This is a genomic window from Mesorhizobium sp. M1312 (genome assembly GCF_040318115.1).
GTDB lineage: Bacteria > Pseudomonadota > Alphaproteobacteria > Rhizobiales > Rhizobiaceae > Mesorhizobium.
Genome location: NZ_JAMYLQ010000021.1, coordinates 55,130 through 110,382, shown reverse-complemented (window position 1 = coordinate 110,382; position 55,253 = coordinate 55,130). Strand labels below are relative to the sequence as shown.

Sequence of the window (55,253 nt, the reverse complement as noted above, 5' to 3'; positions counted from 1 at the left end):
AGCCTATGGATCAACCGTTTGGTTTTGCTTGCCAGGTTGAACCGCATTAGAGCAGTCGCGGCAGTCAACCCTCACCGAACACGCGGCAGCTTCCCGAAATGCACAGCATCAAGCGGTTCATCCCCGCCTCTTTCGTCGTCCTGTGGGCGACCGGGTTCATTGGCGCGCGTTACGCTATGCCATGGGCCGAGCCTTTCACTTTCCTGGCCGCGCGCTTCGTTCTGGCGGCGATCTTGCAGGCCGCCTTGATGGCAGCACTCGGTTCCAGGCGGGCGACCCGCGTGGAAGCGCTGCACGCGACCGGCGCCGGCATCCTGATGCATGGCGTCTATCTCGGCGGCGTGTTCTGGGCCATCCACAGGGGCATGCCGGCCGGGCTCTCGGCCCTGATCGTCGGGCTGCAGCCGCTGATCACGGCGGTTATGGCCGGCCGGTTTCTCGGCGAGGCCATCCTGCCGCGCCATTGGGCCGGTCTCGGCATCGGCCTGGTCGGTGTTGTCATCGTGCTCTGGCCGAAGCTCGGCGCGCTCGGTGGCGGCGTGACGGCCGAGACGCTGGCCGCTTCGCTTGTCTCGGTGCTTGGCATGAGCGCCGGGACGATCTGGCAGAAGCGCTTCGCCTCCGGCGGCGATCTCGTGGCGGCCACCAAATGGCAATATGTCGGCGGCGCGTCGGTGATGGTCCTGGCCTCGCTCGCTTTCGAGACGCGAACCGTCGTTATAAACAGCGAGCTGATCTTTGCCATGGCATGGCTGGTGCTGGTGCTGTCGATCGGCGCCATCTTCCTGTTGATGGTGATGATCCGCGACGGCGAGATGTCGAAGGTCGTTTCGCTGTTCTATCTGGTCCCGGCCGTCACCGCGGTCATCGCCTGGCTATTGTTCGGCGAACAGTTGAACCTGGTCCAGATCGTCGGCATGGCGATCGCGACGCTCGGCGTCGGGCTGGCAACCGCTCATCCGACCAAGAATCAGCCAACGCGGGCGCGTGCCTCCAAATAGCGGCTGATCGCGGCGTTGAGCTCGCCGCCGAGGATGAAGATCGCCGAGACGATATAGAGGAAGACGACCGCGACCATGATCGAGGCAAGGCCGGCATAGGTCGTCACATAGGACGAGAAACGGTCGAGATAGGCGGCGAAGATGGTCGACCCGACGAGCCAGGCAATCAGTGTGAAGATGATGCCCGGGATGATCGAGACGAAGCGGCGCTTGCCCGCAGGCAGCCAGTAATGCACCGCAAACAGCCCGCCGACGATGACGGCGGAGGCGATGATGTAACGCCACAGCGTGATCGTCCCCATATAGGGTTTTACCCATTCGAAATTGGCCTCGGCCAGCCGTCCCAGTATGGGCGCGAAAACCACGAGCACGCTGATCACCAGAAAACCTGCCGTGGCGATCAGCACGAAGGCGATGCTCTGCACCCGGCGATAGATGATGCCGCGCGTTTCGGAGACGCGGTAGGCGCGATTGAGCGAGGTGCGCAGCGCCTCGATCCCATTCGAGGCGAAGAAGGCGGCAAGCAGCACGCCATAGGTCAACAAGTCGGTGCGCTGCACGGTGAGCACGTTGAGCACTTCGCGCGCGATCGGATTGGCGATCTGCTCTGGCCAGGTGTCGAAGACGAGATGCACGGCGGTGTCGGCAAAAGCCTGCGCGCCGAGGAAGCTGGCCAGCGTCGTGGCGAAAATCAGAAAGGGGAATAGCGCCATCAGCGCCGTGATCGCCAGATGACTGGCCATCGCCCAGCCATCGTCCGCATCGAAATGGCCGAACGCGTCATAGAGCACGCGTTTGACGGCTACGATCTTCCGCAACACGAACCGCGTTCCCTTCGATTGTCTCGACGCCGCGAATATGGGAAGGGATTGCGGCAAATGGCAAGCCTCGGTCAAAGCACGCCTCCTCCTGGAGAAGAGTTGCGCACCATCATCGTCACCGGAGCTTCTTCCGGGATAGGCGCCTATTGCGCCCGGGCGCTTAAGGCGGAAGGCTGGCGGGTGTTCGCGACAGCACGCAAGCCGGAGGATATCGCCGCCCTCGAGGCCGATGGCATCGAGGCTTTCTATCTGGACTACCGCGAGCCCGGATCCATCGAGACGCTGGTAGCGTCGGTGCTGGGGCGGACCGGCGGACGGCTCGATGCCCTGTTCAACAACGGCGCCTACGCCCAGCCCGGCGCTGTCGAGGACCTGCCGGTCGCAGCTCTCAGGGAGCAATTCGAGGCAAATGTCTTCGGCTGGCATGACCTTACCCGCCGTGTCGTGCCGGTAATGCGCCGCCAGGGCCATGGCCGTCTCGTCCATTGCTCCTCGATTCTCGGCCTGGCGCCGCTGCCCTTTCGCGGCGCCTATTCGGCGTCGAAGCATGCGATCGAAGGGCTGATGCTGTGCCTGCATCAGGAACTCCAGGGCAGCGGCATCCATGCCTCGCTGATCGAGCCGGGGCCGGTGACGTCGAAGATCGCAAGCAATGGTCTTGTGTGGTTTCTTAGGAATATCGATCATGAGAATTCCGTCCACCGCCTCGCCTACGAGGCGCAGCTGCAACGGCTGCAGGCCGGCGGCAGCACGTCACGGCTGAAGCCCGGGCCGGAGGTGGTTCATGCGGCCTTGCGCCATGCGCTTCTGTCGCGGCGCCCGCGTCCGCATTATGTGGTAACGGTGCCGGCCAGGATCGGCGTTATCCTCAAACGCCTCCTGCCGGCATCAATGCTCTACCGCCTGCTTGCCAAACGCGCCTGAACGCAATCGACTGGAAACACACTATGGCAACCGTCTTCAACATCCTCGCTGTCCTCGTCATGGTCGCCGTGGTGATCGTGCTGATCCGCGGCCTCATCAACATGATGCGCGGCGGCTCCGCCATGACCTCCAACAAGCTGATGCAGACGCGCGTGCTGCTGCAGTTCGTGGCATTGGTGCTGATCATGCTGGCGGTGTATTTCACCCGCAAGTGACGAGGGTGGCGATTTCGGGAGGCACAGCGTGGTCAAGCTCAACAAGATCTACACCCGCACCGGCGACGACGGCACCACCGGCCTTGGCACCGGTGAACGGCGGCTGAAATCCGATCTGCGCATCAACGCCTATGGCACGATCGACGAAGCCAATGCCTGCATCGGCATGGCCCGCATCCACACCGCGGCAGCACTTCCGGCGATCGACGCGATGCTCGGCCGCATCCAGAACGACCTTTTCGACCTCGGCGCCGATCTGGCCGTGCCGGACGACGGCAAGCCGCTCGGCTATGAGCCGCTGCGCGTCATTGCCTCGCAGACCGAACGTGTCGAAAAGGACATCGACCTGCTCAACAAGGATTTGCAACCGCTCAAATCCTTCGTGCTCAATGGCGGCACGCCGGCGGCGGCGGCCCTTCACCTCGCCCGCACGGTGGCACGGCGGGCCGAGCGCATCATGGTGGCTTTGACGCAGGATCCAAGCGAGCATGTCAACCGCGAGGCGATAAGATACATCAACCGCGTATCGGACTTTCTGTTCGTCGCCGCACGCGCGGTCAATGACAACGGAAACGCCGACGTGCTATGGGTTCCCGGCAAGAACCGCTGAATCTGCCGAGGCGGGAGGGGGTCCGATGTTCATCCCGCTTTATGACACAAACCGGCTGCGCCACATCAAGCAGCAATATGTCACGATCGGCCTGATCGCGTTCAACACGCTCATCTACTTCGCCACCGCGCTTGGCGGCGAGCAGTTCACCAACGCCGCTGTGCTGGGCCTCGGCTTCATCCCGTCGGTCGTCCACGACAGCGTCGAACTGGCTCCGCAGTTCGTCGTCATCCCGGAGAGCCTGAGCTACGTCACCTATTCCTTCCTGCATGCCGATATTTTCCACCTCGGCGGCAACATGCTGTTCCTCTGGGTGTTCGGCGACAATGTCGAGGACGCGCTCGGCCATGTCCGCTTTCTCATCTTTTACCTGCTTTGCGCCATCGCCGGCGCCTTCTTTCAGGGCCTGATTGCGTGGGACTCGCAGGTTCCGCTGATTGGCGCCTCAGGCGCCATCGCCGGCGTGGTCGCCGCCTATCTGATCCTCTATCCACGCGTGAAGGTATGGGTGCTGGCCTTCGCCCGCATCCCGCTGCGCATCCCGGCCTTCATCCCGCTCATCCTGTGGATCCTGTTCCAGATCGTGATGTTCGCCGCCGGTGGCGAGGATCAGATCTCCTGGGCCTGCCATGTCGGCGGCATCATCGCCGGGGCCGTGCTGGTGCTCATCTTGCGCAATCGCGCCGTACCACTGCTTGCCGGTCCTGAGGAAGAGACCGCGCTGGTCGTCGGCCCGGCACCCGCTGCTGCAGAACCCACGGCAAGTGACCCGCTAGCGCAGCCGGCGCCGCGCTGGGGACGGGGAAGCGCCTCCAGCCCGGACTGAACCGATTTGAGTGCGTCACGGATGATTTGGGTGCGCCCCGGATATTGACGCGCGGGGTCGCCGCAACTACGGAAGCTTTCCCACACTAATGCATGTCGCGCAAAAGAGTGCAGCGGTCTTGCGATATCGACATGCATGAAACACACAACCTAAAGCGCGTCGCGTGTGGCCGGCCAACGCGACGCGCTTTAGGCGGTCGGAGACTAGAATTCCGTCCGGAATGTCGGCTTTCGACAACTCTGAAGAGGCGCACCCTGCTATAGCGCGCCGACTATCTTGAAAGAGGTGGCTATCGTGAAAGAGGTGACAGGCAAATGAAGATCCTTGTGCCCGTGAAGCGGGTTGTGGATGCGAATGTGAAGGTTCGTGTGAAGGCTGACGGTTTGGCGGTGGAACTCGCCAACGTCAAGATGGCGATGAACCCGTTCGACGAGATCGCGGTCGAAGAGGCGATCCGGCTGAAGGAGGCCGGCAAGGCGGAAGAGATCATCGTTGTCTCGATCGGGCCGCAGCAGGCGCAGGAGACCTTGCGTACCGCCCTCGCCATGGGTGCCGACCGCGCCATTCTGGTCAAGACCGACGAGCAGACCGAGCCGCTGGGCGTCGCCAAGGTGCTGAAGGGCGTGGTCGAGGCGGAAAAGCCCGGTCTCGTCATCCTCGGCAAGCAGGCGATCGACGACGATTCGAACCAGACCGGCCAGATGCTGGCCGCACTTCTGGGCTGGGCGCAAGGCACTTTTGCTTCCAAGGTCGTTATCGATGGCGACAAGGCCAAGGTGACGCGCGAGGTCGATGGCGGCCTGCAGACGGTGGAGCTGAAGATGCCGGCGATTGTCACCGCGGATCTTCGCCTCAACCAGCCGCGCTACGCTTCGCTGCCCAACATCATGAAAGCCAAGAAGAAGCCGCTCGACGAGAAGAGCCCGGCCGACTACGGCGCCGACGTCAAGCCGCGGCTGAAGGTGATCAAGACCGAGGAGCCGGGCGGCCGCAAGGCGGGCGTCAAGGTCAAGAGCGTCGCCGAATTGATCGACAAGCTGAAGAACGAAGCCGGCGTGCTCTAAGGAAATCCGATGAGGCCGGCCTGCAAACGGCCGGTTTCTCCGCTTCCGGTGCTCACGTACTGAAGTACGCTCCGCTCCGGTTCTCGAAACCAACCGTTTTCGACTCGGCCTGACCGGATTTCAGGCGCCTCGAAGACGAAAGTCAGGAAACCATCAATGGCTATTCTTCTGATTGCCGAACACGACAATGCGACGCTTTCCGACCAGACCGCCAAGGCGCTTTCGGCGGCATTGCAGATCGGCTCGGACGTGCATGTGCTGGTCGCCGGCAAGGGCGCCAAGCCGGCAGCCGACGCCGCCGCCAAGCTCAAGGGCGTGAGCAAGGTGCTGCTCGCCGAAGCCGACGAACTCACCGAGCGTCTCGCCGAACCGCTGGCGGCGCTCGTCGTCGGCATAGCCGGTGCCTATGACACGATCATCGCGCCGGCGACCTCGTCGGGCAAGAATGTCGCGCCGCGCGTGGCAGCATTGCTGGATGTCGCGCAGGTGTCCGAGATCATCGAAGTGGTGTCATCAGACACCTTCAAGCGCCCGATCTATGCCGGCAACGCCATCCAGACGGTGCAGTCGAGCGACGCCAAAAAGGTCATCACCGTGCGCACTGCCTCCTTCCAGGCAGCACCCGAGGGCGGTTCCGCCCCGGTCGAGACGGTTCAGGCAGCAGTCAATCCCGGCCTGTCGAGCTTCGTCGAGAACAAGCTTTCCGAGACCGATCGTCCGGAGCTGACTTCGGCCAAGATCATCATCTCGGGCGGCCGCGCACTGGGCTCTTCGGAGAAATTCCAGGAAGTCATCCTGCCGATCGCCGACAAGCTCGGTGCGGCCGTCGGCGCCTCGCGTGCCGCCGTCGATGCCGGCTACGCGCCGAACGACTGGCAGGTCGGCCAGACCGGGAAGGTCGTGGCACCCGATCTCTACATCGCCGTCGGCATATCCGGCGCCATCCAGCATCTTGCCGGCATGAAGGATTCGAAGGTCATCGTCGCCATCAACAAGGACGAGGAAGCGCCGATCTTCCAGGTCGCCGACTACGGCCTCGTCGGCGACCTATTCGTCATTCTGCCGGAACTGCAAAAGGCGCTTTGACGCCTTCTGCCAAAGCGTATTAAATTGTGAAGGGCGGGGTAGACGAAGTCGCCCCGCCCTTTTAGTTTGCACCGCACAAAAAGCAGGCCGCAAAGGCCTTTTGACGGGATCGGTGTAATGAACAAGATCGAGACGATCGGCATCATCGGCGCGGGCCAGATGGGCGGCGGCATTGCCCATGTGTCCGCGCTTGCGGGCTACAAGGTGCTGGTCTACGACATCTCACCCGACCGCATCGAAAAGGGCATCGCCACGATCAGCGGCAACATGGCCCGCCAAGTCGGCTCCGGCAAACTCGAGGAACAGCTGCGCAACGAGGCGATGGCGCGCATCTCGGCAGCGCCCACCATGGCCGACCTTGCGGGTGCCGATCTGGTCATCGAAGCGGCGACCGAGGACGAGACGGTCAAGCGCAAGATCTACGCCCAGCTTTGCCCGCAGCTCAATCCGGAAGCCATCCTGGCGACGAACACCTCGTCTATCTCGATTACCCGTCTCGCCGCGCAGACCGACAGGCCGGAGCGTTTCATCGGCATCCATTTCATGAATCCGGTTCCACTGATGAAGCTGGTCGAACTGGTGCGCGGCATCGCCACCGAGGACCAGACCTTCGAAGCGGCAAAGGCCTATGTGAACCATCTCGACAAGACGATCACCGTCTCGGAGGATTTTCCGGCCTTCATCGTCAACCGCATCCTGCTGCCGATGATCAACGAGGCGATCTACACGCTCTATGAGGGGGTCGGCTCGGTCGACGCGATCGACACCGCCATGCGGCTCGGCGCCAACCATCCGATGGGACCGCTGCAGCTCGCCGATTTCATCGGCCTCGACACCTGCCTGTCGATCATGCAGGTGCTGCATGACGGCCTGTCGGATTCGAAATACCGCCCCTGCCCGCTGCTGGTGAAATATGTCGAGGCCGGCTGGCTCGGCCGCAAGACCGGACGCGGCTTCTACGATTATCGCGGCGAGCATCCCGTCCCGACGCGCTGACCGGCGATACAAGCCAAACCGACATCGCGCGCGGTCGCGCTGAGTGAAGACCGTGCGGCTGTTCTGTCGACAGCTTCGTGGCCGCGGATCGAAAACCGCTTCAGGGCCGATCCTCGCCCGTTTGCTTGCCTCTGGCCCAAGCCCGATGGATTTGGCTTAACCCAGCCCGGCAGAGCGTTTCACGTAGGGCATTTTGCAGCCAAGTGGAAACACTTGGCGTCGCACAAATCCGGCTAAACAAAGAGATAGAGCGGAATGCCGGTTCAATCCAAACGCATTCCGCTTTAGGGTCAAACTCAATCAGCGGGATGCCGCCAATGGCCGAGGTGGGTGGTTTTCTGCCCTCCGCCTCGCCAATCGGAACGAGCAGGCAGCGCCATTGCCGCTTCAAGCTCTGATCCGGGCGCGTTGCCCGACCGGCTCGTTGTGCGGGAGGGACTGATATTGACTCTATGGCCCAGCAGGAGCAGTTGCGGCTGGAGGGCAGCGCCGCGAACCCTACGAGCGCTACCGTTATGACGGCAGGAACGAAGAAGCAGCAGGCATGGACCGAATCTATGCCTTCAATCACGCCCAGCATGGCGCGGACGTCGGCGAACTCCGGCGAAGAGTTTGCCAGCGGAGATCAGCGCAAGATGTCCGACAGGCTCTCGGGCTTCTTCTCGCCAAGCGACAGATCAAGGCCCGACAGCAGGTCGACGAGATGACTTCGCATCAGGTCGGACGCGTCTTTTGCGTCGTGTTTTTCGATGGCATCGACAAGGGCGTGATGGGCCTGGCTTTCGCAGGTGGTGTCGCGGCGGCGCCAGTAAAGCGCGATGATCAGCGACGACCGCGACAGCAGGTCTTTGACGAAGCCGGTAAGGATCGAATGGCCGGCGATTTCGGCGATCCCGACGTGGAATTTTGCCGACAGCATGATGGCGTCGCTGTCGCGGCCGGCATGCAGGGCCTCATGCTCTTTTTCGAGATGAAGCCGCAGTTGCGCGATCTCGGCCGGCTTTGCCACGTCGGCGGCAAGCGCCGCGACCTTGGGCTCGATCAGCGCCCGCGCTTCGAACACCTCGCGCGCTTCCTGCTTGGTCGGCTGGGCGACGAACGCGCCGCGGTTCGGCTCGAGCCGGGCCAAGCGGTCATGCGACAGCGCCTGCAGCGCCGCGCGTATCACCGCGCGGCTCACCGAATAGATTGAGGCGAGTTCGTCCTCGGGTAGTTTTGTGCCCGGTGCGAGGCGGTGGCTGACGATGGCGTCGCGCAGGCCGGCATAGACCGGAAACCAGCGCATCGCCGGCTTGCCGTCCCGTGTCTTTGGTCGAAGCAGGTCCATCGTCTCATTGTCCCGGCGGCTGGATCGCATAGCGGCGCGAACACCGCGCTTCAGGCCGGACATCGAACATCCTGTGCGGGAATGTCAACGAATTTGCACGCATCAGGATGCACGGCCGGAGGGCGAGAAGGGCGCAAAGATTCCGGCGAAGGATTTTTCGAGTGGAACCTGGTAACCTCCGCGCTTCGACGTCGACAGGCCAAGGCCGACGAGGCTCTCGCAGAGTTTAACCGCGCAGGCGACGCCGTCGAGCACGGGAAGGCCATGTTCGCGGCTGAGCGCAGCGGCGAGATCGGCCATGCCGGCGCATCCCAGCACAATCGCTTCGGCCCGGTCGTCGCGGATGGCGCACTCGATCTCCTCAGAAATTCGATGGCGGGCGTTGGAGCCGGGCACTTCGAGCTCCAGAACGGGAACGTCGCTTGCCCGCACCCTGGCGCAACGGCTGGCGAGGCCGTAGCGCACCAGATTGTGCTCGATCGCCGGCACCGAACGCGACAGCGTCGTCACGACGCTGAACCTGCCGGCAATCAGGCTCGCCATGTGAAACGCCGCTTCGCCGATGCCGACCACCGGCATCTCCCCGACGCAGCGCGCTGCGTCTAGGCCGGTGTCGTCGAAGCAGGCGATGACGCAGGCGCTCGCCGCCGGATGTCTCTGGATCTCGCCGATCATTCCCGGGATGGCGAAGACCTCGTCGAAATAGCCTTCGACGCTCGGCGGCCCATCCTTCGGATTGATCGCGATGATCCTGGTGCCGGCCGAAGCCGCGCCGCGTGCCGCCTCGCCGATCTTCTCGGTCATGGACGCGGTGGTGTTGGGATTGACGACGAGTATGTCCATTTGCGCTTTCATATTTCGCCGCCAAGATAGAGTTTCTTGACCCGGTCGTCGCCAAGCAGCTCAGCCGAATGTCCGGCCAGCGCGATCTTTCCGGTCGTCAGTGCGTAGGCGCGCTGCGAGATGCGCAGCGCCATGCGCGAATTCTGCTCGACCAAGAGAACGCTGACCTTTTCGTCGCGATTGATCGCCACGATGGAGCGGGCGATGTCCTGGACGAGCTTCGGCGCGACGCCGAGCGAGGGTTCGTCGAGCAGCAGAAGCTTCGGTTTGGCCATCAGCGCCCGCCCAATCACCAGCATCTGCTGTTCGCCGCCGCTCATCGTGCCCGCCGTCTGGGAATAGCGTTCCTTCAGGCGCGGAAATCGCCCGAGCACCATGTCCAGCGTCCTCGCGATTTCGGCCTTGTCGGTGCGGGTGAAGGCACCCATCATCAGATTGTCGCGCACCGTCATGTAGGAAAAGACGCGCCGACCCTCCGGCACCATGGCGATGCCCATCCTGACCAGCTCGTCCGGGCGCGTTCCGTCGATGCGGTGGCCCTGGAAATGAATCTCGCCGCTGCGGACCTTCTTCAGGCCGGTGATGGCGCGCAGGATCGAGGATTTGCCCGCGCCGTTCGCGCCGATCAGCGCGACGGTCTCGCCCTCGTTGACGTTGAGCGACACGCCCTTCAGTGCATAGACATGATCGTAGTAGAGTTCGACGTCGGAGACTTTCAGCAGTTCGCCCATGGCTAAAATCCGATCGTCTCATCTTCGGCGCCGAGATAGGCCTCGATGACCTTTTCGTTCTCCTGGATTTCCTTTGGCGTTCCCTCGGCGATTTTCACACCGAAGTTCAGGACGACGATGCGGTCGGAAATGTTCATGACGGCGGGCATATCGTGCTCGACCAGCAGGACAGTCACGCCGCGCTTTCGCACGCCGCGCACCATCTCCACCGCGCGCACGGTTTCGTCATGGTTCATGCCGGCGAAGGGCTCGTCGAGCAGAAGCACGGTCGGGTTCGTGGCGAGCCCGATGGCAATCCCGAGCGCGCGCAGATGGCCATGCGGCAGCGTGCTGGCGATCTCATGCCGTTGCGCGCCGAGATCGAGGAAGTCGATGATCTCGTCGGCCGAGCGGCCGAATTCATCCTCGTCGCGCCGTGCGGTATTCGTGCCGAGATAGAAGCCGGCAAGGCTGGCATTGGAACGCAGGTGATGCGCGATGATGACATTGTCGCGCACCGTCATGCCCTTGAAGATCGTCGTCTCCTGGAACGTGCGCACCACGCCCTTCCGGGCGACGATATGCGGCGCCAGGCCTGAAATCCGCTCCCCTCGGAACAGCACTTCGCCCGAGGTCGGATTGAGGAAAGAGGAAATCAGCTTGAACAGCGTCGACTTGCCGGCGCCGTTGGGGCCGATGACGGAGAGGATTTCGCGTTCGCGGACCGCGAAGGAAACATTGTTGACCGCGACCAGCCCGCCGAAGCGTTTGGTCACGGCCTTGATCTGGAGAAGCTCGGTCATGGTCCTAGCCCTGCTTCTTGCCGAACAGCCTGAGGCTGAGCAGGCCGTTGGGAAGGAACAGCATCAGCGCGATCAGCACCGAAGAGAAGATCAGCAACTGGAACTCGCCGGTCTCGAACAGGAAATCCCAGCCGAAATAGAGCACGAAGGTGCCGATCATCGGCCCGAAGACGTGGCCGAGCCCGCCGAGGAAGCAGTTCAGCATGAAGTTCACCGAGTCGGTGACGGTGAAGCTCGACGGATAGATCGACTGCGAGATGGCGACGAACATCGCACCGCCGAGACCGCCGAGGAATGAGGAGATGGCGTAGGCGATAACGCGCAGATAGGCGATGTTGACGCCGATCGAGGAGGCCAGTTCCTCGTTCTGCTGCAACGACTGGCAGAGTTTGCCGATGCGCGAATGGACTAGGCGGTAGAGCGCCGCAAAGCACAGCACCATCAGCACAACCGACACCAGATAGAAGGCGGGACGCGGATTAGCGAGCGTCGCGAAATCTGGAAGGATGGTCAGCCCGAAGATCGAGATGCCGCCGGGGAGCGGAATGCTGACCATACCCTTGGCTCCGTTGGTGATCGGCAGTGCCAGCGCGAGCAGCCGCGCCACTTCGGTCAAAACCAGCGTGACCATGGCGAAATAGACGCCGCGAAGCCTGAGGATGGGCAGTCCGATCAGCACGCTTGCAGCGGCGCAGAATAGCCCAGCCAGCGGCAGTGTCAGCCAGAACGAAACACCGTACTGGACGACAAGAATGGCCGAAACATAGCCGCCCATAAGCGCGAAGGCGCCCTGGCCGATATTGATGCGGCCGATGTAGAAAGTCACCCACACCCCGGCACTGGCGATGCTGAGCAGCGCGACCGAGGTCAGCGTGTAGTAGAGGTCGAGCCGACCGGTCGCCTCGATCAGCCAGGGCACGCCGACGAGTACGACCAGCAGGAAGACAGCGACGGCGAGGATGTTGCGTGTACGCTTCATGTCCATCATCCCCACGGCTTACCCATGAGCCCGTTCGGGCGGATGCTCAGGAACACCATCAGCGCGGCGAAGATGACGAGATAAGTGACGTCGCCATATTGGCGTAGCACCGTCAGGCCGACCGATTCCATCATGCCGAGGATGAAGCCGCCGGCGATCGCTCCGCTGACCACGCCGGCCCCGCCGATCATCACCATCAAGAACGCCTTGATCGAGATCGACCCGCCGATGCCCGAATTGACGCCGGTGATGGCGACCAGCAGCCCGCCGACTATGCCGGCAAGCATGGCGCCGAGCGCAAAGCCGATCATCGAATAGCGGTCGACCTCGACGCCCATCAGCTGCGCCGCGACCCGGTCCTGCGCCAGCGCCCGCATGGCGCGTCCCGGCTTGCTGTACTGCATGAAAAGCACGAAGGAGGCGATGAACAGTATGGCGAGTGCGCCGACCAGCAGCCGGTCGTAAGGCATTATGAGGCTGTCGGAGACGAAGACGCCGTTGACGATCTTCGGCACGCCGCGCTGCTTTTCACCGAACAGGAGGAGGATCACCGCGTCGAGGAAGAATCCGACCGCCGCCGCGAGAAGCATCGTACTTTCCTCCCGCACGCTTCGCCTAATCACCGTTCTGAAAAGGAATTTCTCGACCAGCGCTCCAATGACCAGCAGCGTGATCCCGGACGCGACGAGCGCGACGACGAAAGGCATGCCGAGCTGGCCATAGACGGTGTAGGTGACGAAGCCGCCGAGAACGTACATCTGCCCATGGGCAAAGTTAAGCACATTCATCAGCGCGAAGATCAGGGTCAGGCCGAGCGCGATCAGGGCGTATTGCGCGCCAAGATAAAGCCCGTTGGCGATGACTTGTTCCATCAGGATGGTTCCCCGGCCATTCAGAGGCTCAAGGCGAATGCACGAGCCTCTGCGGCAATCCGCTTCAGTGCAGTTGCGTCAATCGACTTGAGCGACGAAGAGCGTCTCGAACTTGCCGTCGCGGTATTCCGTGACCACCATCGGGACCGAAAGCTGGCGCTTCTGGCCAAACGACGTCATTCCGACATAGGTCAGCTTGGCATCGCCCTTCAGATAGGGATTGGGCGCCGAGAAAGTGTCGATCGTCTTCTTGAACTCCTCGACATTGTCGATCGCGGCCGGGTTCGCCTTCAGCGTCTCGATGATGTATTCGAGCGCGTAGACCTTGGTGTTGGACTCGTCATTGTATTCGCCGAACATTTTCGTATAGCGGTCGACGAACTCCTTCATCGTGTCGGACGCGATTTCGGGCGTCGATGCGCCGCCGACCGAGATGAAGCCGTTGGCCAACTCGCCCGCGCCCTCTTCCAGCACCTTGGCATCCTGCGCCGTTTCGGTGGAGATCAGACCTTCGTAGCCGAGCTCGCGCGCGGCGCGGATCAGCAGCGGCGCATTGCCGGGCGCGACACCCGAAAGCACCAGCAGGTCCGGTTTTTGCAAAACGATCGGCGTCAGTACCGGCGTGAAATCGCGGGTATCGTTTTGGTAGACATCCGTGGCAGCCACAACCTCGAGCCCGAGCGCCTTTGCCGCGGCAACACCGCCATCCCGCTGGCTCAGCGGATCGGATTCGTTGGCGGCGACAAAGGCAACTTTTTTCACGCCCCTGTTTTCCATGAGATATTTGTAGATCGCCGGAGCCGACTGGTAGTTGGCGATCATGCCGAGCACGGCGTTGGACGCCGGCGGGGTGTAGAGTTCCTTCGGGAATGCGTAGGGAAAATAGATGATGCCCTTGGATTCTGCCACGGGACGCACCGCCGCCGCGCCGTCGTCGACATTCGGACCGACGACATAGTGGATGCCCTCCTGGGCCATCTTCTCCATGCCGGCGATCGCCCGCTTCGGGTCCTTCTGGTCGTCGAAGGTGACGATTTTGATGTCATAGGTCTCGTCACCAATCTTCACACCGCCGGTTTCGTTGATCCAGGCGGCGCGTGTCTGCATCGAGCGGACGTTGGATGTGCCCCACGCAGCGGCCGCGCCACTCGTCACGCCGACAAAGCCGATCTTGAGTTCCTTGTTGGCGGCGTGCACCGTGATTGTGCCGCCGGCCATGATTGCCAGCGCGGAGACGGCGCCGAGCGCGGCGAATGTGATTATTGAACGTCTGTTGATCATTGTTCTTCCCCTTAGAGGCCGCGCATTGTTGCGACAGAACTCGACCGATACGCGGACTTTTGTGAGTGAAGGCTCAAATCAATCACCTGTCAACAAAACTTTTAAAGATTGTTGACAATCTTGTGAGCGGTCGTAGATGAAGAACGCAAAGATTCCAATCGGCGTCGAATTCGGGCCAGTGGTGGCGAGAACCATCGGGCACGGCAACACGTGTTCGATCTCTAGGCGACACTATTAATGTGGCTTCCCGCATCGCAGCCATACCAGCCCCCGGGACGGTGGCGGCCAGCGGGGCCAGTTAGCATTGCATTCGCGCCCGCGGCCGCTCCCTCGGCCGCGTAGAAATAAAGGGGAAAGGCGGATCGAACCGGAACGATCTTAGCCACCGCCATGTCCATCATTGGGCTCGGCTATCAGGCTGCGACCGTTCTCGACCAGCGGCAAAGGTCCGGTTCCGAGGTCGCTTAAGACCGCTTCAAGGTCCGGATTGGAGTCAGGATTTGCCCATCGTCTACCCTCGGGTAAAGTCTCGATTGGGTCAGGGCTTGCCGTAGAAGTTCTCCGAACGAACTTGCGCAACGGGTCGAAACCCAGGTCGTTCAGAAATGAATGAGTTTTGACGTTAGAGCATCACGGTCTCCGATCTCGGGCCGTCGCTACCAGCGCACGAAAATCCGCGCGCCGAGCGCCCCGAGCGCGGCGAGGATGGCAATCGCGATCGTGTACCAGGTGGCGACGAAAAGCGGTGAGTCGTCGAAGCAGTGTGCGGCATAGAAAGTTGCCGCCAGCCCACCGGCGAGCAGGCCCGCCACCGTTCCGGCAAGCACCGGCCGCGTCGGCGCGCCATAGCGCAGCACGGCGAGAAAGACGGCAAGCGGACCGATGCCGATCAGCGGAATGAACGTCAGGCAGATGACCAGATTGCTGCCGATCAGACGCGTGCCCCAGTCCGCCGCAGGCACGGAAAGCAGCTCCAGCACCACCGCCACGGCCACCAGCAGCGGTGCGGCAATCATCCAGGCCGCCGCCCTGCCCGTCGATGCACCGGGTGTCGACAGGGCGCGGATCAAGGCGAAGGCGCTGACGGCCAGAGCCATCGTGGAGACGAACTTGGCAAGGAAGCGCATCGTCTGCATGGCGGTGGCGATATCGGCGCGTGGGCCGATCGCCAGCCAGAACACGACCGCCGCGATCAGCGTAGCCGCACCTGCGCCTATCCACCAGGCCGAGCCAAGCGGCATCGCCGTGCTGCGGGCATCGGCGTCGAGCGCCTTGATGAGATCGTCGGTCCTCATGTCATTTCCCGCCCGAATATTGGCCCGCCCGAATTATTTGGCCCGCCCGACTTGTTTGGCCCCGAACCGTTTGGCGATGGCTGCGAGCCCGCGATGCAGCGACACGCGCACCGCCGTCTCGCTGATGCCGAACTTCGCCGCCGTCTCGCCAATGGAACGGCCTTCGACCGATACCGACGAGACCACGGAACGCTGCGCCGGCGGCAGGCCGTCCAGAGCCCGATTGATGTCGCGCTCGCTGACCGTCTCGGCCTCCGGTTCGGCGAAGGTCTCGGCAATCTCATCGATTTCGATCTCGATGCGCCGCCCGCGCCGCCGGAAGGCGTCGATCAGCTTGAAACGCGCTATGGTGTAAACCCAGGGCAGCACAGCCAGATCCTGCCGCCAGGTATGCCGTTTCACATGAATGGCCAGCAAGGTCTCCTGCACGACATCCTCGGGATCGACCCCGCCCTGAACGATCTTGCGCCTGACAAAGCCGCGAACGAGAGCAGCCGTCCGGCGCAGAAAGTCGGCGTAAGCCCTTTCATCTCCCGCGATCGCGGCCCGCATCAGCCGGGAAAGCTCGGCCTCGTCCTTGCCGGTCACAAGAGTTCACTCCCCGATATTCGCGCCTCGGCGCTGATTTGTTACGTGGCCGGCGAATAATGTCCAAGCCGAATATGGGAATATCACGAAGGTTTCACCTCCAGCGCCCGATTACGCCGCTCATCAATCTTGACTAGACCGATCAGGAATTGATAGGTGCAGCCTTGCTAAATCAAAGACCATCGAGATCGAGAGGGATAACGTCCATGAAATATGCTCTTTCCGCCCTTGCCGGAGCCACGGCACTGGCAATCAGCCTGATCGCCGGCCCGGCAATGGCCCAGGACGGCGGCATCGTCGTCTACAACGCCCAGCACGAAAGCCTGACCGATGCCTGGGTTGAAGGTTTCACCAAAGAAACCGGCATCAAGGTCACCGTCCGGCACGGCGGCGACAGCGATTTCTCCAACCAGATCGTCGCCGAAGGCGCCGCCTCGCCGGCCGACGTGTTCCTGACGGAAAACTCCCCGGCCATGGTGCTGGTCGAATCCGCCGGCCTGTTCGCGCCGGTCGATGCCGAGACGCTGGCCCAGGTTCCGCAGGAGTACCAGCCATCCAGCGGCAAATGGGTGGGGATCGCCGCGCGCAGCACCGTCTTTGTCTACAACAAGACCAAGCTGACCGCCGAGCAGTTGCCCAAGTCGCTGCTTGATCTCGCCGATCCGAGCTGGAAGGGACGTTGGGCCGCTTCGCCCTCCGGCGCCGATTTCAAGGCGATCGTCAGCGCCCTGTTGCAGCTCAAGGGTGAGGCCGCAACCGCCGACTGGCTGAAGGCGATGAAAGAGAACTTTACCGCCTATAAAGGCAACAGCACGGTGATGAAGGCGGTCAATGCCGGCGAGGTCGAAGGTGGCGTGATCTATCACTATTACTACTACGGCGACCAGGCCAAGACCGGCGAGAACAGCAAGAACATCGGGCTCCACTATTTCAAGAACCAGGATCCGGGCGCGTTCGTCTCGGTTTCCGGCGGTGGCGTGCTGGCCTCCAGCAAGCACCCGAAGGAGGCCCAGGCCTTCCTGAAATGGGTGACCGGCAAGGGTGGTCAGGACGTGCTGAAGACCGGCAATTCCTTCGAGTACGCCGTCGGCAAGGGCGCGGATTCCAATCCGGCGCTGGTGCCGCTGGCCGATCTGCAGGCGCCGAAGGTCGACGCGACGACGCTGAACTCCAAGAAGGTGACCGATCTGATGACGGCAGCCGGCTTGCTTTAGTCGGCGTTCGTCCTAAAAGGGCAACCGACTGCGCTCCTGCGGGAATTCGCTTCCGCAGGGGCGCTCTGTTTTTCGAGGTGGCATTCGTCCATGACGACAAGCTGCGTTTCTGGCCGCGTTTGCGGCCCTTCGACCGGCTTCCGCCACCGGGCGGCAGCGGCGCGGCGCCTGAGCTGATGCAGTCTGCGGCCGACCTTGCACGTTCAGGCTTGCCGACCGGCATGGTGGCTGCGCGATGGACGCGCCGGCGGCCCATATCCTGGATTTCGCTCGCCGCCATCCTGATCTCACTTTTCTCCCTGCTGCCGCTTGGCTTCATCATCTGGGTTGCCGTGCAGACCGGCTGGGAGACCGTATCGGCACTGGTGTTCCGGCCTCGCGTCGGTGAGCTACTGGTCAACACCTTGCTTTTGGTGGTGCTCGCGGTACCGATCTGCATCGTGCTCTCGGTGGCGCTGGCCTGGCTGACCGAACGCAGCAGTCTTCCCGGTGCCCGGCTATGGGCCTGGCTGTCGGTGGCGCCGCTCGCCATCCCCGCCTTCGTCCACAGCTACGCCTGGATCACCCTGGTGCCGGGACTGCATGGCCTGTGGGCCGGCGTCCTGGTTTCCGTCGTCGCCTATTTCCCGTTCCTCTATCTGCCGGTGGCGGCTGCTTTGCGCCGGCTCGATCCTGCTCTCGAAGATGCCGCGGCAGCCGTCGGCCTCGGGCCGTGGCGCGTGTTCCGGCGTGTCGTGCTGCCGCAGCTCAGGCTCGCCATCTGCGGCGGCTCGCTGCTGGTCGGCCTGCATCTCCTTGCCGAATACGGCCTCTACGTGTTCATCCGCTTCGACACCTTCACCACGGCGATCGTCGACCAGTTCCAGTCGACCTTCAACGGCCCCGCCGCCAACATGCTGGCGGCGGTGCTGGTGACATGCTGTTTCGTGCTGCTCGGGATCGAAGTGCTGGTGCGCGGCGAGGAGCGCTATGCCCGCGTCGGCTCGGGCGCCGCGCGCCAGCAGCAACGCACAAGGCTCGGCCGCGCCACGATCCCGTGCTTGGCTCTGCCGGTCGCCACCACCCTGCTGGCGCTGGGCGTGCCGTTCGTCACCATCGGCCGTTGGCTCGTGGCCGGCGGTGCCGATGTCTGGCACCTCGATGAGATCGGCCTGGCGCTCGGCCAGACGCTGTTCCTGGCGCTCGCCGGCGCCCTGCTCGCCACCACCGCCGCCATGCCGATGGCCTGGATCTCGATCCGCGCGCCGGGACCGCTGCAGCGTCTTCTGGAAGGCTGCAACTATATCGTCGGCTCGCTGCCCGGCGTCGTCGTGGCGCTGGCGCTGGTCACCATCACCGTGCGCATCGCCTTGCCGCTTTATCAGACCCTGTTCACGATCCTCGTTGCCTATGCGCTGATGTTCCTGCCGCGCGCCTTGATCAGCCTGCGGGCCTCGATCGCGCAGGCGCCGGTCGAGCTCGAACGCGCCGCCGCCAGTCTCGGCCGGTCACCGCTCAAGGCGCTGTGGTCGACGACGATTCGCCTGTCGGCGCCCGGGGCCGCGGCGGGCATGGCGCTGGTGGCGCTCGGCATCATGAACGAATTGACCGCAACGCAGATGCTGGCGCCCAACGGCACCCGCACGCTGGCGATGGCGTTCTGGGCCCACAGCGGCGAGATCGACTATGCATCCGCCGCACCTTACGCCCTCGTCATGGTGGCGATGTCGCTGCCCCTGACCTGGCTGCTCTATGTCCAGTCGAAGCGGATGGCCGGACGATGAGCTTCCTCGAACTCACCGACGTGCACAAGCACTACGGCCCGGTGGCCGCACTGGCCGGTGTCGATCTCAGCGTGACCAGCGGCAGCCGCACCGCGATCGTCGGGCCGTCCGGCTGCGGCAAGACCACCTTGCTGCGACTGATCGCCGGCTTCGAGGCGCCGGACCAGGGCCGCATCGTGCTCGACGGCGAGGTGCTGGCCAATGGCGGCACCGCCGTGCCAGCATATCGGCGCGGCATCGGCGTGGTGGCGCAGGACGGCGCCCTGTTCCCGCATCTGAGCATCGCCGCCAATATCGGTTTCGGCATGCGACATCACGAGGACAAGCGCACCGAGCGCATCGTCGAGCTCGCCTATATCGTCGGGCTCGACAAGGCGATCCTGAAACGGCGGCCGCACGAGCTTTCCGGCGGCCAGCAGCAGCGTGTGGCGCTGGCCCGCGCCATGGCCATGAAGCCGCGGCTGATGCTGCTTGACGAACCGTTCTCGGCGCTCGACACCGGTCTGCGCGCCTCGATGCGCAAGGCGGTGGCCGAGCTTCTGGAGACCGCCGGCATCACCACAATCCTTGTCACGCACGACCAGGCCGAGGCGCTGTCCTTTGCCAGCCAGGTCGCGGTGATGCGCGATGGCATATTTTCGCAGGTCGGCACGCCGCGCGAGCTCTATCTCAAGCCGAAGGACAGGATGGTCGCCGAATTCCTCGGCGATGCCATCATCCTGCCGGCCAAGATCGCGGACGGCTTCGCCAGCTCGCCGCTCGGCCGCATCGCCGTCGACAGCACCGAGCGGCGCGATATCGCCCGCATCATGCTGCGGCCGGAACAGGTGCTGCTGAAACGGATATCGCGCGAAGGCATGTCGGGCACGCCGGACATGCTGTTCGGCGAGGTCACGGAGTCCGAATTCGCCGGCTCGATGTGCACCATCGCGGTGCGGCTCTTGAACAGTCCCGATCCACCGGACGCAGCCGCGATCGGCAACACGCCGTTGATCCTGCGCAAGCCCGGCATGGACACACCCGTGGTTGGCGAGATCGTTCGGCTGACCGTTTCCGGCAAGGCGCATGTGTTTGCCTGAAACGCTCTCGCGTCTCTCGCAGTTCGCTGCTCAATCGACCCGCTTTCCAGCCTGATCGAACCAATGCAGCTTTTCGGCCTTGGCCACGACGCGCAACTGATCACCGGGCTTTGCGGTGGCGCGCCCTGAGACGCGCACGATGATACGGCTGCCCGCTGCGGCGCAGTGAAGAAAGCTCTCGGCACCGACCGGCTCGACCGCTTCGACCGTCGCCGGCAGGACCAGAGCACCGGGCAGCGCCTCCGCATTGAAGGTGACGTCGGCATCTTCAGGGCGAAACCCCAGTGTCACGGCTGGTGTTTCGGGAGCCGCAAAGCCGATCGCCGTGCCGTCAGCCAGTATCGGGCCTGAGGAACTTCCGGTCAGCGCCAGAAGATTCATCGGCGGCGCGCCGATGAAGGAAGCGACGAAGATCGAGGCCGGCTTTTCGTAGATGTCGAGCGGCGCCCCCGTTTGCTCGACCAGTCCGGCGTTCATGACAACAAGGATGTCGGCCAGCGTCATCGCCTCGAGCTGGTCGTGGGTGACATAGACCGAGGTGACGCCAAGCGTGCGCTGCAAATTCTTGATCTCGACCCGCATCTGGCCGCGCAGTTTCGCATCGAGATTGCTGAGCGGCTCGTCGAACAGGAAGACTTTCGGATTGCGCACGATGGCGCGGCCCATGGCGACACGCTGGCGCTGGCCGCCGGAAAGCTCGCGCGGCCGCCGGTCGAGCAGCGCCGAAAGCTCCAGCACCTTGGCTGTCGAGCGCACCCTGCTGTCGATCTCGTCCTTCGGCGTGCCGCGATTGCGCAGGCCATAGGCCATGTTGTCGTAGACCTTCATATGGGGGTAAAGCGCGTAGTTCTGGAACACCATGGCGATGTCGCGCTCGGTCGGACCGATGGCGTTGACCACCTTGCCGTCGATGGCGACTGTACCGGCAGAAATGGTCTCCAACCCGGCGATCATCCTCAGCAGCGTGGACTTGCCGCAGCCGGATGGGCCGACCAGCACGCAAAGCTCCTTGTCGGGAATGGCGATGGAAACGCGCTTCACCGCTTCGACGCCGCCGGGATAAACCTTCTTCACGTCCTTCAGATCGACGGTCGCCATCGGCTTCTCACTTTTCGGATTCGACCAGGCCGCGCACGAACCAGCGTTGCATCAGCACGACCACCAGGATCGGCGGCACGATGGCCAGCATCGCTGTGACCATGACCAGGTGCCATTCGGTGTCGGCATCGGCGAAGGAAACCATCTTTCTCAGCGCGATGACGATGGTATTCATATCGTTGCTGTTGGTGACCAGCAGCGGCCAAAGATACTGCGTCCAGCCATAGATGAAGAGGATCACGAACAGCGCCGCGATGTTGGTGCGCGACAGTGGCAAGAGGATATCGAAGAAGAAGCGCCATGGCCCGGCACCGTCGACTCGCGCCGCCTCGACCAATTCGCCCGGTATGGTCATGAAGAACTGGCGGAACAGCAGCGTCGCGGTGGCCGAGGCGATCAGCGGGATGATCAGGCCAGCATAGGTGTCGATCATGCCGAGATCGACCATTACCTTGTAGGTCGGCAGAATGCGCACCTCCACGGGAAGCATCAAGGTGATGAAGATCAGCCAGAAGAAGGTCATGCGCAGGGGAAAGCGGAAGAACACGATCGCGTAGGCCGACAGGATCGAGATGAAGATCTTTCCCACCGCAACGCCGAGCGCCATGACCGTGGTGTTGAGGAGCAGTCTGCCGACGCTGACACCGCCGATGCGGCCAATACCGCCGAACAGCGCCTCGCTGTAATTGTTCCAGAGCCGACTGCCGGGCAACAGCGGCAGCGGCGGCCTGAGGATGGTTTGCAACGTGTGTGTCGAGGCAACGAAGGTGTAGTAGATCGGAAAAGCCACGATCAATATGCCAAGGATGAGCACGGCATGGGCGATAAAGGTGCGGAGCGGGGATTGGCCGATCATCGCTGCTCTCAACCGTAATGGACTTTGCGTTCCACATAGCGGAACTGGATGGCGGTGAGCGCAATGACGATGGCCATCAGGATGACCGACTGCGCCGCCGAGTCACCCAGGATCAGATTGACGAAGCCGTCATTGTAGACCTTGTAGACCAGCGTCTCGGTGGTCTTGCCCGGCCCGCCGCCGGTGACGGCATGAACGATGCCGAAAGTGTCGAACAGGGCATAGACAGTGTTGACGACCAGCAGGAAAAACGTCGTCGGCGCAAGCAGCGGGAAGACGATGGTCCAGAAGCGCTTGGTCTCGCCGGCGCCATCCATGGCCGCCGCCTCGATCAGCGTTTTCGGCACCGCCTGCAGGCCGGCGACGAAGAACAGGAAATTGTAGCTGATCTGCTTCCAGGCAGCCGCCGACACCAGCAGGATCATGGCGTGGGTGCCGTTGAGCAGCGGGTCCCATGCGATGCCGAGGCTTCTCAGCAAATACGCCAACGAGCCGATCGAAGGATTGAACAGAAACAGCCACAGCATGCCGGCAATCGCCGGCGCCACGGCATAAGGCCATATCAGCAGTGTGCGGTAGAGGCCTTTGCCGCGCACCGCCTTCTCGGCCATGACTGCAAGCAAAAGGGCCACGCCCATCGCAACGATCGCGGTCGCAAGCGAGAACACCACGGTGACCTGGATCGAATTGAGGTAGGCCGGATCGGCCAGTACCTTCCGGAAATTGGCGAACCAGACGAACCTGCTCCTCAGCCCGAACGGGTCTTGCCTGAGCATCGATTGGTAAAGCGCCTGACCGGCCGGCCAGTAGAAGAAAACCAGTGTTATGGCGAGTTGTGGCGCCACCAGCAGGTAGGGCAGGATCTTGTGGGGAAAGACGATGCGTGGAGACAGGCTGATTTCCCTCGCTATCCAGGGGTCGCCCACGCGAGCTCGCGTGGGCGATATTCCAATCGGTTAACCGAGATAATCTCGTCAGTTCTCCAGCGCTTCCTTGATCGCGGCGTTGCCGCGCGTGACCGCATTGTCAAGCGCCTGCTGAGCGGTTTGCTGGCCGGCCAGCATCTTCTCCAACTCCTCGTTCTGGATATCGCGCACCTGCGGCAGATTCGGCAGGCGCACGCCCTTCGAGTTATCGGTCGGCGCCTTGCCCGTCATCTGCAGGATGGGTGTCTCGCGGCCGGGGTTCTTTTCATAGAAGCCTGATTTCTTGGTCGCCTCGTAGGCGGCGAGCGTCACCGGCAGGTATCCCGACTTCTGGTGCAGATATTCCTGCACATCGGTCTTGGACAGATAGGCGAAGAAGGCCGCGACGCCCTTGTATTGCTCGTCCGACTTGTTGCCGAACACCCACAGGCTGGCGCCGCCCGGCGTGGTGTTCTGCGGTGCGCCCTTGGCGTCGGTATCGTAGGGAAGCTGGCCGATGCCATAGTTCATGCCGGACTTGACGATGTCGCCGAGGCCGCCCGACGATTCGGTGAAGATGCCGCATTCGCCGGCAAGGAAGATCTGCTTGGCTTCGGAAGTGCGCCCGCCATATTTGAAGGTGCCGTCCTTGGCGAGGTCTGCGAGCGCCTGGAAGTGGTTGACGAAGATCGGCGCGTTGATCTTGAGTTCGACATCACCGCCGGCCAGACCGTTCTGCTGGGTGGCCCACGACACATCATTCCACGCCGCGAAATTCTCCAGATGGATCCAGGTCAGCCAGGTCGAGGTATAGCCGCATGAGGCGGCGCCGCTGGTCTTGATCTTCTTGGCAGCTTCCCACAGCTCGTTCCAGGTCTTGGGCGGGCTGTTCACGTCGAGACCCGCCTTCTGAAAGATGTCCTTGTTGTAATAGAGGATCGGCGAGGAGGAGTTGTAGGGGAAGGACAGCATGGTGCCGTCCGGCTTCGAATAATAGCCGACGATGCCGGGCAAATACTGGCTCTTGTCGAAGGTCATCCCGGCACCGGTCATCACCTCAGCCACCGGCTTGATCGCACCCTCGGCCGCCATCATCACGCCGGTGCCGACATCGAACACCTGGAGAATATCGGGCGCCTGTCCAGCGCGGAAGGCAGCGATGCCGGCATTCAGCGTCTCGGGATAGGTGCCCTTGAACACCGGAACCAGCTCATAATCGCTCTGGCTGGCGTTGAAATCCTTAGAAATCTTGTCGACGACCTCGGCATTGGCGCCAGTCATGGCGTGCCACCAGCTGATCTGCGTGACGGCGAAGGCGGAAGTGGTGGAAAACAGGGTCAAGGTGGCGGCAACACCGGCCGCGAAGCCGAAGAACTTCATGTTTCATCTCCCGTTTATCATTGGCGAAAGTGGCACCCTCGCAAAGGCAATATGTGCCGCTCGTGACAGTTGGACAACGGTTTTGTTGCGGATCGATGAACTTGATCTCCACCTAAAGTGGTGCACGCTTCGAAATAAGCGCCGATAGAAAGCAATTGAAAAGCCGGCTTACCACTCGAACAACGCGACAGGACCGGCACGATGGCCGGTGCCTAGTCCGACTTGCCAAGCGCCGTTTCGACCAGCCGCTTGGCATCGGGGCTCGACCATTCGGCCGGGCCGTTCATGTGGGCAATCAGGCAACCTTCACCGTCGATCAGCATGGTGACCGGCAGGCCGAGCGCCAGGCCGCGCGTCTTGAGATCGTTGAACAGCGCCATCGTCGAATCACGGTAATAGCCGAGCGCCTCGACGCCGGTTTCCTCGAGGAACTTCTTCGGCTTGGTGTCGTCGCCGACATCGACGTTGACCGCGACGACCTCGAAGGCGTCGCTGCCCATTTCTTTCTGCAGCGCGTCGAGCGCCGGCATTTCGGCACGGCAGGGCGCGCACCATGTCGCCCACAGATTGAGCAGCACCGTCTTGCCGGCATGGCCGGCGAGCGTCATCGGCCTGCCGCCAGGGTCGTCGAAGGCAAGACCTTTCAGCGATTGCGGCGGATCGGCCGGCAACAGTGCGGCAACCTGGCCGGTGGCAGCCGCCGCGACCGTCTTGGCACGGTCGACCTTGGCGGCGCAGGCGACATCGTCCTTGCTGTCGTCAACGGCGACTTGAGCGGGCGCGTTGTTGCCAGAACCGCTCTCGCTGACATATACCGCGACCGCGCCGGCCAGCACGCCCGCCACCAAAGCGGCGAGGATGAGGCGCGGGGCCGGGAAAAATCGATTGCCGTCTGCCATTTTTTAAAACTGCTCCGGAGCACGGGTTATAGCGATGAGCGACAGGAAGGCCAGCAACCAGATGTGGGGCGGACGATTTGCCTCGGGTCCGGCCGCGATCATGGAAGCGATCAACGCGTCGATCTCGTTCGACCGCAAACTCTACGCGCAGGATATCAGAGGCTCGATCGCCCATAGCGAGATGCTGGCGCAAACGGGCATTATTTCGGCGGCCGATCAAGAAAAAATCGCTCACGGGCTGAACACGATCCTGACAGAGATCGAAGCCGGCACGTTCGAGTTCTCGACCAGGCTGGAAGACATCCACATGAATGTCGAGGCCCGCCTTGCCGAGCTGATCGGCCCGGCCGCCGGCCGCCTGCACACCGCCCGTTCGCGCAACGACCAGGTGGCGGTCGATCTCAGGCTATGGGTCAAGGACGAGTGCTTTCGCGTCGCCGAGGCGCTGAAAGGCCTGATCACGGCGTTCCTCGAACGGGCCGAGGAGCATGCGGCGACGGTGATGCCGGGCTTCACCCATATGCAGGCGGCGCAGCCGGTGACCTTCGGCCATCACTGCATGGCCTATGTCGAGATGTTTTCGCGCGACCTGTCGCGTGTTCGCGACGCCATCGAGCGGATGGACGAAAGCCCGCTCGGCGCGGCCGCCCTTGCCGGCACCAGCTTTCCGATCGACCGCCACAAGACGGCCAAGGCTCTCGGCTTCCGCGAGCCGATGCGCAATTCCCTCGACAGCGTTTCGGACCGCGATTTCGCGCTCGAATTCTTAGGGCTGGCGGCAATCTGCGCGACGCATCTGTCGCGGCTGGCCGAAGAGATCATCATCTGGTCGACGCCGCAATTCGGCTTCGTCAGGCTGTCGGACTCATTCTCCACCGGCTCCTCGATCATGCCGCAGAAAAAGAACCCCGACGCCGCCGAGCTGGTGCGCGGCAAGACCGGGCGCGTCACCGGCCATCTGGTCGGCCTGCTGACGGTGATGAAGGGCATGCCGCTGACCTACGGCAAGGACATGCAGGAGGACAAGGAGTCCGTGTTCGATGCCGCCGAGACGCTCGACCTGATGCTGGCGGCGATGACCGGCATGGTACGCGACATGACGGTGAACGCCGCCGCCATGAAAAAGGCCGCCGGGTCAGGCTATTCGACGGCGACCGACCTTGCCGACTGGCTGGTGCGCACGCTTGGCCTGCCGTTCCGCGAGGCGCACCACGTCACCGGCCGTGCGGTGGCGCTGGCCGAGGAGAAGAAAATCGGGCTCGACAGGCTGCCGCTGGAAGACTTGCAGTCCATTCACCCCGGCATCACGGCGGACGTGTTTTCCGTGCTCGCCGTGCAGAACTCGGTGAAGAGCCGCACGAGCTTCGGCGGCACCGCGCCGTCGGAAGTGAGGAAGCAGATCCGGTACTGGAAAAAGCACATCGCCAAGGCGTGATGCTCGTGCGGCGAATCCGAAATTCGCATCACGTTGGAGCAGCGCGGCGAGCAAATTTCAGATTCAAAGCCGCACGAGTTAATTAATGAAATTCTAGTGTGGTTTTGGATTTGAAGTTCCTCAACGCGAATGCCATCAATGCCAGGAACTTCAAATCCACCGCACTAGGTGCAATGCCAGAAAAACTCGGCTAAAAAGCGGCGGGCAAAAGTTTCGGACGGATGGCACGGATGACCGCAAGCAGGATTTTGGTGACGCTCGCGCTGCTGGCGGCGCTGGCAACCGTAACGGCCTGCGGCAGGAAAGCCGGCCTCGACACGCCCTATGAGGCGGCCGTGCAGGCGCGCAAGGACGCACAAAAAGCCGAGCAGCCTGTGCCGCCGGAGCCGGAAAAACCGGTCGAGGACAAGAAGTTCATTCTCGACCCGCTGATCTAGAGCCGATGAGATCGGCCGATCTCATCGTGCTCCAACTTCCGGAACCACTGTTGTGAACCATTTTGACTACCGCGACGGCGTGCTGCATGCCGAGGACGTGGCGATATCCGATATCGCGGCAAGCGTCGGCACGCCGTTCTATTGTTATTCGACGGCGACGCTGACCAGGCATTTTCGCGTGTTTGCGCAGGCCTTTGCCGGGCTCGACGCGCTGGTCTGCTACGCGATGAAGGCGAATTCCAACCAGGCGGTGCTAAAGATCCTGGCAAAACTCGGCGCCGGCGCCGACGTGGTCTCGGAAGGCGAATTGCGCCGCGCGCTGGCCGCCGGCATTCCGGCCAACAAGATCCTGTTTTCGGGCATCGGCAAGACCGCCCGCGAAATGGATTTTGCGCTCTCTGCCGGCATTCTCTGTTTCAATGTCGAATCCGAACCGGAACTTGAATTGCTGTCGGCCCGCGCCACGGCGCTGGGCAAGGTCGCGTCGATCTCGCTGCGCATCAACCCGGATGTCGATGCCAAGACCCACAAGAAGATCTCTACCGGCAGGGCCGAGAACAAGTTCGGCATTCCCTGGCAGAAGGTGCGCCAGGTCTATGCCCGCGCGGCTGAACTGCCTGGCATCAAGGTCACCGGCATCGACACCCATATCGGCAGCCAGATCACCGAATTGCAGCCCTTCGACGACGCCTTCGCGCTGCTGGTGGAGCTGGTCGGCGTGCTGCGCGCCGATGGGCACGCCATCGAGCATATCGATCTCGGCGGTGGCCTCGGCATTCCCTACCGCGTCGACAACAGCCCGCCTCCTTTGCCGGACGCATATGCCCAGATCGTCAAGAAGCACGTCACGAAGCTTGGATTGAAGGTGATGTTCGAGCCGGGCCGGCTGATATCAGGCAATGCCGGCATCCTGGTCTCGCAAGTGATCTTCGTGAAGGAAGGCGACGCCAAGAATTTCCTGGTCGTCGACGCCGCGATGAACGATCTGATCCGGCCGACACTTTACGACGCCTTCCATGACATCAAACCGGTGGTGCAGCAGCCGGCTGCAGCACCGCGCATGATGGTCGACGTCGTCGGCCCGGTCTGCGAGACCGGCGATTATCTCGGCCTCGACCGCGACCTGCCGCGGCTGAGGGCCGGCGACCTGATCGCCATCGCCACCGCCGGAGCATACGGTGCGGTGCAGGCCGGCACCTACAACACCAGGCCGCTGGTGCCCGAAGTGCTGGTCGACGGCGACCGTTTCCATGTCGTGCGCCCGCGCCAGACGTATGAGGAACTGATCGGGCTGGATTCGCTGCCCGACTGGCTGGAATAGACCATGATCCCGAACCGAAGGTCCGCGTCAGCGAAAAGTGGGAACCGGTTTTCGGAAAAGATCATGGTCAAACAAGAATAGAGCGCCTGCAGCGCTACAGCCGGTGCTGAATCAGCGCCCTGGTCTGCGCGATCCTGTCCTCGTCGCGGCGATAGAACGTCCATTGCTTGATACGCTTGCTGCGCAGAAGACCGGCTTGGGTCAGCACCCGCATATGCTCGCTGAGTGTCGCCTGGGTGATTCCCAGCTTTTCCGCGATCAGCAGCGCGCAGACGCCATCCTCGACCAGATCGCCATCCGCTTGGCGTGGAAAATGCGCGCGCGGGTCCTTCAGCCAATCGAGGATTTGCAACCTGCGCTCGTTGGCGATCGCCTTGAAGACATGAACCTCTTGCATTTAGCCATTTTGCTAAGTTACTAAGTAATGTCAACCCTTGGGAGCAGACCATGCTGAACGGCAATATGATCACACGCGAACGCATCGCCGCAATGGAACCGCGGATCCGGCCATTCGTGCGCCACACGCCGGTGCTGCGCGTCGACATGGCCGATTTCGGCCGTCCGCCTCTTAGCATCGACCTTAAGCTCGAATGTCTGCAGCATTCCGGCTCGTTCAAGGCGCGTGGCGCCTTCACCAATCTTCTCGAGCGGCCGGTTCCCAAGGCTGGCGTCGTCGCGGCATCGGGCGGCAATCATGGTGCCGCGGTCGCCTATGCCGCCATGCGGCTCGGCCACAAGGCAACCATCTTCGTTCCCGAAGTGAGCCCGCCGGCCAAGCTGGAACGCATCCGCAGCTACGGTGCCGAGCTGGTCGTCGGCGGCGCGCGTTATGCCGAGGCCTTGGCGGCCAGCGAAGACTTCGCGGAAAAGTCCGGCGCGCTCCAGATTCACGCCTTCAACCAGGAGGAAACGCTTGTCGGGCAAGGCACGCTTGGCCTCGAGATCGAGGCCGACCTGCCTGAGCTCGACACGCTGCTGGTCGCCGTTGGTGGCGGCGGCCTGATCGGCGGCATTGCCGCCTGGTTTGCCGGCCGCATCAGGATCATCGCCGTCGAGCCCGAGGGCGCACCGACGCTCTATCGCGCCTTCGAGGCCGGCCGGCCCGTCGATGCGCCGACTGAGGGCATCGCCGCCGATTCGCTGGCGCCGAAGCGCGTCGGCGAAATGATGTTTCCGATCGCCGAAGCCTTCGTCGAGCGTTCCATACTGGTCAGCGACGATGAGATCATCGCCGCGCAGGCGGCGCTTTGGGACCGGGTGCGAATCATCTCCGAGCCGGGCGGCGCCGCGGCCTTCGCGGCGATCCTGTCCGGCCGCTACGCGCGGGCTGCGGGCGAGCGTGTCGCCGTGCTGGTCTGCGGTGCAAACGCCAATCCGGCTAAATTCTGACGAGAACAGGGACGGTATTGTTCACGTTTTCGGGAACCGCCTCGCCTTCGCCGTGTTTGTTGATATGCTTCGAGTGACGTGCACCTAAGACTTTGAGTCCTTCGCATCCGATTTTCGGGCCGGTGCGATAGATTTGTGAGGTTCGGGTTATCCCGCCCGAACAGGAAGGGCCGATGACGCAACGACCCACCATCACCAGCGATCGCAGCCTGGCCGGGCGCCTTGCCCTGAGCCGGCTGGCGACGCGGGTTTCGATGACGGTCGAGCGTGGCTGGCCGTTGCTGCTTCCGCTGGTCATTGTCGCCAGCCTGTTCCTCAGCGTCTCGTGGCTCGGCCTCTTCCTTCTGCTGCCCGACACGGTGCGCATCGGCCTCATGGCAGTGTTCGGCGTCGCAGCCCTTGCCGCGCTCTATCCCCTGCGTTTCTTCCGGCTGCCGACCAGCGCCGAGATCGACCGGCGCATTGAGGCCGCCAACCAGTTGCTGCACAGCCCGGTGCTGGTGCAGACGGACCGGCCGAGCGGCAGGGAAAGCATTTTTTCGCAAGCTCTGTGGCGCGAGCACCAGAAACGCATGGCCGAAAAACTCGGCAACCTCGGTGGCGACCTGCCACGCACCCGGGTGCCGGAGCGCGACCCGTGGGGGCTGCGCGCCGTGGCGGCGCTTTTGTTGGTCACCGCTTTTGCCTTCTCCTTCGGGCCGTCGGGCGGCCGCATAGCAGACGGGTTCAGTGCCCACGCTGCGCGCGACGCGGTGCCGCCGCGCATCGACGCCTGGGTGACGCCGCCGGCCTACACCGGCAGACCGCCGGTCTTCCTCACTTCTCCAGCCCTCGCCAACCCGGCCCTCGCCAATAATGGCAATCAGGCGGCGTCCACCTTCACCGTTCCGGAAGGCAGCGATGTGTCGCTGCGCGTCACCGGGGGTTCGGGCGAGGAAACGCTGAGCTACGCCGACGCCGACGGCAACGCCCGCACCATCGAGCCGGCCGGGCAGCAGGCTGACGCGGCCAAGCCGGCGGCGGCAACGCCCTCCACGGCAACGCCCTCCACGGTGCGCCAGTTTACCGGAAAGCTGACGGCCAACGGCACGCTGACGCTGAACTCGGGCAATGACGAACTCGGCAACTGGGCGTTCGCGGTGATCCCTGACCAGCCGCCGCAGATCCGCTTCGTCGGCGAGCCGAAACGCGCCGTCAATGGTTCCTTCGAACTCAACTACCAGATCGACGACGACTATGGCGCGGCCTCCGCCAAGGCGGATTTCGTATTGGCCGACCCGCCGGCGCCGAATGCGCATCCGCTCTATGGCCCGCCCGAAATGCCGCTGACGCTGCCGCGTCGCGGCGCCAAGGGCAATGCCGCCAAGACCACGAAGGACCTGACGGAGCATGTCTGGGCCGGCGGCAATATCAAGCTCAGGCTTATCGCCACCGACGATGCCGGACATACGGCAACCAGCGAAACCAAGACGCTGGTGATGCCGGAGCGGCCGTTCTCCAATCCGCTGGCGAGGGCCGTGATCGAGCAGCGCCGCATGCTGGCTCTCGACGCCAACGCCAAGAGCCGCGTGCTCGACCTGATGGACGCGATCACGCTCAGGCCCGAAGACACGTTCGACAACATGGCGCACTACCTCGCCATCATGAGCGCCCGCACCCGATTGAAGATGGCCGACAACGACGACAAGCTGCGCGACGAGGTCGCCTATCTGTGGGAGATCGCGCTCGGCATCGAGCAAGGCAATCTTTCGGAGGCAGAAAGGCGGCTGCGCCAGGCGCAGCAGGCGCTGCAGGACGCGATCAAGAACGGCGCCAGCGACGAGGAAATCGACAAGGCGATGAAGGAACTGCGCGAGGCGATGAACCAGTTCCTGCAGGAATTCGCCCAGCGTGCGCAGCAGAATCCGAATGCGCCGCAGATGCAGCAGAACGGCCAGGAGCTGCGCCAGAGCGACATCGAACGGATGATGGATCAGATCGAAAACCTGGCGAAGTCCGGCGACCGCGACAGCGCGCAGCAATTGCTTTCGCAACTGCAGGACATGATGAACAATCTGCAGGCCGGACGTCAGCAGCAGGGCGGCCAGCAGAACAGCGAAATGCGCCAGCAGATGGACAAGCTCGGCGAGATCATGCGGCGCCAGCAGGAGATGATGAACGAGACCTTCCGCATGGACCAGATGCAGCGCGGCCAGCGCCAGCGCGGGGAGAACCGCGACGAGCAACTCGGCGAGAACGGTGAGCAGGGCCAAATGGGCGAACAGGGCGAGCGGCCCGGCCCAGGTGAAGACCGCGATCCGCTCGGCCGGCCGAAGCCGATGACGCCGCAGGAATTCGCCGATGCGCTGAAGCAGTTGCAGGAAGGCCAGGGCAAGCTGCAAAGCGAGCTCGACCAGCTGAGGAAGGGCCTCGAAGGCATGGGTCTCGAGCCCAATGAAGGATTTGGCGAGGCCGGCAAATCCATGGGCAACGCCGAACAGGCGCTTGGCGACAGCGATGGCGACCAGGCCGTCGGTCACCAGGGCCGCGCGCTGGAAGCGTTGCGCAGGGGCGCCAAGGACATGATGAAGCAATTGCAGGCCATGCAGGGCGACGAGGGCGACGGCGAGCGGGGCGGACGCCAGCAGAATGCCGACCGCGATCCGCTCGGCCGGCCACGTGCCACCGAGGGTCCCGATTTCGGCGAGTCGGTGAAGGTGCCGGACGAGATCGACGTGCAGCGCGCCCGCCAGATCCTCGAAGCGATCCGCAAGCGGCTCGGCAACGCGCTCAGCCCCGACATCGAGCGCAGCTATCTGGAGCGGCTGCTGGAGCTGAAGTAAAGCCGCCGTGTTTTAAAGCGCGTCGCATTTGAATGGATTCATGCAACGCGCTTTAAGTTCTTTTTTATGCATGTCGGTATCGCAAAACCGCTGCGCACTTTTGCGCGACATGCATTAGCGGTTGGTGAACGCCTCTCGGATCGCCTCTTCCATCCCGTCGATGGCCTCGCCGGACGCGTTCGGATTGCGCCGCAGCACCACATTCGAGGAATCGATGTCGCCGAACCCGTCGGCTGCCGTAAGTTCGCGGCAACCGGCCGGGATGTTGCTGCGCGAGATCGGCGCGATCGCCAGCCCGGAGGTGACGGCGAGCCGCAGGCCGCCATTGGTATCGCTGGTATAAGCGACACGATAGACGAGACCGCGCTGCTCCAGCGACTTGATGGCGAAATCCTTGCACCAGCCGGCACGGTTGTAGAGCGCGATCGGCACCGGCCGCTCCTCATGCATGTGATGCAGCTCCGACGTCACCCACACGGTCGGGTCATGCATCAGCACCTCACCGCCGGAGAGATCCTGCCATTCGAACACCACCGCCAGGTCGAGCTCGCCGGCGGCGAGCGCCGCGATCTGCGCACCGGAATGAGCGTAGCGGACGGTGATGTCGACCTGCGGATGGCGCTTGGCAAAGGCGCCGAGCGCGCGCGACAGGATCGCGTGGCCATATTCCTCCGGAATGCCGATGCGCACCGGCCCGCCAAGCGGCGCTGCGACCATCGATGCCGCCGTCTCATCCAGCAGCGACACGATCCGGCGGGCGTTGACGATGAGTTCGCCGCCGCGGCGCGTCAGCGCCACACCACGCGAGCCGCGCTCGAACAGGCTGTCGCCGACCACATCTTCGAGCTTCTTCATCTGCATCGAAACCGCCGATTGGGTACGGCCGGCCTGCTCCGCCGCCTTGGTGAAATTGCCGGTGTCGGCAACCGCGACGAAGGTGCGCAGCAGATCGCTGTCGAGCGTGGGCTTCATTTGTCCGCCATAAGAAAATCTGATTGCTGGCATCATTCCAATTCGTTTGCAACATGTCAAACGGCGGATAATAGTCGCTTCACCCATTGGATATGCGGCTGCGAAATCGGCTGCGGACCAATCAGTCCTCACTCGTACCCGCTGCCCGAAACGGTGGCGGGTTCTTTTTGATGCATGTCGCCCAAAAGTGCTCAGCGGTTTTGGGACAACGATATGCATAAAACAAAAATTAGGCGGGCCCGGCTCTCGGGCCGCACACGCAAGGAGCCGTCGAAAAACATGCAGAACCGGATCGTCCTCGGCATGACAAGCCTTTGCCTCGGCGTTCTGGTGTTCTCGCTCCAGGACCCGCTGATCAAGGCCGTATCGAGCACTTATCCAGTGACCGAGGTGATGGCGATCCGCTCGCTCGTCGCCCTGCCCATTCTTCTTGTGCTGGTTCATGCCGATGTCGGGCTCAGGGCGATCTTTTCGAAGCGATTTCGCATGCTGACGATGCGCGCCTTCATCCTGTTCACCTCCTACACCGTCTATTACCTGGCGATCGCCGCCCTGCCGCTTGCCGACGCGGTGGCACTCTATTTCATGGCACCGCTGTTCATCATGGCGCTTGCCGTCCCTTATCTCGGCGAACGGGTGGCGTGGCAGACGCTGGTCACCGTCATGGTCGGGATGCTGGGCGTGCTGGTGATGTTGCGGCCCGGCGCCGGGCTGTTCGACTGGGCGGCGCTGCTGTCGCTGGCCTCGGCGGTGCTGTACGGTTTTTCGCAGTTGATGGCCCGCAAGATCGGCGACACCGAATCATCCACTGTCATGGCGTTCTATCAGAACGGCGTCTATCTCCTGGGCGCTGCAGCGGTCGCCGGGCTGTTCTGGCTAGCAGGAATTGCTCACGCCACGCATCCGAGCCTCGAATTCCTGGTCAGGCCATGGATCTGGCCGACGCCGATCGATTTCCTGACGATGGCCGCCTGCGGCTTCGTCGCTTCGGCCGGGATGATCCTGTTGTCGCAGGCCTACCGGCTGGCGCCCGCCAACAGCGTCGCTACCTTCGAATACACCGGCATCATCTGGTCGCCGCTGTGGGGTTTCCTGTTCTTTGCCGAAGTGCCGCGATCGACCACCGTGGTCGGCGCCGCCCTCATCATCGGCGCCGGTCTGTTCGCGCTCAATGCCAGCCGGCACCGGAGCAGCGCGCCGGCAATCGCGGCGACCTGCGATCCGGCCTGACCGCGGTTAGGCTTGGATTCAGGCGAGCGCCTTTTCGACACGCGCGCGGATTTCGGCCAGCGTGAACGGCTTTTGCACGACGTCCACAATGACACCGTTCAATTCCTCGGCGCGTTCGCACTGGTCGGCATAGCCGGTCATCAGCAAGATCTTCATCGCCGGAAAAAGCCACGCCGCCGCTTTGGCCATTTGGATGCCGTCCATTTCCGGCATCCGGATATCGGAGACGACAAGGTCATAGCCGCCACGTGCTGCGCGGATCAGGGCAAGCCCTTGCGCGCCGTCGGCGGCGATGTCGATCATATGCCCGGCGCGTTCGAGCGCGCGGGCGGCGAGGGTGCGGACGGACTCATCGTCCTCGACGATCAGGAGCTTTGCCATAGCGGAATGTTTGGCGGGGAAAAGTTGACTTTCCCTGAACCGCAAACGGCATCGAAGATAAATCTAGGCGTCGCCCTTGACGACGCCGACAAACGGCAGTTCGCGAAAGGCGTGGGCGACATCCATGCCGTAGCCGACGACGAAATAGTCGGGGCAGTCGAAGCCGACATAGTCGGCGTTGAGCGCGGTCTGGCGGCGCATGCGCTTGTCGAGCAGCACGGCGATGGCGCAGCTTTTGGCGCCGCGCGACAGCATCAGATCGCGGGTGAAGGACAGCGTCTTGCCGGATTCGAGAATGTCGTCGATCAACAGCACGTCGCGGCCGGCGACCTCATTATCGATGTCGCGCAGCACCCTCACCTCGCCGCTGGTGGTGCCGGCGCCGTAGCTGGAGATGAAGATGAACTCGACCTCAGGCGACAGGCCGACATCGTGCATGGCGCGGATGAGATCGGCGGCGAAAATGAACGATCCTTTCAGCACCGAAATCACCAGAAGGTCCTGATAGTCGCGCCCGGCGATCTCCTTGGCGAGCTCCAGATTGCGGCGGGCAATCGCCGACGCCGAAAACAGAACCTCGATATCCTTGCCGCGCACGACTGGCATTGGCAGCCTTTCCAGAAATGATCGCCCTAGTTGGCGAAGGTGACCGAGACGGTCTTGACCCCGTTTCTAGGCACGTCGAGCCGGCTCGAAAAGCCAAATCTTTCGCCGGGCGCCAGCGAACGGTTGAATGTTCCCAGCGTATAACGGGTTGTGCGCCTGTCATTGCCGGTGACCCGGATTTCCAGCGGCGGCAATGGCAACGGGCTGGCGCCGTCATTCGCGGCCTCGCCACCGACGAACAGGACAGGTTTCGGCCCGGACGCATCGATACGCGACGTAACGCCTGAAATGGTGAGTGCAGTGCCCGTTTCCTGGGCTGCGAGAAGAAGCGGCGCCTGGCGCACCAGCGCGTGCCCGCCCGAGATCCAGAAGGCTGCAAACGCGGCACTGAGGCCGGCGATCCAGAAGATCGGCCCGCCGCGCGCCCGCAGCCGTTCCATCGCAGCTTTGGGCTTGCGCAGCATGTCCATGCCTTCGAGCGATGGCGTGGCGATCACGCGCGAAAGCGGCGGTGAAGGGTCCATGCTGGCGGTGCGGCGCGGCAGGACCTCATAGTCGGCATCGACGATGTCGTCGGCCGGATCACGCATGATGCGTTCCGGCGTGGCGGCCATATCGGCCATGATTTCGCCGGAAACCGGGCGCGCGGTTCGATCGTCAGCCATCACGGCCCCAGCACTACGGCACTTGTTCGCTCTTCGTTTCTTTTTCGTAAACGGAAATGGTTAACGCTTCCCCACCGGAACCCTTGTGACGCGCTCAAAAAACCTCAGAATTAACCGCCGGTTAACCATGCCGGCCGATGGTCTCTTCTCAGAGAAGGCTGGCTCATCGCCGCCGCAAGTTTCAGGTCGTCGAACGTGATCCGCTTCGAAAATGTCGGCCTCCGCTATGGCATGGGTCCGGAAATCCTCCGCGACATTTCCTTGCACATACCGGAGCGCTCCTTCCAGTTCCTGAGCGGCCCTTCGGGCGCCGGCAAGACGACGCTGCTGCGGCTTTTGTTCATGTCGCTCAAGCCGACGCGTGGGCTGATCACCATCTTCGGCAAGGACCGCTCGCGCATCTCGCGCGCAGAGCTGCCGCATCTGCGGCGGCGCATCGGTGTGGTGTTCCAGGACTTTCGCCTGCTCGACCACATGACGACCTATGAGAATGTGGCCTTGCCGCTGCGCGTGCGCGGGCGCGAGGAGGCGAGCTACCGCACCGACGTGACCGAGCTCTTGAAATGGGTCGGCCTTGGCGAGCGCATGCATGTGCTGCCGCCGGTGCTGTCGGGTGGCGAGAAGCAGCGCGCCGCAATTGCCAGGGCGCTGATCGAGCAACCCGAGATCCTGCTTGCCGACGAGCCGACCGGTAATGTCGATCCGCCGCTGGCGCGACGCCTGCTGCGGCTGTTCATCGAACTCAACCGGCTGGGCACCGCGGTGGTGATCGCGACGCACGACCTCGGCCTGATGGAACAGGTCGACGCGCGGCGCATGATCCTGGCCGGCGGAAGGCTGGATATCTATGACTGACCTTTCCGTTCAACACGTCGAAGACCAGCACGCCGGAAAGGCTGCGACGACGCAGCGCGTTCAGCGCAAGATGGCGCCGATCGTGCCGGCGCAGAACATTGCCGGCCGGGCGCTGGTCCTAGTGATCGCCATCATGACGTTCCTGTCCTGCCTGACCTTCGGCGCGGTGACGCTGGTGCGCGACACCGCGTCGGTCTGGGAGAACCAGATCTCCCGCGAGGCGACGATCCAGATTAAGCCGATGGACGGCCTCGACATGGAGGCAGCACTTGCCCAGGCCTCGCAGATCGCCGGCGAATTTCCTGGCGTGAAGAGCGCCAGGATCGTCGACCGCGATGCCACCGCGCGGCTGCTGGAGCCGTGGCTTGGCTCGGGTCTCAACATCGACGACCTGCCGGTGCCGCGCCTGATCATCGTCACCATCAACGAGAGCAACCCGCCTGACTTCGCCGCCATGCGCGCCGCAATCACACCGAAACTGCCCAGTGCAGCACTTGACGACCATCGCACCTGGGTCGACCGGCTGGTGGCCATGGCCCGCACCACGGTGACCATCGGCATCGCCGTGCTGGCGCTGATGCTGTCGGCAACCGTGCTGACCGTGGTGTTCGCGACGCGCGGCGCCATGGCCGGCAACGGCCACATCATCGAGGTGCTGCATTTCGTCGGCGCCGAAGCGCGCTTTATCGCGCGCGAATTCCGCCACCATTTTCTGGTCACCGGCATGAAGGGCGCAGCCGCCGGGGGTGCGGCGGCGGTGCTGGTCTTCATCGTCTTCTCATGGTGGTCGTCGCGCAACATGGCAACGCCGGAGGCCGATCAGGCGACTGCACTGTTCGGCAATTTCGCCATCGGTTCGGCGGGCTATCTCGGCGTCGTTCTCATGGTGCTGGTCATCGGCGCGCTGACGGCGACAACCTCCCATGTCACCGTCGTCACCTATCTCAGCGACATCGATGTCCGCCAGCCGGACGCGGGGTGATCACGAATAGAGAATTAGCGTAACGTAATGTGTGCTTTTTGACCTACTAAACGCCGCATTTCAGGGTTAACGATAAGATGATGGACGCGCGCGAGTCGACTGGAACGGCTGGACAGTTGCCCTTGGTGATTGCGCCTTCCCGTGAGCGCGCCGACCCTAGCCGATTGGCGAGCGCATTGCGCATCTCCGCTTTCTTTCTGCTTGTGCTGGCAACGCTGTTTGCCGGCGGCTTCGGCTGGTTCGCCAACACTGTCAGCCGTCTCGCGACCCCTACCAATCCGGCAAAAGCCGATGCCATCATCGTGCTGACCGGCGGCCATTCGCGGCTCGACGCCGCTATGGGTCTGCTTGCGTCCGGCAAGGGCGAGCGGCTGCTGATCAGCGGCGTGCATCCTTCCGCCAGCCGCCGCCAGCTTCAGGTCGCGACCCGCGGCGACAAGAAATTGTTCTCCTGCTGCGTCGACATCGACCGCGCCGCGCTCGACACGATCGGCAATGCCGAGGAAAGTGCCAAGTGGGTGGAAGACCACGCCTATGGCACCGTGATTCTCGTGACCAACAACTATCACATGCCGCGCAGCCTGCTGGAAATGGGCCGGCTGCTGCACAAGGCCAAGCTCGAGCCCTATCCGGTGGTCAACAGCAATCTTGGCAATGGCGGCTGGCTGACCAAGCCGAGGGCCCTGCGCGTGCTGTTCACCGAATACAACAAATATCTGCTGGCGCTGGCGCGCGGCATCGTGCCGGTGAAGCCAACGCCAACCGGCATCGCGCTGGCCGAGGCTGCTGCACCGAACTGAGCCTGTCGTTATTATTCTTGACCGTGGCGCTTGAAGCTCCGCGCAGGCGCGCGATCTCCTGTTCGAGCCATTCGATACGCTTGTCCCGCTCGGCCAGCGCCGCCGCCAAATCGGCCGCTTCGAATCGTTGTGGAATATGCTGCGGGCAATTGGAATCCCAAGCCGAAACCGTGAACAGGATGATTTGCTCGGGGCGCGCCTTGTAGCCTTCCGGCATCAGCTTCGCCATCAGTTCGGCGTCGTCCTCCACGACGTGCGCACTGCCCCAGATCTTGATGCGCTGCCGGTGCGCATAGTCGATCAGGAACAGGAAAGCGCGGGGGTTGTCGTCCAGATTGCCCTGGGTAATGAATTGCCTGTTGCCGGAGAAATCGGCGAAGCCGATCATCCGCTTGTCGAGCACCTTGAGGAAGCCGGCCGGCCCGCCGCGATGCTGGATATAGGGCTGGCCGTCACCATTGGCCGTCGACAGGAAGACGCTGGTCTGCGCCTCGATGAAGGCGGCGAGGTCGGGCGTGATATCAGCTTGCCAGCCGCCGCGCTCCTCGACGCGGGCATAGGCCTCACGTGAGCCTTTGCGGGCCTGGATCGCCTTGACGGTTGGCGTAAAGGCGACATCGCTGATGAAGGCTTGAGCATTCATGGAACCTCCTTTGCAGGCAGAGCTGCGAGCCATAGTCAGCAAAAGATAAGGCCTTCCATCCTTCGGATGTAGATGTCATAGCTGCAACTGATCCTTCCATTTACCGGGAGAAGCATGGATCGCCTCGAGGCCATGTCGCTGTTCGTCGCCGCAGCGGAGGCTGGCAGCCTTTCGGCCGCCGGACGCCGTTTCGCCATTCCACTTGCAACGGTCAGCCGCAAGGTCTCCGACCTGGAGCGGCATCTGAAGACACGTCTCCTGAACCGCTCGACGCGCCAGCTGACGCTGACCGACGCGGGTCACGCCTACCTCGCTGCCTGCCGTCGCATTCTCGACGAGGTCGGCGAGGCCGAGCGGACCGCCGCCGGACGGTCGGGCACACTCCGAACCGTGCTGGAGGCATTCGAGCCGCAACCATGGCCGGTCAGTCTCGTGCACGCCGGCCAGGGTCTGCTGCCAGTGAAACTGCGTGCGTTCCTCGACTTCGCCGCCCCACGCCTGAAGAAACGGCTGGTGCAAGCGACCTGGCAGGCCTGACGAACGGGCTATCACACCGTTTCCTTTTTGCCCGCGCTTGGTGTAACCAACGCACACCTCCTCACCGGGCTCTTCCTGCATGCTTTATGTCCGCTCGCTGGCGTTCAACTTCGTCTTCTACGTGAATCTGATCGTCCAGATGATCCTCTGGACCCCGTACTATTTCCTGTCGCCGCGCCACCGCGCCTGGTTCGTGCCGAAATTCTGGTCCCACACCAGCATGTGGCTCTACGACAAGATCGCCGGCACCAAAAGCGAGATCACCGGCCAGGAAAACCTGCCCGAGGGTTCCTTCATCCTGGCGCCGAAGCACCAGTCCTTCTGGGACGCGATCGCCTTCTTCCCTTTCCTGCAGGATCCGATCTATATCCTGAAGCGGGAACTGACCTGGATCCCGTTCTTCGGCTGGTACATCTTGAAAATGCGGATGATCCCGGTCGACCGCGGCAGCCGCTCGAAGGCGCTGAAAGCGGTGGTCGCCGCGACCAGGCAGGAGCTGGCGCGCAATCCCCGCCAGCTGATCATCTATCCCGAGGGCACGCGGCGGGCGCCGGGCGACGAGCCGGCCTACAAATACGGCATCGTCGAGCTCTATACCCAGCTTGGCGTCCCGGTGGTGCCGGTCGCCCATGTCGCCGGCCTCTACTGGCCGCGCCGGAAATTCCTGCGCTATCCCGGCACGATCAAGGCCCGCTTCCTGCCGCCGATCCCGGCAGGGTTGGGCAAGGAGGAATTCATGGAAAGGCTGATCGGCGAGACGGAAGCCGCCTGCGACCAGCTGCTCATCGAGGCATCCCGCGCGCCGAACCCGCCGCCCCTGCCGCCGACGGCGGTGAAGCGGCTGAGGGAACTGGGCTTCGATACCCCGGCCTGAATCATCTGCTTGTCGACGGTCTTTACGAACCACAGCCAGCGCCGTCGTCAAAACCAGCGTCGCCGCGAACGTCAGATTGATAATCCGCGAGGCCAGCGGTTTGCGCAGGAAGCGCAAACGCCACGCACGGTTCTTGGCTGCTGTTTGATCAAGCCGCCGCTTCGCGCTGGCTTCTATGCACTCGCGCTGTCGAGCTCGGCGATATCGTCCGGACTGAGACTCAATGGTGCAGCGCGGACGAGGCTGTCGACCTGGTCCGGCGTCGTGGCGCTGGCGATCGGCGCCGTGACGCCGGGCCGCGCGATCACCCAGGCGAGCGCCACTTCCGCCTGCTTGGCCGCGTGACGCGCCGACACCGCGTCGAGTGCCGCCAGGATGCGCATGCCGCGTGCGTTGAGGTAGCCCTTCACGTCGTCGCCACGCGCGCTTTTGCCGAGATCGACTTCGCTACGGTACTTGCCGCTCAAAAACCCTTTGGCGAGGCTGAAATAGGTGATGACGCCGATAGCCTCGGCCATGCACAGATCGCGGAGCGGCCCATCGAAGGCGGCGCGGTCATAGAGATTGTATTCCGGCTGCAGCACCGCATAGCGCGGCAGACCCCGCAGGCTTGCCACATCGAGCGCGGCGCGCAACTGGCCGGCATCGAGATTGGAGGCGCCGACGTAGCGGATCTTGCCCTTGGCGAGCAGCTTTTCGTAGGCGCCGAGCGTTTCTTCGTAGGGGGTGGTCGGGTCCGGCCAGTGCGACAGATAGAGATCGACGACATCGGTCTGCAGCCGCTTCAGCGACGCGTCGATGGCCTTTTCGACATAGGCGGCGGAGAGATCTTTCCTGCCCTGCCCCATATCCGACCCGACCTTGGTGATCACCACGACCTTGTCGCGGTTGCCACGGCTCTTCATCCATTTGCCGATGATCGTTTCGGATTCGCCGCCCTTGTTGCCGGGAACCCAGCGCGAATAGGAATCGGCGGTGTCGATGGCGTTGAGGCCAGCGCCGACGAAGCGGTCGAGCAGGTCGAAAGAGGTTTTCTCGTCGGCGGTCCAGCCGAAGACGTTGCCGCCCAGAACCAGCGGCGCGATGGACAGGTCGGTTTGACCGAGACGACGTTTCTGCAGAACTGATCTCCGTGGGGAATGGAAAGAATGGGGCGAAAAGCCCTCGCTTAACCTAGGTCTTACCGCACCGAGGTCAAAGGCCTGGTCGACCTTTCCGACAGACCAGTGCTCCACAAGCGCGCGATCCGCCGCGCTCCAAGTTCCAGCCGATGTCTACTGGCTCTGGCGCCGGTATTCACCCGGCGGCAGTCCGATCACGCGGTTGAAAAGCCGACTGAATGAGGCCGTATCCCGGTATCCGACCTGGTAACAGATTTCGGCAATGCCGAGTTTGGTGCTTTCAAGAAGTGTTTTCGCGGCTTCAAGGCGCCGGTCCTGGATCCATCGGCCGGGAGTGGTGTGCAATTCATCGGAAAACCGGCGCAAGCGTTCGCGGCGACAGACCGAGTTGCGCACTAAGGAAGGCAAGGTCGAGCGCTCCGAGCTGTTTGCTGGACAAAGTTTCGAGCCGGTCGCGGAACGGCTCTTGCGAAGGCAGCAGATCGGTGAGCGGGAACTCGTAGGGTGTCTGGATCTGCCGCGACGGCGGCAACACCAGCAATTTGCGAACCAGGCGCTCCTCCCTGGCGAAGCCAAGATCCCGCAGCAGCGCCTTGCCGAGCTCCAGGCCTGAAAAGCCGCCGCCGCAAGTGTAGATCCGTCCGTCGCCGATCAGCACACGTGAGGCGTCCCAACGCACCTTCGGAAAGCGGCGCTGGGCATCGGTCTTCAGCCACCAGGAGATCGTCGCGCGCTTTCGGTCGAGAAGACCGGCGTCTGCCAGAAAGTATCCGGCCCCGCAATGCGCGGCGATGATGGCGCCGTCGCGCCGCGCACTTGCGATAAGCGGCGCGGCGTGGCGGCTCTCTTCCTCCAGCGCGGCAACAAGCTCCGGGATTTGTATGCCGGGCATGGCCAGCAGGATCAGCAGGTCCATGCGCTGCGACGGTTCGCGTCTGGTGTGAAAGGAAATTCCAGGCGTCGTCGTGGCGTCGGCCTGCCGCGCTACGAATTCGAAGGAAATCGCCGGCGCGCCGCGAATGGTGTTCACCAGCTCGAACATTTCGACAAGCGTCGCGGCGACAGCCGAATAGAACGTCGACGGCAGCCAGATCACGGCGTGGACGGGAAGATTGTCCAAGATGGCTCCTTTGAGCAGCTATGGCAAGTTTAGCACATAGATTGTCAAATCTGCCAATTCCGATTTTTGCCAGCGGCCTTAGGTTCCGCGACGCCGATGCAAACATCGGTGCTGCAATCTGATGAATGTCCAGGCTGCTTGCCCCAGATCGCCCGCTATTGGAGACCGCCATGAAAGCAATCGTATTCGACGCAATCGGCTCGCCGCGGGACGTGCTCTATCTGCACGACATGCCCATGCCGCGAATTGACGACGGCGAGGTGCTGGTCAGGATGGTCTCCGCCTCGGTCAACCCTGGCGACTTCCTGTTCATCCAGAACCTCTATCCCGAACCGAAGAAGCCGCATTTCCCCCGGCAGATCGCCGGAAATCATGGCGCCGGCATTGTCGAGGCCGTGGGCGCGAACGTCGCTTTGAAACCGGGCACGCTTGTCGCATTCAGCTACTACAATAGCTGGGCCGAATATGCGCCCGTTCCGGCCGAATGGCTGATCCCGCTACCCACCAACTACCCGGTCGAACGCGCCGGGCAGATGGTGAACCCCATCACCGCCTGGGACCTGCTGGCGGATTCGCGTGTGCAGCCTGGACAGTGGCTGGCCGTCACCGCCGGCTATTCATCGGTTTCGACGATGGTGATGCAGTTCGCCCAACGGCGCGGCATCAACGTGATCGCGCTCGTGCGACGCTCTCACGACAGGCTCGACCTGAAGCGGCTTGGTGCCACCGCCATCCTCGATCTGTCGGGTTTGAAGGTCGGTATCAGGGAAGCGGTCATGGAAATGACCGGCGGCGCCGGGCTGAACGGGATCATCGATAATGTCGGCGGACCCGTCAGTGGCGAATTGATCCGCGCCCTCGCGATGGGCGGGCAGATGGTCATCAATGGCGGCATGAGCGCCGAGCGTTTCGAACTGCACAATTTCGACGTGCTGCTGAGCGGCGTCGAGATCAGGGCAAACATCTACCGCTACTTCTTTTCGCCGCCTGTCGAAGCCGACCGGCCGGTGTTGCGAGAGATTGTCGAGATTTTCGGCCAAGCCGATTTCCATGTCCCTGTCGGCGGCATCCATCCGCTGGCGGAGTTCGAGCTCGCCGTGACAAACAGCCTGGATCGCGCCGATCTCGGAAAACAGATTTTCAGGATGTAGCCCGGACCAAGATCCCGAACCGAAAGTCAGCGAAGCAAAAAGCGGGAACCGGTTTTCGGGTCAAACCACGAAAAAAGATCACGATCCGATCCGTTTCGCTATCTCCTCCAGCCAGTGGTCGCGGATCCCCAGCGCCTCGAGGTGCTCCAGCGTGCTGGACACGTAGTCCTCGTTCTTTCCCGACTGGCCGACGGCACCGCGAACGACGGTCGCCGCATCCGCCGCATCGAGCGCGCCGGCATATTGCTCGTGGCCACGGTCGACGACATAGGCGACTGCCGAGACCGTCTCGCCGCCGTCCGTCTCGCCCCCATCCTTCTCGTTCTTGTCGAGGCGAATGCTAAGCATGCGCTCGAGATAGACATTGGTGACCAGCTCGCGCTCGCGCAGATAGGTGATGACCTCGTTGCGCAGATCGCCGGGGACGCGGAAAGCCAGCCCGATGCAGGAGCCGCCACGGTCGAGGCCGAGCACCAGGCCGGGCCGTTCGCGCGTGCCGCGATGCACGAAGGAGTAGACGCACAGCGAGCGGCGGTAGCCGTGAAGGCGGGCGCGCCGCGTCTCGACATGCGCAAATCCCGGCCGCCAGATCAGCGAACCATAGCCAAAAACCCAAAAATCGCCCATATCGCCAAGCCTGGTTGCAGCACCGCACTGGAATCGGTGTTTTTTCAATCCGTCTCCGTCTACCTGATGTTGCCGGAAACGACAGTCCCCTCTGCAACACGCGCTAGCGAGAGCTGTAGCATGACGTCAAGTGACGAGAGTCCGCCGAATTTCCTCCGCCGGCTGTTCTGGCTTGCCGCTTTCATCGTCGTGCTGTTCGGCCTTTACAGCGCCGGCTGGTTCTACCTGGCAGACAAGGTCAAGAGCGAAGCCGACAAAGCGGTGGCCGAGCTCGAGGGCAATGGCATCGAGGCGGAGTGCGCGAATCTCACGGTGAGCGGCTATCCCTCGAGCTTCGCCGTTTCCTGCGACAGCCTGGCTTATCAGGACGACACCAGGAACGTCGCCGCCTCGCTCGGCAGCCTCCACGCGGCTACGCACATCACCCAGATCCTGTCGCCTGGCGCCGACCTGCGGGGCCCGCTCAGGACCTCCCTGCCTGGGATGGCGCCGCTGTGGATCGACTGGGACAATCTGCGAGCGAACGTCAAACTGTCCTGGCCCCTGCCCCGGCGCGTTTCGCTGGAGGCCGAGGGCCTGTCAGCCCAGACCGATCCGGCGGATGGCACTGACCCGGTCGAGCTGTTCAGCGCCGGGACAGCGACCGGACAGTTGCATCCGAACGGCCAGGACATCGACTATGCCGGGAGTTTCACCAATCTCGAAATCGATCCAGCGGCGATCGATGGCCGCGTGTTGCCGCCGCTCGACGGCAGTGGCGACGTGACGCTGAAGAACGGCGTGGCGCTGATCAAGACACAAACAGAGAGCCTGCGCGGCCAGGCGGTGGATATCGGCAAGCTCGATCTGTCGTCGGGGACCGCGCACGTCACCGTTTCCGGAACAGTTTCGGTCGATGCCGACGGGCTGATCGACGCCGACCTGATGATCAAGCTCAGCGATCCCAAGGCCGTGGCGGCAATCCTCGGCAAGGCCATTCCCGAGCAAAAGAGCCAGATCAAAACAGGCTTTGCTGGGCTGGCGCTGCTTGGCAACGAACCGTCGATGCCGCTGCGGATCGTCAGGGGCAGGGCGTCGCTCGGTTTTATCCCGCTGGGCAGGATCAAGCCGGTCGATTAGACCGTGATTGCGAACCTCCAGTTCGGAAAAGATCATGATCAAACAGGAAGATGGATGAACCGCCCGGTGAAGCTCCTGAGTGTTGGCGCGCTGACGCTCGATACGATCCTTCGCGTCGACACGCTTCCGGTGCGCCAGGGCAAGTTCATCGCGTCCGACGGCGTCCAGATCGCCTCGGGCATGGCTTCGAGCGCGGCCTGCGCCGCACGCCGCCTCGGCGCGGACGTATCGCTGTGGGCGAGCGCGGGAGACGACCTCGTCGGCGATCAGCTGGTCGCCGGGATCGAGGCCGAGGGCGTCGATTGCAGCTTTGTCCGGCGCATCATCGGCGCGAGGTCGGCACTGTCGGCCATCTTGGTCGACACGCATGGCGAGCGCATCATCGTTCCTTTCTATGACAAGCTCGCCCAGGCCGACCCCGAGGCGCTCCCCACACAGGACCTCACCGCATTCGACGCCGTCCTGGTCGATGTGCGCTGGCCAGGCGCGGCAGCTCTGGCTTTGACGGCGGCGCGCGCAATCGGCCGTCCGGCCATACTGGACGCCGACACCGCGCCACGGGACGTGCTGGAATGGCTGTTTCCGCTCGCCTCGCACATCGTCGCGTCAGAGCCGGCGGCGTTCATCCTCTGCGGCGAGGAGCAAGGTCCGCAAGAGGCCTGTGAAGCGCTGGCCAGGCGCACCGATGCATTCGTCGCGGTGACGGGCGGCGCGGCGGGAAGCTGGTGGTTCGACCGCTCGGCGGGTTCCGTGCGCCATGTCGCGGCGCCAAGGATCAAGGCAGTGGATACGCTTGCCGCCGGCGACGTGTTTCACGGCGCCTTTGCCGTTGGACTGGCGGAAGCCATGCCGATCGAACGGATATTGCGCTTTGCCAGCGCCGCCGCCGCGCTCAAATGCCAGCGCTTCGGCGGCAGGCTGGGCGCGCCGGACAGGGCCGAGACGCTGGCGATGATGGCGGCTCACTGGCCGGCGGACTGACGGCCGGGCGGTCGAGACAGGCTACTGCTTGGCTGGGTGCTCGACTGCCTGCCGGCCAAAGTCCGGTACATCGATGTCCTGGCCGGCCTCGATGATCGAGCGGCGGACGGCGCGGGTGCGGGTGAACAGGTCGTACAGTTTTTCGCCGTCGCCCCAGCGGATCGCCCGCTGCAGCGAGGCCAGATCTTCCGAGAACCGCGCAAGCATTTCGAGGATGGCGTCCTTGTTGTGCAGGCAAACGTCGCGCCACATGGTCGGGTCGGAGGCGGCCAGACGGGTGAAGTCGCGAAAGCCGGAGGCCGAATATTTGATCACCTCGGACTTGGTCACCGACTCCAGGTCGTCGGCGGTGCCGACGATATTATAGGCGATGATGTGCGGCAAATGCGAGACGATGGCCAATGTCATGTCGTGATGCTGGGGATCCATCGTGTCAATGTTGGAGCCGCAGCGGCGCCAGAATTCCGAGAGCTTTTCCAATGCGGCCGGATCAGTGCCGGGCAGCGGCGTGAAGATGCACCAGCGGTTTTCGAACAGTTCGGCAAAGCCGGCGTCCGGACCCGATTTTTCAGTGCCGGCCAGTGGATGGCCGGGAATGAAATGCACGCCGGCAGGCACATGCGGCTGCATCTGCGCAATGACCGACGCCTTGGTCGAGCCGACATCGGTGAGGATCGCGCCCTGCTTCAGCGCCGGTGCGATTTCCTCGGCGACCTCGCCCGAAGAGCCGACCGGCACCGAAACGATAACCAGGTCGGCATCGCGGACCGCATCTTTCGCATCCATCGCGTAGGAGGAGCCGAGGTCGAGTTCCCTCGCCCGCGCCAGCGTCGTTTCGCTGCGCGTCGAGATGGCGATGTGGCGGGCAAGGCCTTCGCGATGGATTACGCGGGCCAGCGACGAGCCGATCAGGCCGATGCCGACCAGCGCGATCTTTTCGAACATCGGTGATGTCATGGTTTTCTAGCTTTTCAGAAATGTCGCGAGGGCGGCGACAACGCCGCGATTGGCCTCTTCGGTGCCGATGCTCATGCGCAGTGCATTGGGGAAGCCGTAGCCGGAAACGCGCCGCAATATATAGCCGCGCGCGGAGAGGTAATCGTCCGCAGCCGCCGCCGAGTGCTTTTTGTCCTCGGGAAAGTGGATGAGGACGAAATTGCCGACGCTCGGCGTCACCCGCAGTCCGAGCTTGGTCAATTCCTCGCTCACCCATCGCAGCCAGGTTTCATTATGCGCCACGCTGCGCTCGATATGGGCGCGGTCGCGGATCGCGGCAATGCCGGCCTCGATCGCGGTCGCGTTGACGTTGAAGGGACCCCGCACGCGGTTGATCGCATCGATGATATGCATCGGTGCGTACATCCAGCCGACCCGCGCGCCGCCGAGGCCGAGCTTGGAGAAGGTGCGGGTCATGACCACGTTTTCCACACCGGCCACCAGTTCGACGCCGGCTTCATAATCGTTGCGGCGGACATATTCGGCATAGGCTGCATCCAGTACCAGAAGCACATTTCGAGGCAGGCCGGCATGCAGGCGGCGCACGCCCTGGAACGGCAAATAGGTGCCGGTCGGGTTGTTGGGATTGGCGAGGAAGATGATCCTGGTACGCGGCGTCACCGCGGCGAGGATCGCATCGACGTCGGCGCGCTCATTGGTTTCCTTGACCGACACCGGGACAGCACCTGCCGACTGGATGTAGATCTTGTAGACCATGAAGCCGTGTTCGGTGATAACAGCTTCATCGCCGGGCGCGAGATAGGTCTGCGCAAGCAGGCCCAGAATCTCGTCGGAACCGTTGGAACAAATAATGTTGGCTGGGTTTAGGCCATGCACCTCGGCGATCGCTTCCCGCAGGCGCCTGGCAGTGCCGTCGGGATATATGTCGAGTTTGGCCGCAACGTCGCGCGCGGCTTCTATCGCCTTCGGCGAGGGGCCGAGCGGGTTCTCGTTCGACGACAGTTTGTGGACCTTGGCAACGCCGGCCGGCGCCGTGCTTTTGCCCGGCACATAGGCTTCGATGTCCATGATCCCCGCGCGGGGCGTTGGACGTGCCTGATCCGATGCCTGGTTCATATCGCAAAAATCCGTCGAAAACGCTTCCGCCTAGTGTGGTGGATTTGAAGTACCTGCCATTTTGGTGGCATCAGCGCTCAGGAACTTCAAATCCAGCACACTAGAATTTATTGGTTTGTCAGTGTGGCGAATCCGAAATTCGCCCACTGCGCTGCTCCAACGCGATGCGAATTTCGGATTCGCCACACTAGAAGCCGCAGCGGAAATACAAGCCGTGGCCTGGAATGTCGAGAGGCGGCAAGCGACTGGCCGTTGACGCCGAGGCGCGCCGGTCCTAGAAGAAAGGCGAAATCCCGTGGTGATTTGGCCGGTCGGCTTGCAGCCACGTTAAACAACTCGCTAAAGGGCCGTTTGCATCCTGTAACCGGCTTTGCGAAGGCAATGCCGGTTTTTTTATTGTCCGTAGCCGGCCGGACAATCGCATCGACCCGAAAATCGGTTCCGATTTTCGGAAAAGCGCGATGGGTTAATGTATGAGGATGCGATGGTCGCGCTGCGCACGAAAAGAACCAACAACGAGGCCGACGAGCCGTCGAGCCCGGTGTTGCGTTTCGGTGCCGACAAACCGCTCAAGCTCGATGCCGGCACGCTGCTGTCACCGTTCCAGATCGCCTACAAGACTTACGGCATGCTCAACGACGCCCGCTCCAACGCCATCCTCGTCTGCCATGCACTGACCGGCGACCAGCATGTCGCCAGCACCAATCCAGTGACCGGCAAGCCAGGCTGGTGGGAAGTGCTGATCGGCCCCGGCAAGATCATCGACACCAGCCGTTTCTTCGTCATCTGCTCAAATGTCATCGGCGGCTGCCTCGGCTCGACCGGCCCCGCCTCGACCAATCCCGCCACCGGCAAGCCCTACGGGCTCGACCTGCCGATCATCACCATCCGCGACATGGTGCGGGCGCAGTTGATGCTGGTCGACCATTTCGGCATCGAAAAACTATTCTCGGTGCTCGGCGGCTCGATGGGCGGCATGCAGGTGCTGCAATGGGCGTCGAGCTATCCGGAGCGCGTTTTCTCGGCGCTGCCGATCGCCACTGGCGCGCGCCATTCCTCGCAGAACATCGCCTTCCATGAGGTCGGCCGGCAAGCGGTGATGGCCGATCCGGACTGGCATGGCGGCAAATATTTCGAGCAGGGCAAGCGCCCGGAAAAGGGGCTGGCCGTGGCACGCATGGCCGCTCACATCACTTACCTGTCGGAAGCGGCCCTGCACCGGAAGTTTGGCCGCAATCTGCAGGACCGTGAAGCGCTCACCTTCGGTTTCGATGCCGACTTCCAGATCGAGAGCTATCTGCGCCATCAGGGCATGACCTTCGTCGACCGCTTCGACGCCAACTCCTATCTCTACATGACCCGGGCGATGGACTATTTCGACCTCGCCGCCGACCATGGCGGCCGGCTGGCCGACGCCTTTGCCGGCACCAGGACCCGTTTCTGCCTGGTCTCCTTCACCAGTGACTGGCTGTTCCCGACCGAGGAGAGCCGCTCGGTCGTTCACGCGCTGAACGCGGCCGGCGCCTCGGTGTCCTTCGTCGAGATCGAGACCGATCGCGGCCACGACGCCTTCCTGCTCGACGAGCCGCAGCTGTTCGCGGCCATCAACGGCTTCATCGCCTCGGCGGCTCGCGCCAGGGGGCTCAGCGCATGATCCTGAAAAGGCGCAGACGTTCCGGACCGGCATCTTGCGCCAGGCGTCAGCGCATGACCCCGAAAAGTTGCAGACTTTTCGGACCGGGATCATGTGCCAGGCAGCGCATGGCCCCGAAAAGTTGCAGACTTTTCGGATCAAAGTCATGCGCCAAGCAAAAGGCGAGATCATGAGCGTCAACCACGCCCAGCGCGTCGACCTCGAAGTCGTCGCCGATCTCATCCCGGCCCAGTCACGGGTGCTGGACGTCGGCTCCGGCGATGGCCTGCTGCTCGAATTGCTGCAGGCGACGAAGCAGGTCGACGGCCGCGGGATGGAACTGTCGCAGCGCGGCGTCAACGAATGCGTGGCGCGCGGCCTGTCCGTCATCCAGGGCGACGCCGACAAGGATCTCAAATTCTATCCCGACAAGGGTTTTGATTTCGTCGTCCTGTCGCAGACCTTGCAGGCGACCCGCAACCCGAAGCTGGTGCTCGACGAATTGCTCAGGATCGGCAAGCACGCCATCGTCTCCTTCCCCAATTTCGGCCACTGGCGGGTGCGCCTTTCGCTGTTCCTCCAAGGGCGGATGCCGGTGACCAAGGACCTGCCCTATTCCTGGTACGACACGCCCAACATCCATTTCTGCACCATCCGCGACTTCGTCAATCTCTGTGATGAGCTCGGCGCAACGGTGGAAAAGGCAACCGCGCTCGACGCCAATGGCCAGAAAATCGGCCTCTCGATGCCATGGTGGTTCTGGAACTTCTTTGGCCAGCAAGCAGTATTCCTGCTGAAGCGATAACGGCCGTCGCATATGGCGCGCGGCCGGCAAGAGTCCGGAGACCTAGCGATTAAGTTCCGGAAAATACGGATCGGAGAAAAACCGCCGATCGCGCTCGCCTTGCAAACAGTCAACCGGTGCTGCCGCATCGACCCGGATCGATCCGGGATCGGCGCCGGGACCGGCAACACCGCTGACCTCCAGGACCAGCTTGCGGCGTATGGCGGTCACGAATTCGGAAGCGGCATAGACCGGGAGCACGAAGGAGCCTGGCCCGCCGGTAACGCACTCGGCATAATATTGATCGAGATGGCTGAAGCTGGGCGACGGGCTGATCAGGATCGGCAGGCCGTTGACGATGATGTCCTTTGCCACCGCGGCGTCGCGTGTCGTGGTGACGGGCATCCCGGTATTGTTGGGGCCATCGCCTGAAATGTCGATGACGCTGCGCGTCGCGTCGAAAGCGGCTCCATCCAAAAGCTTGGCGCCGAAGGCGAGCGCACCGGAAATCGAGGTGCCGCGAAAGCTCCTGAACGGGCGCGCCTCGATCTTGTCGGCGAAAGCGTTGGCGCTCTCAGCATTGTCGATGACCTGCCATGCAATGACCGCATCGTCGCGCACGGTGCCTGCCCATTCGAAATAGGCCAGCGCGATGCGGCCGGTCACGCCCGAACGCACCGCATTGATGAAGTCGGGGTGGCGCAGCGCCTCGACGTAGCCGGCGCGCTGCAGGGCGAATTCCTTTTCGTCCATGGAGTGCGAAATGTCGACCGCCAGCACCAGTTCGACGTCCACTGCAATGGTATCGGCGGGCGTGGCCAGTGGCGCTGCCTGGGCGCAGGCGAGGCAGGCAAGCAGGCTAATGCATGTCGCCCAAAAGTGCGCAGCGGTTTTGGGGTGGCGACATGCAAAGAAACAAAGGCTTAAAGCGTGTCGCATGAATCTCTTCAACGGGACGCGCTTTAAACGCGTCAAGCATCGTTCCAACGCCGCAGGCTTCCGAACTATACCGGCGATCTTTCGCCGCGATCACGGCGAAATAAAGCTTGGCTGCGCATAGTCGGCTACGTCTCTTGGTAGGCTGCGGCGACGGCCGGGGGTGGTTCGATCGCACCGGCCCTGACACTGACTGGCTTGAGAGCCGGCCGCTCGACGTCTTTCACGATCGCCAATGAGCGTGGAAAGAATTCAATGTTCTGCTGGCCACGGCCGATGTTGAGGATCGCGGCCTCGGCGAGACGCGCCTCCAGCATCGACAGCACCCGCCTCAGCGTTGCGCCGTCGAACGTGTCCAAAGCCTCGTCGATGATCACCCATTTCGGCTGCCGCAAGACCAGTCGGGCAAAGGCAAGCAGGCGCTGCTCGTCATCGCTCAATTCGCGCTCCCAGCGCGCCGAGCGGTCGAGCGAGGACGACAGACGCCCGAGACCGACCTCGGCAAGCACCGCCGAGATCTCGGCGTCGCTGACCGCGGCATCGGCGTGGTTGAGTACCTCGCGCAGCGTGCCGAGCGGGAAATAGGGCTTGCGGGGAACGAAGGCGGGCACCTCTCCGGCCGGCATGCCGATCCGCCCGCTTCCCCACGGCCACAGACCGGCAATGGCGCGAAAGAACAGCGTCTTGCCGGCGCGCGGATCTCCGGTGATCATGACGCGCTCGCCGGCGCGGATTTCGACATGGGGTTCGGCGAGCTTCGTACATCCGTCCCGCGACGCAACCTCGAGATTCTCGAATGTCAGCCTGCCATACGGATTTTCGCCGATCATGATGCGTTCTTCGGTGTCGTGCAGCACATCCGTTTCACCGAGCGCGATGCGGAAATCGGCGACGCGCATCAGCGTGGCGCGCCAATCGGCGATGCCGCCGATATTGTTGATGAACCAGCGCAACGAGGCATGCACCTGGTTGAAGGCGCCAACAGCCATCATCAGCCCGCCGAAGCTGATATCGCCGGCGAAATAGACCGGCGAGGCGACGAGGATCGGCGCGACGACGGTGATCCAGCCATAGGTGTCCGTCACCCAGGAAAGATTGATCTGGGCGCTGTAGATGCGCCGCATCGCGCCCAGCACCGTGCCGAGGTCGAACTCGAGCCGTCGCCTGGCGTCGGCCTCGCCATGCGCAAGCGCGATGGCATCGACATTCTCGTTGACGCGGACCACCGAGGAGCGCAGCTCCGCCTCACGCGTATAGCGGTCGCTGTTGAAGCGGATGAGCGGCCGTCCGACCAGCCAGCTCAGCCAGGAGGCGGTGCCGGCATAGAGGATCGCGGCCCACACCATGTAGCCCGGAATGGCCAGCGAATAGCCGCCGATATGGAAGACGAAGCCCGATGACAGCGACCATAAGACGCCGACGAACGAAACAAGCAGAATGAACGACTGCAACAGCCCTATGCCGAGACCGGTGGAAAGGTCGGAGAGGTGTCCGGCATCCTGCTGCAGCCGCTGGTCAGGGTTGACGCCGATGGCGCCGGCGTTGGCGAGCCGGAAGGCGCGCGCCGGCCGCATCCATTCACCGATCAGATCGAGGGTCAACGCCTCACGCAGCTTCAGCCGGATCATCTGGTCGAGCCAGGTCTGGCCGATATTTAGCACCAAAAGCCCGCCGGCGATGGCGGCAAAGACCAGAAGCTGGTGCAGGAAACCCTGCATGTCGCGCCGAGCCAGCGCGTCATAGAAGGGCTCGTTCCAGCGATTGAGCAGAACCTGCCCGATCGAGGTTGCCACAATGACGGCGACTATGCCGACGCAGGCCCAGAGCAGGTGTTTGCGGATCGGCGAGGTCGCCAGCGCCTGCTTGATCGTCGCCAATTGGTCGCGCAGGCTGCTGGCCTCGATCGACGCGGCAGCCGGCTTGGCGCTGCCTTCGACATCCGGATAATCAGCCATGGTGAAGTCCTTGAATTCGGAAGCGGTGCTGAAACCGATGAACAAGTCGACTCAACCGGGTACCAAACCCGCTCTCGACAGATAGGTGAGATTCCGATCACGAACATGTCATCGACGGATCGGCGATGTCGCCTTCCCGGTCGGCGATATCCGGCCGAGCCTTGTGGCGCCGTGCGGCGAGAATACCGGCACGAAGACGCGGCGAGAGGCGCGCTGGACAACTGGCACGCCCTGATAGAGCCGCTTCTGCGCCTCGACCACTATGACGCCGGAAAAGATCGGCCAGAACCTGCGGCCGGCGCGCTCCAGCACATTGTGGAACTGCATCATGAAGCGTCGCCGCGACGGCGGGAAGAACAGGGCATCGGA

56 protein-coding genes, 1 pseudogene and 1 riboswitch (1 of these 58 cut by a window edge) are annotated in these 55,253 nt (G+C 63.0%); of the genes and pseudogenes, 27 read left to right on the top strand and 30 right to left on the bottom strand.

Features of this window, described 5'->3' with window-relative positions; translation table 11 throughout:
* The first annotated feature begins 98 nt into the window (after positions 1 to 98).
* Positions 99 to 1,001 (top strand): DMT family transporter, encoded by a 903-nt coding sequence (locus tag NKH36_RS22685; protein ID WP_352962017.1) that lies wholly within the window; start codon positions 99 to 101, stop codon positions 999 to 1,001.
* Here NKH36_RS22685 and NKH36_RS22680 read toward each other — a convergent pair.
* The gene (locus tag NKH36_RS22680) at positions 971 to 1,822 is read right to left on the bottom strand and encodes a YihY/virulence factor BrkB family protein (protein WP_352962015.1); all 852 of its coding nucleotides are present in this window, start codon (positions 1,820 to 1,822) and stop codon (positions 971 to 973) included. The two genes, NKH36_RS22685 and NKH36_RS22680, sit on opposite strands and share 31 nt — an antisense overlap.
* Before the next feature lie 57 nt (positions 1,823 to 1,879).
* On the opposite strand from NKH36_RS22680, the gene NKH36_RS22675 reads away from it, so the two are divergent.
* From NKH36_RS22675 to NKH36_RS22645, 7 genes are all read left to right on the top strand, one after another.
* Positions 1,880 to 2,746, top strand: a complete 867-nt coding sequence (locus NKH36_RS22675) for an SDR family oxidoreductase (RefSeq protein ID WP_352962012.1) — start codon at positions 1,880 to 1,882, stop codon at positions 2,744 to 2,746.
* A gap of 23 nt (positions 2,747 to 2,769) precedes the next feature.
* A complete protein-coding gene (locus tag NKH36_RS22670) occupies positions 2,770 to 2,961 on the top strand; it encodes a twin transmembrane helix small protein (protein WP_029348580.1) in 192 nt (63 codons plus the stop codon).
* Positions 2,962 to 2,989: 28 nt separating this feature from the next.
* The gene (locus tag NKH36_RS22665; protein WP_352962008.1) at positions 2,990 to 3,571 is read left to right on the top strand and encodes a cob(I)yrinic acid a,c-diamide adenosyltransferase; all 582 of its coding nucleotides are present in this window, start codon (positions 2,990 to 2,992) and stop codon (positions 3,569 to 3,571) included.
* 25 nt (positions 3,572 to 3,596) lie between these two features.
* Entirely contained in the window at positions 3,597 to 4,397 is an 801-nt protein-coding gene (locus NKH36_RS22660; protein WP_352962005.1) for a rhomboid family intramembrane serine protease, read from the top strand.
* Positions 4,398 to 4,711: 314 nt separating this feature from the next.
* Positions 4,712 to 5,461 carry an electron transfer flavoprotein subunit beta/FixA family protein gene (locus NKH36_RS22655; protein WP_352962002.1) on the top strand — a complete coding sequence of 250 codons (750 nt, stop codon included), beginning with the start codon at positions 4,712 to 4,714 and terminating at the stop codon, positions 5,459 to 5,461.
* Positions 5,462 to 5,617: 156 nt separating this feature from the next.
* Entirely contained in the window at positions 5,618 to 6,547 is a 930-nt protein-coding gene (locus tag NKH36_RS22650) for an electron transfer flavoprotein subunit alpha/FixB family protein (RefSeq protein WP_352961999.1), read from the top strand.
* Positions 6,548 to 6,664: 117 nt separating this feature from the next.
* Positions 6,665 to 7,543: a 3-hydroxybutyryl-CoA dehydrogenase gene (locus NKH36_RS22645; protein ID WP_352961996.1), complete on the top strand. Its 879-nt coding sequence runs from the start codon at positions 6,665 to 6,667 to the stop codon at positions 7,541 to 7,543.
* Between the two features lie 625 nt (positions 7,544 to 8,168).
* Here the strand turns inward: NKH36_RS22645 and NKH36_RS22640 are convergent.
* The 9 genes from NKH36_RS22640 to NKH36_RS22600 form a co-directional block, all read right to left on the bottom strand.
* Positions 8,169 to 8,870 carry a GntR family transcriptional regulator gene (locus NKH36_RS22640; RefSeq protein WP_095491658.1) on the bottom strand — a complete coding sequence of 234 codons (702 nt, stop codon included), beginning with the start codon at positions 8,868 to 8,870 and terminating at the stop codon, positions 8,169 to 8,171.
* 102 nt (positions 8,871 to 8,972) lie between these two features.
* A complete protein-coding gene (locus NKH36_RS22635; protein ID WP_352953670.1) occupies positions 8,973 to 9,713 on the bottom strand; it encodes an aspartate/glutamate racemase family protein in 741 nt (246 codons plus the stop codon).
* An 8-nt stretch (positions 9,714 to 9,721) separates the two neighbouring features.
* The gene (locus NKH36_RS22630) at positions 9,722 to 10,444 is read right to left on the bottom strand and encodes an ABC transporter ATP-binding protein (protein ID WP_123145975.1); all 723 of its coding nucleotides are present in this window, start codon (positions 10,442 to 10,444) and stop codon (positions 9,722 to 9,724) included.
* 2 nt (positions 10,445 to 10,446) lie between these two features.
* Positions 10,447 to 11,226, bottom strand: coding sequence for an ABC transporter ATP-binding protein (locus tag NKH36_RS22625; protein ID WP_091600118.1), 780 nt, complete (start codon positions 11,224 to 11,226; stop codon positions 10,447 to 10,449).
* A gap of 4 nt (positions 11,227 to 11,230) precedes the next feature.
* Positions 11,231 to 12,205, bottom strand: a complete 975-nt coding sequence (locus NKH36_RS22620) for a branched-chain amino acid ABC transporter permease (protein ID WP_023797267.1) — start codon at positions 12,203 to 12,205, stop codon at positions 11,231 to 11,233.
* A 5-nt stretch (positions 12,206 to 12,210) separates the two neighbouring features.
* Positions 12,211 to 13,077 carry a branched-chain amino acid ABC transporter permease gene (locus NKH36_RS22615; protein ID WP_352961991.1) on the bottom strand — a complete coding sequence of 289 codons (867 nt, stop codon included), beginning with the start codon at positions 13,075 to 13,077 and terminating at the stop codon, positions 12,211 to 12,213.
* A 78-nt stretch (positions 13,078 to 13,155) separates the two neighbouring features.
* Entirely contained in the window at positions 13,156 to 14,358 is a 1,203-nt protein-coding gene (locus NKH36_RS22610; RefSeq protein ID WP_292209467.1) for an ABC transporter substrate-binding protein, read from the bottom strand.
* 656 nt (positions 14,359 to 15,014) lie between these two features.
* Positions 15,015 to 15,653 (bottom strand): NrsF family protein, encoded by a 639-nt coding sequence (locus NKH36_RS22605; protein ID WP_352964593.1) that lies wholly within the window; start codon positions 15,651 to 15,653, stop codon positions 15,015 to 15,017.
* A gap of 33 nt (positions 15,654 to 15,686) precedes the next feature.
* Entirely contained in the window at positions 15,687 to 16,241 is a 555-nt protein-coding gene (locus tag NKH36_RS22600) for a sigma-70 family RNA polymerase sigma factor (RefSeq protein WP_352961984.1), read from the bottom strand.
* Between the two features lie 206 nt (positions 16,242 to 16,447).
* Here NKH36_RS22600 and NKH36_RS22595 point away from each other — a divergent pair, with 206 nt between their 5' ends.
* From NKH36_RS22595 to NKH36_RS22585, 3 genes are all read left to right on the top strand, one after another.
* The gene (locus tag NKH36_RS22595; protein ID WP_352961981.1) at positions 16,448 to 17,455 is read left to right on the top strand and encodes an iron ABC transporter substrate-binding protein; all 1,008 of its coding nucleotides are present in this window, start codon (positions 16,448 to 16,450) and stop codon (positions 17,453 to 17,455) included.
* Between the two features lie 176 nt (positions 17,456 to 17,631).
* Positions 17,632 to 19,218 (top strand): ABC transporter permease, encoded by a 1,587-nt coding sequence (locus tag NKH36_RS22590; protein WP_352962057.1) that lies wholly within the window; start codon positions 17,632 to 17,634, stop codon positions 19,216 to 19,218.
* Positions 19,215 to 20,297 (top strand): ABC transporter ATP-binding protein, encoded by a 1,083-nt coding sequence (locus tag NKH36_RS22585; protein ID WP_352961978.1) that lies wholly within the window; start codon positions 19,215 to 19,217, stop codon positions 20,295 to 20,297. Before NKH36_RS22590 ends, NKH36_RS22585 begins: the two co-directional genes overlap by 4 nt.
* Before the next feature lie 30 nt (positions 20,298 to 20,327).
* Here NKH36_RS22585 and NKH36_RS22580 read toward each other — a convergent pair whose 3' ends face one another.
* The 5 genes from NKH36_RS22580 to tlpA all read right to left on the bottom strand — a co-directional run bounded on the left by NKH36_RS22580 (position 20,328) and on the right by tlpA (position 25,435).
* Positions 20,328 to 21,395, bottom strand: a complete 1,068-nt coding sequence (locus tag NKH36_RS22580) for a sn-glycerol-3-phosphate import ATP-binding protein UgpC (RefSeq protein ID WP_352961975.1) — start codon at positions 21,393 to 21,395, stop codon at positions 20,328 to 20,330.
* 7 nt (positions 21,396 to 21,402) lie between these two features.
* Complete coding sequence (gene ugpE / locus NKH36_RS22575) at positions 21,403 to 22,251, bottom strand: sn-glycerol-3-phosphate ABC transporter permease UgpE (protein ID WP_352961972.1); 849 nt, start codon at positions 22,249 to 22,251, stop codon at positions 21,403 to 21,405.
* Positions 22,252 to 22,259: 8 nt separating this feature from the next.
* Positions 22,260 to 23,144, bottom strand: a complete 885-nt coding sequence (gene ugpA, locus NKH36_RS22570; RefSeq protein WP_352962054.1) for a sn-glycerol-3-phosphate ABC transporter permease UgpA — start codon at positions 23,142 to 23,144, stop codon at positions 22,260 to 22,262.
* Positions 23,145 to 23,225: 81 nt separating this feature from the next.
* A complete protein-coding gene (ugpB, locus tag NKH36_RS22565) occupies positions 23,226 to 24,536 on the bottom strand; it encodes a sn-glycerol-3-phosphate ABC transporter substrate-binding protein UgpB (protein WP_352961969.1) in 1,311 nt (436 codons plus the stop codon).
* A 212-nt stretch (positions 24,537 to 24,748) separates the two neighbouring features.
* On the bottom strand, positions 24,749 to 25,435 hold the full coding sequence (gene tlpA, locus NKH36_RS22560; RefSeq protein ID WP_352961967.1) for a thiol:disulfide interchange protein TlpA: 687 nt from the start codon (positions 25,433 to 25,435) through the stop codon (positions 24,749 to 24,751).
* A gap of 34 nt (positions 25,436 to 25,469) precedes the next feature.
* Here tlpA and argH point away from each other — a divergent pair, with 34 nt between their 5' ends.
* From argH to lysA, 3 genes are all read left to right on the top strand, one after another.
* On the top strand, positions 25,470 to 26,870 hold the full coding sequence (gene argH / locus NKH36_RS22555) for an argininosuccinate lyase (protein ID WP_352961965.1): 1,401 nt from the start codon (positions 25,470 to 25,472) through the stop codon (positions 26,868 to 26,870).
* Positions 26,871 to 27,100: 230 nt separating this feature from the next.
* Positions 27,101 to 27,307 (top strand): lipoprotein, encoded by a 207-nt coding sequence (locus NKH36_RS22550; protein ID WP_254018314.1) that lies wholly within the window; start codon positions 27,101 to 27,103, stop codon positions 27,305 to 27,307.
* Positions 27,308 to 27,359: 52 nt separating this feature from the next.
* Entirely contained in the window at positions 27,360 to 28,628 is a 1,269-nt protein-coding gene (gene lysA, locus NKH36_RS22545; protein WP_352961962.1) for a diaminopimelate decarboxylase, read from the top strand.
* Positions 28,629 to 28,722: 94 nt separating this feature from the next.
* On the opposite strand, the gene NKH36_RS22540 is transcribed toward lysA, so the two are convergent.
* Positions 28,723 to 29,025, bottom strand: coding sequence for an ArsR/SmtB family transcription factor (locus NKH36_RS22540; RefSeq protein WP_352961959.1), 303 nt, complete (start codon positions 29,023 to 29,025; stop codon positions 28,723 to 28,725).
* Between the two features lie 50 nt (positions 29,026 to 29,075).
* On the opposite strand from NKH36_RS22540, the gene NKH36_RS22535 reads away from it, so the two are divergent.
* Together NKH36_RS22535 and NKH36_RS22530 are read left to right on the top strand one after the other, a co-directional pair.
* Positions 29,076 to 30,017, top strand: coding sequence for a threonine/serine dehydratase (locus NKH36_RS22535; RefSeq protein WP_352964586.1), 942 nt, complete (start codon positions 29,076 to 29,078; stop codon positions 30,015 to 30,017).
* Between the two features lie 173 nt (positions 30,018 to 30,190).
* The gene (locus tag NKH36_RS22530) at positions 30,191 to 32,839 is read left to right on the top strand and encodes a TIGR02302 family protein (RefSeq protein WP_352964583.1); all 2,649 of its coding nucleotides are present in this window, start codon (positions 30,191 to 30,193) and stop codon (positions 32,837 to 32,839) included.
* Between the two features lie 114 nt (positions 32,840 to 32,953).
* Here NKH36_RS22530 and NKH36_RS22525 read toward each other — a convergent pair whose 3' ends face one another.
* Positions 32,954 to 33,811, bottom strand: coding sequence for a LysR family transcriptional regulator (locus NKH36_RS22525; protein ID WP_352961951.1), 858 nt, complete (start codon positions 33,809 to 33,811; stop codon positions 32,954 to 32,956).
* 279 nt (positions 33,812 to 34,090) lie between these two features.
* Between NKH36_RS22525 and NKH36_RS22520 the strand changes: the two genes are divergently transcribed.
* Positions 34,091 to 35,041, top strand: coding sequence for a DMT family transporter (locus NKH36_RS22520; RefSeq protein WP_352961948.1), 951 nt, complete (start codon positions 34,091 to 34,093; stop codon positions 35,039 to 35,041).
* A gap of 18 nt (positions 35,042 to 35,059) precedes the next feature.
* Here the strand turns inward: NKH36_RS22520 and NKH36_RS22515 are convergent, their stop codons facing one another.
* From NKH36_RS22515 to NKH36_RS22505, 3 genes are all read right to left on the bottom strand, one after another.
* Positions 35,060 to 35,422, bottom strand: a complete 363-nt coding sequence (locus NKH36_RS22515; RefSeq protein WP_352961945.1) for a response regulator — start codon at positions 35,420 to 35,422, stop codon at positions 35,060 to 35,062.
* Positions 35,423 to 35,485: 63 nt separating this feature from the next.
* A complete protein-coding gene (gene hpt, locus NKH36_RS22510) occupies positions 35,486 to 36,028 on the bottom strand; it encodes a hypoxanthine phosphoribosyltransferase (RefSeq protein ID WP_352961942.1) in 543 nt (180 codons plus the stop codon).
* 26 nt (positions 36,029 to 36,054) lie between these two features.
* Entirely contained in the window at positions 36,055 to 36,696 is a 642-nt protein-coding gene (locus tag NKH36_RS22505) for a hypothetical protein (RefSeq protein WP_352961939.1), read from the bottom strand.
* A 192-nt stretch (positions 36,697 to 36,888) separates the two neighbouring features.
* Between NKH36_RS22505 and ftsE the strand changes: the two genes are divergently transcribed.
* The 3 genes from ftsE to NKH36_RS22490 all read left to right on the top strand — a co-directional run bounded on the left by ftsE (position 36,889) and on the right by NKH36_RS22490 (position 39,330).
* Positions 36,889 to 37,548: a cell division ATP-binding protein FtsE gene (gene ftsE / locus NKH36_RS22500; protein WP_027023302.1), complete on the top strand. Its 660-nt coding sequence runs from the start codon at positions 36,889 to 36,891 to the stop codon at positions 37,546 to 37,548.
* Entirely contained in the window at positions 37,541 to 38,530 is a 990-nt protein-coding gene (locus NKH36_RS22495; protein ID WP_352961936.1) for a cell division protein FtsX, read from the top strand. The genes ftsE and NKH36_RS22495 overlap by 8 nt, the downstream gene beginning before the upstream one ends.
* A 77-nt stretch (positions 38,531 to 38,607) precedes the next feature.
* On the top strand, positions 38,608 to 39,330 hold the full coding sequence (locus NKH36_RS22490; protein WP_352961933.1) for a YdcF family protein: 723 nt from the start codon (positions 38,608 to 38,610) through the stop codon (positions 39,328 to 39,330).
* 25 nt (positions 39,331 to 39,355) lie between these two features.
* On the opposite strand, the pseudogene NKH36_RS22485 reads toward NKH36_RS22490, so the two are convergent.
* A pseudogene (locus NKH36_RS22485) lies at positions 39,356 to 39,973 on the bottom strand (pyridoxamine 5'-phosphate oxidase family protein); the annotation flags it as partial.
* Between the two features lie 114 nt (positions 39,974 to 40,087).
* Here NKH36_RS22485 and NKH36_RS22480 point away from each other — a divergent pair.
* Positions 40,088 to 40,510 carry a LysR family transcriptional regulator gene (locus NKH36_RS22480; protein WP_352961932.1) on the top strand — a complete coding sequence of 141 codons (423 nt, stop codon included), beginning with the start codon at positions 40,088 to 40,090 and terminating at the stop codon, positions 40,508 to 40,510.
* A gap of 79 nt (positions 40,511 to 40,589) precedes the next feature.
* Entirely contained in the window at positions 40,590 to 41,384 is a 795-nt protein-coding gene (locus tag NKH36_RS22475; protein WP_352961930.1) for a lysophospholipid acyltransferase family protein, read from the top strand.
* 173 nt (positions 41,385 to 41,557) lie between these two features.
* Here NKH36_RS22475 and NKH36_RS22470 read toward each other — a convergent pair whose 3' ends face one another.
* The 3 genes from NKH36_RS22470 to NKH36_RS22460 form a co-directional block, all read right to left on the bottom strand.
* Complete coding sequence (locus tag NKH36_RS22470) at positions 41,558 to 42,505, bottom strand: aldo/keto reductase (protein WP_352962052.1); 948 nt, start codon at positions 42,503 to 42,505, stop codon at positions 41,558 to 41,560.
* Positions 42,506 to 42,658: 153 nt separating this feature from the next.
* The gene (locus tag NKH36_RS22465; RefSeq protein ID WP_352961927.1) at positions 42,659 to 42,901 is read right to left on the bottom strand and encodes a helix-turn-helix domain-containing protein; all 243 of its coding nucleotides are present in this window, start codon (positions 42,899 to 42,901) and stop codon (positions 42,659 to 42,661) included.
* Positions 42,852 to 43,625, bottom strand: coding sequence for a helix-turn-helix domain-containing protein (locus NKH36_RS22460; RefSeq protein ID WP_352961924.1), 774 nt, complete (start codon positions 43,623 to 43,625; stop codon positions 42,852 to 42,854). Before NKH36_RS22460 ends, NKH36_RS22465 begins: the two co-directional genes overlap by 50 nt.
* Positions 43,626 to 43,795: 170 nt before the next feature.
* Between NKH36_RS22460 and NKH36_RS22455 the strand changes: the two genes are divergently transcribed.
* Complete coding sequence (locus NKH36_RS22455) at positions 43,796 to 44,776, top strand: quinone oxidoreductase family protein (protein WP_352961921.1); 981 nt, start codon at positions 43,796 to 43,798, stop codon at positions 44,774 to 44,776.
* 78 nt (positions 44,777 to 44,854) lie between these two features.
* On the opposite strand, the gene NKH36_RS22450 is transcribed toward NKH36_RS22455, so the two are convergent.
* Positions 44,855 to 45,403: a gamma-glutamylcyclotransferase gene (locus tag NKH36_RS22450; RefSeq protein WP_352962049.1), complete on the bottom strand. Its 549-nt coding sequence runs from the start codon at positions 45,401 to 45,403 to the stop codon at positions 44,855 to 44,857.
* Between the two features lie 120 nt (positions 45,404 to 45,523).
* Here NKH36_RS22450 and NKH36_RS22445 point away from each other — a divergent pair, with 120 nt between their 5' ends.
* A complete protein-coding gene (locus NKH36_RS22445) occupies positions 45,524 to 46,522 on the top strand; it encodes a DUF2125 domain-containing protein (protein WP_352961918.1) in 999 nt (332 codons plus the stop codon).
* Positions 46,523 to 46,576: 54 nt separating this feature from the next.
* Positions 46,577 to 47,503 (top strand): sugar kinase, encoded by a 927-nt coding sequence (locus NKH36_RS22440; RefSeq protein ID WP_352961915.1) that lies wholly within the window; start codon positions 46,577 to 46,579, stop codon positions 47,501 to 47,503.
* A 21-nt stretch (positions 47,504 to 47,524) separates the two neighbouring features.
* On the opposite strand, the gene NKH36_RS22435 is transcribed toward NKH36_RS22440, so the two are convergent.
* On the bottom strand, positions 47,525 to 48,460 hold the full coding sequence (locus tag NKH36_RS22435; RefSeq protein WP_352961912.1) for a prephenate/arogenate dehydrogenase family protein: 936 nt from the start codon (positions 48,458 to 48,460) through the stop codon (positions 47,525 to 47,527).
* 6 nt (positions 48,461 to 48,466) lie between these two features.
* Entirely contained in the window at positions 48,467 to 49,576 is a 1,110-nt protein-coding gene (gene hisC / locus NKH36_RS22430; protein ID WP_352961909.1) for a histidinol-phosphate transaminase, read from the bottom strand.
* Positions 49,577 to 49,861: 285 nt separating this feature from the next.
* A riboswitch (SAM riboswitch) is annotated at positions 49,862 to 49,939 on the top strand.
* Positions 49,940 to 50,060: 121 nt separating this feature from the next.
* On the opposite strand from hisC, the gene metX reads away from it, so the two are divergent.
* Together metX and metW are read left to right on the top strand one after the other, a co-directional pair.
* Positions 50,061 to 51,230 (top strand): homoserine O-acetyltransferase MetX, encoded by a 1,170-nt coding sequence (gene metX / locus NKH36_RS22425; protein WP_352962186.1) that lies wholly within the window; start codon positions 50,061 to 50,063, stop codon positions 51,228 to 51,230.
* A 169-nt stretch (positions 51,231 to 51,399) separates the two neighbouring features.
* Positions 51,400 to 52,014 (top strand): methionine biosynthesis protein MetW, encoded by a 615-nt coding sequence (gene metW / locus NKH36_RS22420; RefSeq protein WP_352962189.1) that lies wholly within the window; start codon positions 51,400 to 51,402, stop codon positions 52,012 to 52,014.
* Positions 52,015 to 52,056: 42 nt separating this feature from the next.
* On the opposite strand, the gene NKH36_RS22415 is transcribed toward metW, so the two are convergent.
* From NKH36_RS22415 to NKH36_RS22405, 3 genes are all read right to left on the bottom strand, one after another.
* Positions 52,057 to 52,857, bottom strand: a complete 801-nt coding sequence (locus tag NKH36_RS22415; RefSeq protein ID WP_352962191.1) for a DUF1194 domain-containing protein — start codon at positions 52,855 to 52,857, stop codon at positions 52,057 to 52,059.
* A gap of 200 nt (positions 52,858 to 53,057) precedes the next feature.
* Positions 53,058 to 54,884, bottom strand: coding sequence for an ABC transporter ATP-binding protein/permease (locus tag NKH36_RS22410; RefSeq protein WP_352962061.1), 1,827 nt, complete (start codon positions 54,882 to 54,884; stop codon positions 53,058 to 53,060).
* A 108-nt stretch (positions 54,885 to 54,992) separates the two neighbouring features.
* Positions 54,993 to 55,253: the final stretch of a class I SAM-dependent methyltransferase gene (locus tag NKH36_RS22405; RefSeq protein ID WP_352953156.1), read on the bottom strand. Its footprint extends 516 nt past the window's final position; the window shows 261 of its 777 coding nt (coding positions 517-777); its start codon lies beyond the right edge, outside the window; the stop codon is at positions 54,993 to 54,995.

Excerpts from the sequence above, each read along its gene's own strand:
- NKH36_RS22685 (WP_352962017.1), top strand. The coding sequence starts at position 99 with ATGCACAGCATCAAGCGGTTCATCCCCGCCTCTTTCGTCGTCCTGTGG.
- NKH36_RS22675 (WP_352962012.1), top strand. The coding sequence starts at position 1,880 with ATGGCAAGCCTCGGTCAAAGCACGCCTCCTCCTGGAGAAGAGTTGCGC.
- NKH36_RS22670 (WP_029348580.1), top strand. The coding sequence starts at position 2,770 with ATGGCAACCGTCTTCAACATCCTCGCTGTCCTCGTCATGGTCGCCGTG.
- NKH36_RS22660 (WP_352962005.1), top strand. The coding sequence starts at position 3,597 with ATGTTCATCCCGCTTTATGACACAAACCGGCTGCGCCACATCAAGCAG.
- NKH36_RS22655 (WP_352962002.1), top strand. The coding sequence starts at position 4,712 with ATGAAGATCCTTGTGCCCGTGAAGCGGGTTGTGGATGCGAATGTGAAG.
- NKH36_RS22650 (WP_352961999.1), top strand. The coding sequence starts at position 5,618 with ATGGCTATTCTTCTGATTGCCGAACACGACAATGCGACGCTTTCCGAC.
- NKH36_RS22645 (WP_352961996.1), top strand. The coding sequence starts at position 6,665 with ATGAACAAGATCGAGACGATCGGCATCATCGGCGCGGGCCAGATGGGC.
- NKH36_RS22640 (WP_095491658.1), bottom strand. The coding sequence starts at position 8,870 with ATGGACCTGCTTCGACCAAAGACACGGGACGGCAAGCCGGCGATGCGC.
- NKH36_RS22635 (WP_352953670.1), bottom strand. The coding sequence starts at position 9,713 with ATGGACATACTCGTCGTCAATCCCAACACCACCGCGTCCATGACCGAG.
- NKH36_RS22630 (WP_123145975.1), bottom strand. The coding sequence starts at position 10,444 with ATGGGCGAACTGCTGAAAGTCTCCGACGTCGAACTCTACTACGATCAT.
- NKH36_RS22625 (WP_091600118.1), bottom strand. The coding sequence starts at position 11,226 with ATGACCGAGCTTCTCCAGATCAAGGCCGTGACCAAACGCTTCGGCGGG.
- NKH36_RS22620 (WP_023797267.1), bottom strand. The coding sequence starts at position 12,205 with ATGAAGCGTACACGCAACATCCTCGCCGTCGCTGTCTTCCTGCTGGTC.
- NKH36_RS22615 (WP_352961991.1), bottom strand. The coding sequence starts at position 13,077 with ATGGAACAAGTCATCGCCAACGGGCTTTATCTTGGCGCGCAATACGCC.
- NKH36_RS22610 (WP_292209467.1), bottom strand. The coding sequence starts at position 14,358 with ATGATCAACAGACGTTCAATAATCACATTCGCCGCGCTCGGCGCCGTC.
- NKH36_RS22605 (WP_352964593.1), bottom strand. The coding sequence starts at position 15,653 with ATGAGGACCGACGATCTCATCAAGGCGCTCGACGCCGATGCCCGCAGC.
- NKH36_RS22595 (WP_352961981.1), top strand. The coding sequence starts at position 16,448 with ATGAAATATGCTCTTTCCGCCCTTGCCGGAGCCACGGCACTGGCAATC.
- NKH36_RS22590 (WP_352962057.1), top strand. The coding sequence starts at position 17,632 with ATGCAGTCTGCGGCCGACCTTGCACGTTCAGGCTTGCCGACCGGCATG.
- NKH36_RS22585 (WP_352961978.1), top strand. The coding sequence starts at position 19,215 with ATGAGCTTCCTCGAACTCACCGACGTGCACAAGCACTACGGCCCGGTG.
- NKH36_RS22580 (WP_352961975.1), bottom strand. The coding sequence starts at position 21,395 with ATGGCGACCGTCGATCTGAAGGACGTGAAGAAGGTTTATCCCGGCGGC.
- ugpE (WP_352961972.1), bottom strand. The coding sequence starts at position 22,251 with ATGATCGGCCAATCCCCGCTCCGCACCTTTATCGCCCATGCCGTGCTC.
- ugpB (WP_352961969.1), bottom strand. The coding sequence starts at position 24,536 with ATGAAGTTCTTCGGCTTCGCGGCCGGTGTTGCCGCCACCTTGACCCTG.
- tlpA (WP_352961967.1), bottom strand. The coding sequence starts at position 25,435 with ATGGCAGACGGCAATCGATTTTTCCCGGCCCCGCGCCTCATCCTCGCC.
- argH (WP_352961965.1), top strand. The coding sequence starts at position 25,470 with ATGAGCGACAGGAAGGCCAGCAACCAGATGTGGGGCGGACGATTTGCC.
- NKH36_RS22550 (WP_254018314.1), top strand. The coding sequence starts at position 27,101 with ATGACCGCAAGCAGGATTTTGGTGACGCTCGCGCTGCTGGCGGCGCTG.
- NKH36_RS22540 (WP_352961959.1), bottom strand. The coding sequence starts at position 29,025 with ATGCAAGAGGTTCATGTCTTCAAGGCGATCGCCAACGAGCGCAGGTTG.
- NKH36_RS22535 (WP_352964586.1), top strand. The coding sequence starts at position 29,076 with ATGCTGAACGGCAATATGATCACACGCGAACGCATCGCCGCAATGGAA.
- NKH36_RS22530 (WP_352964583.1), top strand. The coding sequence starts at position 30,191 with ATGACGCAACGACCCACCATCACCAGCGATCGCAGCCTGGCCGGGCGC.
- NKH36_RS22525 (WP_352961951.1), bottom strand. The coding sequence starts at position 33,811 with ATGAAGCCCACGCTCGACAGCGATCTGCTGCGCACCTTCGTCGCGGTT.
- NKH36_RS22520 (WP_352961948.1), top strand. The coding sequence starts at position 34,091 with ATGCAGAACCGGATCGTCCTCGGCATGACAAGCCTTTGCCTCGGCGTT.
- NKH36_RS22515 (WP_352961945.1), bottom strand. The coding sequence starts at position 35,422 with ATGGCAAAGCTCCTGATCGTCGAGGACGATGAGTCCGTCCGCACCCTC.
- hpt (WP_352961942.1), bottom strand. The coding sequence starts at position 36,028 with ATGCCAGTCGTGCGCGGCAAGGATATCGAGGTTCTGTTTTCGGCGTCG.
- NKH36_RS22495 (WP_352961936.1), top strand. The coding sequence starts at position 37,541 with ATGACTGACCTTTCCGTTCAACACGTCGAAGACCAGCACGCCGGAAAG.
- NKH36_RS22490 (WP_352961933.1), top strand. The coding sequence starts at position 38,608 with ATGATGGACGCGCGCGAGTCGACTGGAACGGCTGGACAGTTGCCCTTG.
- NKH36_RS22480 (WP_352961932.1), top strand. The coding sequence starts at position 40,088 with ATGGATCGCCTCGAGGCCATGTCGCTGTTCGTCGCCGCAGCGGAGGCT.
- NKH36_RS22475 (WP_352961930.1), top strand. The coding sequence starts at position 40,590 with ATGCTTTATGTCCGCTCGCTGGCGTTCAACTTCGTCTTCTACGTGAAT.
- NKH36_RS22455 (WP_352961921.1), top strand. The coding sequence starts at position 43,796 with ATGAAAGCAATCGTATTCGACGCAATCGGCTCGCCGCGGGACGTGCTC.
- NKH36_RS22450 (WP_352962049.1), bottom strand. The coding sequence starts at position 45,403 with ATGGGCGATTTTTGGGTTTTTGGCTATGGTTCGCTGATCTGGCGGCCG.
- NKH36_RS22445 (WP_352961918.1), top strand. The coding sequence starts at position 45,524 with ATGACGTCAAGTGACGAGAGTCCGCCGAATTTCCTCCGCCGGCTGTTC.
- NKH36_RS22440 (WP_352961915.1), top strand. The coding sequence starts at position 46,577 with ATGAACCGCCCGGTGAAGCTCCTGAGTGTTGGCGCGCTGACGCTCGAT.
- NKH36_RS22435 (WP_352961912.1), bottom strand. The coding sequence starts at position 48,460 with ATGACATCACCGATGTTCGAAAAGATCGCGCTGGTCGGCATCGGCCTG.
- hisC (WP_352961909.1), bottom strand. The coding sequence starts at position 49,576 with ATGAACCAGGCATCGGATCAGGCACGTCCAACGCCCCGCGCGGGGATC.
- metX (WP_352962186.1), top strand. The coding sequence starts at position 50,061 with ATGGTCGCGCTGCGCACGAAAAGAACCAACAACGAGGCCGACGAGCCG.
- metW (WP_352962189.1), top strand. The coding sequence starts at position 51,400 with ATGAGCGTCAACCACGCCCAGCGCGTCGACCTCGAAGTCGTCGCCGAT.
- NKH36_RS22410 (WP_352962061.1), bottom strand. The coding sequence starts at position 54,884 with ATGGCTGATTATCCGGATGTCGAAGGCAGCGCCAAGCCGGCTGCCGCG.